Source organism: Citrobacter sp. JUb117, assembly GCF_024809055.1.
Classification (GTDB): Bacteria; Pseudomonadota; Gammaproteobacteria; order Enterobacterales; family Enterobacteriaceae; genus Citrobacter; species Citrobacter gillenii.
This window is the reverse complement of the sequence record NZ_JANUFB010000005.1, coordinates 345,547-403,217: the sequence shown is the minus strand read 5'-3', so window position 1 is coordinate 403,217 and position 57,671 is coordinate 345,547. Positions and strand designations below refer to the sequence as shown.

Below are 57,671 nucleotides of genomic sequence, written 5' to 3'. Positions count from 1 at the left end.
TCTGATGCAGGCGCTGGTGGACTCAGAACTGCAGCCGTCTCGCGGCCAGGCGCGTAAGACCATTGCGTCGAATGCGGTAACCATCAACGGTGAAAAACAGTCAGATCCGGAATACTTCTTCCAGGACAGTGACATTTTGTTTGGGCGCTACACGTTACTGCGCCGCGGCAAAAAGAACTATTGTCTGATTTGCTGGAAATAATGCGTTAAGGAATGGGAGTGAGAAATCACTCCCTTATTTTTGTTCAGGTAAAAAAATGAAGAATATCCTCGCCATCCAGTCCCACGTTGTTTTTGGTCATGCGGGCAACAGTGCAGCAGAATTTCCGATGCGCCGTCTTGGCGCCAACGTCTGGCCTCTTAATACCGTTCAGTTCTCTAACCATACCCAATACGGCAAATGGACCGGCTGCGTGATGCCGCCCAGCCACCTGACAGAAATTGTCCAGGGTATTGCCGATATCGATAAACTTAAAACTTGTGATGCTGTGCTGAGCGGCTACCTCGGTTCAGCAGAGCAGGGCGAACATATTCTGGGAATTGTCCGTCAGGTAAAGTCGGCTAATCCACAGGCGAAGTATTTCTGCGACCCCGTGATGGGACATCCGGAAAAAGGCTGTATTGTCGCACCGGGCGTCGCCGAGTTTCACGTGCGCCACGCGTTACCGGCCAGCGATATTATCGCGCCTAATTTGGTAGAGCTTGAGATCCTTTGCGAGCACGCGGTGACCAACGTTGATGAAGCGGTATTAGCGGCGCGTGAGCTGATTGCTCAAGGGCCTGAGGTGGTGCTGGTGAAACATCTTGCTCGCGCAGGGATGAGTCCCGACCGTTTCGAGATGCTGCTGGTCACCGCTGAGCAGGCGTGGCATATCAGTCGTCCGCTGGTGGATTTTGGTGCGCGTCAGCCTGTGGGTGTGGGTGATGTGACCAGCGGTTTGCTACTGGTGAAACTGTTACAGGGCGCGACGGTGCAGCAGGCGCTTGAGCATGTAACGGCGGCGGTGTATGAGATTATGATTGCGACCAAAGAGATGCATGAGTATGAACTGCAGGTCGTTGCTGCTCAGGATCGCATTGCAAAACCAGAACACTATTTTAGCGCTACGCAGCTGTAATCAATGCCCGATGGCGCTCACGCTTATCGGGCTTACGTTTGTTTGGCTGTAGGCCGGGTGAGCAAGCGCCACCCGGCAACAACTATTAATTTAACCCTTCTGCCTTAAGCGCCGCTGCCACTGCCGGGCGCTCAGCCATCCGCGCCATATAGGCTTCGATATGGCTTAATCCTGCCATATTCAATTTCACGGCATACGCCCAACGCAGTACGGTGAACAGATAAGCATCTGCAATGGAAAAACGCTGGCCGCAGATCCACGGGTTGTCCTGCAGTGAATCGTTCACATACTGCATTTTTTTCTCCAGCAGTGCGCGTACGGTCGGCTTGTACTCTTCCGGCGTATCGGGACGGAACAATGGCGTAAAGCCTTTATGCAGTTCTGTCGCAATATAGTTAAGCCACTCCAGCGTTTTGTAACGCGAGAGGCTGCTGGTTGGGGCAAGAAGCTGGCGATCGGGTACCGAATCGGCCAGGTACTGCATGATGGCCACACCTTCGGTTAGTAGCGTACCATCGTCCAGCAGCAGAGCAGGAACTTGTCCCTTTGGGTTTACCGCGAAAAAATCATCGCCGTTTTCCAGGCGTTTCTTCATCAGATCAACACCATCAAGGGTGAAATCTTTACCGCTTTCGCGAAGCGTGATGTGCGAAGCGAGAGAACACGCGCCCGGTTTGTAGAACAGTTTCATCGGTAACTCCTTTTGGCTGAGGTATATCGTATGGTAGTGCGACCTCAGCCAAAAAAAAAGCCGCTAACATCAGTTAGCGGCCTGAAAAGAAGTTTCCCTGAGAATTACGCTGTTGCGGTCTTAGAGGCTTTCTCGCTGACATCATCGTCCTGAGTCATACGGTTCAGCTTCGGTGCTGTCAGCAGCATCAGAACAGCGATAACTGCCGTTGCAATACCGATTTGCAGGAACACACGACCATAGACTTCCAGAGACATCAGTGGGTCGGTCACATTCTCCGGTACAGCCATCATGTTAGCAACATAGCCACCGATGATGTTTGCACCGGCAGTGGTCAGGAACCAGCTACCCATGATGAAGCCCATCAGACGCTGTGGTACCAACTGCGCAACCATTGCCAGACCCAGACCAGAGATCATCAGTTCACCGATACTCTGCAGACCGTAGCAAATGATCAGCCAGTTAACGGAAACGATACCCGCATCGGTGGCAAATTTCGCACCCAGCGGCAGGATCAGGAACGCACCGGAACACAGCACCATACCGATAGCAAACTTGGTCGGCATTGGCAGTGTGTCACCCATCTTGTTATAGATAGCGGCAAGGATTGGGCTACCAATGATGATCCAGAACGGGTTCAGTGCCTGATACTGCTCAGGTTCGAACGCGATGCCCAGAATAGAGTGCTCAACGTTACGAATTGCAAAGAAGTTCAGTGATGTCGGCATCTGGCTGTACAGCACGAAGAAGATAATCGCTTCCAGCATCAGAATGAAGGCGACGATCATTTTACGACGCGCGGCACCTTTCATGGCGAAGGCTTCTTTACCGAAGATAAACACGATACCCATAGCCACGACGCCCAGAACCATACGTGCAATGCCCTGGTTGTGCAGTAACCATGTTGCGATAACAATCAATACCACCACGCCAACAATGGTCAGCAGCAGGTTGCGGAAGTTGATCGGCTCAAAGTCTGGTTTAGACCCGTATTGTTTAACCCAACGCTGGCAGAATGCGAAGTTTACGACGGTAATCAGCATCCCGACGACGCTCAGTGCGAACGCGGTGCTCCAGCCGTATCGTGCCGCCAGCCATGGAGTAGCAAGCATTGAGAAGAATGAACCGATGTTGACGGACATGTAGTACATAGTAAATGCACCATCAAGACGCGGGTCATCTTTGGCATAGCAGGTAGAAAGCAGGGAGGATGGGTTCGCTTTAAACAGGCCATTACCGACCGCGATGGCCGCCATACCCATATAAACGATACCAGCATCATGACCGGACCATGCGACCAGCGCATAACCGATAGCCAGTACAATGGCACCCAGCATAATGACACGCTTAGTACCCAGAACTTTATCACCTAACCAGCCGCCAATAGCCACCAGGCCGTAAACCAGGGCACTAAAGGAGGAGAAAAGGGTGATGGAATCCGCTTCTGACATACCCAGTTGTTTCACCAGGTAGACGGCCATAATCCCTTGCAGGCCGTAGTAGCCAAAACGTTCCCACAGCTCAATTGAGAAAATGAGATAGAACGCTTTTGGTTGTTTGAAGGCGTTTAAGCTCACGCTTTCAGTTGGTTTATTGTTTGCAGTAGACACTTTTACCTCTTTTTTTACATCCCATATCTACGGGGGTGTTCAGGTACGTGATGAGTCAAGTTCATCCGTCCGATTGTTATAGTGGGAGGGGAAACGGCAAGTAATGTTCACTATCTTGCCCCTTCAGACAAGAGGTTTGTAATACTCTGTTACATATATCCAGGATGGTGAAATCATCGGGGCAGGTAAATGTTATCTAGCGTTAAATTTCTTCAATTGAAAAATGGCAGTTTTTTTCACTGTTCAATGGGGGCGAAAATGGCAAAGCGGCGATATGTTCTGCTATTAAGTGTTGAATCCAGTGATATAGGCCATTATCTGAAAAATACCCAGTGTAATGTTTTGTATCGAATCGACGGGGATAGGTCATCTGATTGTCATTTTAACTATAAAAATAAGAAAAATTAACATCAAATTATCAATGTGATCTTGATCACGTATGAATAGAAATTTCTACTACTAAAAAAACGATTAACCTGCTCAGGTGTTAAAGCACAAGAATATTGCATTAGATATACGCAATAGCATGGCATCATTGTCGGGGATTAAGCGATTGGAGAGTGCATAACTAATCGTTATGGTAATAAGGGGCAACGAACGTTACCCCTATTGCATTAGATGTCGACTTTTTCTTTGAATTCACAGAGATCCTCAATGATACAGGAGCCGCAGCGCGGCTTCCTGGCAATGCAGGTGTAGCGACCATGAAGAATTAACCAGTGATGGCAGTCGACTTTAAATTCACTGGGAACGACTTTCAGCAGTTTTTCTTCGACATGCTCGACGTTTTTCCCTGGGGCGAATTGTGTTCGGTTACACACCCGAAATATATGAGTATCGACAGCGATAGTGGGCCAGCCAAAGGCGGTATTGAGCACCACGTTGGCGGTTTTACGCCCGACGCCAGGCAACGCTTCCAGTGCTGCTCTGTCCTCCGGAACCTCGCCATTGTGCTGTTCGAGCAAAATACGGCAGGTTTTAATCACGTTCCCCGCTTTGCTGTTGAACAATCCGATGGTCTTAATATAAGACTTTACGCCGTCGACCCCAAGTTCCAGCATCGCGGCTGGGGTGTTAGCGACAGGGTACAGTTTTGCGGTGGCTTTATTGACGCTGACATCGGTCGCCTGCGCCGAAAGCAGCACCGAAATCAGTAGCTCAAACGGCGACGTAAAATTGAGTTCGGTGGTGGGGTGCGGATTGTTATCGCGCAGGCGCGTCAGTATTTCCAGCCGTTTTGCTTTGTTCATGACACATTCCCTGTTTCACCCGCCGGAACGTCTGTTAACGCAGCTTGCGCGCGACGTTTCTTCATCTTCTCGTCAATAAGATACTTGATGGCCAGCATCAGCCCCAGCCCGATGAACGCGCCTGGCGGCAGCATGGCTAACAGGAACGGTGTGTCTGTATGGAAAATCTCAATGCGCAGCACTTTTGCCCAGCTACCCAGCAGACCATCAGCGCCATCAAACAACGTGCCGTTGCCGATAATCTCGCGCAGTGAGCCCAGCACAAACATCGCACCGGTTGCCCCCATTCCGATGGAAAACCCATCCAGCGCGGAGAGTGCGGGGCCTTTTTTTGCCGCAAAGGCCTCGGCACGACCAACCACAATACAGTTGGTCACAATCAACGGGATGAAGATCCCCAACGACTGATACAACCCGAAGGCGTAGGCGTTAATAAGCATCTGTACGGCACTGACTACCGACGCGATGATCATGACATAAATAGGAATACGAATCTCAGACGGCGTCCAGCGGCGCAGGGCAGAGATGGTCAGGTTGGTTAGCGTTAAAACCAGTGTGGTAGCAAGTCCCAGCCCAAGGGCATTGGTCGCGGTAGAGGTGACTGCCAGCAGCGGGCACATGCCAAGTAACTGTACCAGTGCGGAGTTGTTTTTCCACAATCCCTGAACAATAACGTCTTTAATTTCGCTCATGGTTTATTCTCCACAGGCGGGAAGTTGAGGAAGTTGTGCAGGCAACGTCTGTGCATACAGGCCCGCGCGTTTCACCGCATTGACGACTGCGCGGGGGGTGATGGTGGCACCGGTGAACTGGTCGAAGTCACCGCCATCTTTTTTCACCGCCCAATGAGGATCGTTTTCAGCAGAGATCGTTTTGCCGCTAAAGTGCGTTATCCAGTCGGACAGTCGAAGCTCGATTTTATCGCCCAGACCCGGCGTTTCATGATGCTCCGTGACCCGCGTACCCAGCACGGTACCGTTAAAATCGACACCAACCAGCAGTTGTATCGCGCCGGAGTAGCCGTCTGGCGCGGTGGCTTCGAGGATGGCAGCGACCGGTCGCTCGTCCTGGCGGGCGATATAAACACGGTGTATCCCTTTACCCAACGCCGGAGCCGTGACCAGATAACAGCTGTCGCGCAGATTATTATTGTAGCGGTCAGTTGGCAGAACCTGATCAAACAGCGCTTTTTGCTGCAGCGTTGCCTGCTCGTCAATCGTAGACTTAGTCAGCTGATTGATTGCCGCTGTTAAGCCCGTAGAACCAGCGGCAAAGAGTGCCAGAGTGATACCGTGTTTACGAATCGTTTTCAACATAGGGTGTCCTTAGCGATGTCCGTACACGCGAGGGCGGGTGTAATAATCAATCAACGGGACCGTGATATTTGCCAACAATACCGCAAAGGCCACGCCATCCGGATACCCACCAAAACTGCGAATCAGCCATACCAACAGACCGGCAAGTGCACCAAAAATCAGCCGACCGCGATTGGTTGTCGATGCCGTAACGGGATCGGTAAGAATAAAGAACGCACCGAGCATGGTTGCGCCAGAGAGCAGGTGCAGCTGTGGTGACGCCAGCGACTCGGGAGAGAAAAGCCAGCCTAACGTCGCACAGACAGCGAGCGACAGCAGGAAACTGACCGGAATATGCCAGCGAATAGCGTTTTTCCACAATAGCATGACGCCGCCCGCCAGCCAGGCCAGGTTTACCCACTGCCAGCCTGCGCCTGCAAGCATCCCGCTGTAAATGGGGTACTGCATAACCTGTTCTACCGTGCGTCCGGCGTGCAACGATGTCTTGAACGTATCAAGCGGCGTCGCCTGGCTAATGCCATCGATACCCATGCGTAAGGTGTTCATATCACCGCCGCTTGAGGTATGTCCGGTAAAAATGACGTTAATGGCGTCAACAAATCCCGGTACCGTGGCCGCAATTTCATGCGGGGGAAGCCAGCTTGTCATCTGCACCGGAAAGGAGATAAGCAGAACCACATAGCCGATCATCGCCGGGTTAAACGGGTTTTGCCCGAGGCCGCCATACAGTTGCTTGGCAATGATCACGGCAAATACGGTACCCAGGACCACCATCCACCAGGGGGCCAGCGGCGGAAGGCTGACGGCAAGCAGTAGCCCGGTGAGCAAGGCGGAGTTGTCTTTTAAAATAGCGACAACCGGCTGTTTACGCAGTTTCAATACGCCTGCTTCAGCGGCAATGGCGCTGATGGCGGCGAGAAAAATCTGTACCAACGTGCCCCAACCAAAAAACCAAAGCTGAGCGGCAATCCCCGGTAACGCGGCAATTAACACCAGCAGCATAATACGCGATGTCTGGCGCTGGTTATGGGTATAGGGAGAGCTTGCGATTCTGAATACCATTTATTCCTCGTTAACAACCTGCTGCTGGGCGGCCTTTTTAGCCTGAGCGCGTGCAATAGCGGCCGCAACGGCGGCTTTGCGTGGATCAACTGGTTCGGTGGTCTCGGCGACAACCTGCTGCTCAAGTTTGCGTGCTTTAGCGCGGGCAATGGCGGCTTCTACCGCGGCTTTACGCGGGTCAACCGGCTCGGCAGCCTCGGCGACGGCCTGCTGCTGCTCTAGCTTGCGTGCTTTGGCACGGGCAATGGCGGCTTCTACCGCGGCTTTGCGCGGGTCAACCGGTTCGGCAGCCTCGGCGACGGCCTGCTGCTGCTCAAGCTTGCGTGCTTTGGCGCGGGCAATGGCGGCTTCTACCGCGGCTTTACGCGGATCGGTATCGGTGGTGCTGTCGGTAGCAGACACATTTTCCGCCTGTTTGGCCCGGGCCTGTGCTTTCCGTGCTTCTCTGGCGGCAATGGCTGCACTATTATCCGGTTTCTCTCCGGCCTGAATAACAATCGGTTGTAAAGCCTGTGCTTGTTTCTCTTTCACCCGTGCAAGTGCGGCAGCAATGGCATCGTTGTCCTTCGCGGCAGGCTGAACGGCGGCGCTTTTATGACGTTCAAGACGCGCGGCTTTTTCACGCTCCAGGCGTGCCTGTCTGGCTTCGAATCGTGCTTTTGCCTCTGCGGCGCGTTTTTCTTCCTGGCTTATGGCGTAAATCTCAGCTTTTTCCTGACGGAAATACTGCACCAGCGGAATATTGCTGGGACATACCCACGCACAGGCACCGCATTCAATGCAGTCAGCGATATTATGACCGATTGCTTTGTCGTGCTGCTGTCCTTTACTGAACCAGTAAAGCTGCTGAGGCAAGAGATCGGCCGGGCAGGCATCGGCGCAGGCGCTACAGCGAATGCAGCCTTTTTCTTCCTGCTGTTCACCCATTTCACTGGCAGATGGCGCCAGCAGGCAGTTGGTGATCTTCACTACGGGGACATCAAGCCAGGGGAGAGTGAAGCCCATTAGCGGGCCGCCCATGATGACCATTTGCTCTGCGGAAGGGCAAAAACCTGCGTCATCAAGCAGGTGGCGAACAGGCGTCCCTAAACGTGCCCAGACGTTGCCCGGACGGCTAACGGCTTCGCCGGTCAGCGTTACGACGCGTTCGGTGATCGGTTCCCCGTCGATCACGGCGCGTTTGATAGCATAGGCCGTACCGACGTTTTGCATCAGGACGCCGATATCCGAGGAGCGTCCACCGTGTGGGACCTGTTTTCCGGTCAGAATTTGGGTCAACTGCTTCGCGCCGCCGGAAGGATATTTGGTTGGGATAACGCGCAGGCTGATATCATGTGAGTCCGCCAGCACCGCGCGCAGCATTGATATCGCTTGCGGTTTGTTATCTTCAATCCCCAGCAATATTTCGCGCGGTTGAAGAATGTGGGCCAGAATGCGGATGCCTTCCACTACCTGAGCTGCACAATCCTGCATCAGGCGATCGTCAGCGGTAATGTAGGGCTCACATTCCGCAGCGTTGATGATCAATGTTTCAATTTTATCGCCGCCGCCCTGCAGTTTTACGCCAGTAGGGAAACCAGCACCGCCCAGTCCGGCAACGCCGAACTGATGAATACGGGCAATAAGCTCTTCTCGGCTGCGGGAACGATAGTCAGCCCAGCCTTCACGCTCAATCCAGCGATCTTCGCCATCTGCATCGATTATGACGCTGAGCTCTGCCAATGCTGAAGGGTGCGCAGTGGAGTGCGGAGCAATGGCCACAACGGTGCCGGAGGTTGGCGCGTGCACTGGCAGCATTTTGCCTCGTCCACGCGTCAGCGCCTGGCCGCGCAGGACGTGGTCACCGACGTTTACGCACAGCTCACCCTCAGCACCAATATGCTGTTTGAGCGGAATCACCAGACGCGGCGGCAGTGGGACTTGTCGCAGCGGCGTGCCGTTTGACTGGGCTTTCATTTCGGGCGGATGAATGCCGCCTTCGAAGTCCCAAATTTTGTTTTTTCTGAATGCAGAGAATAGCTTAAACATGTTGTTCCACGGGAATGATGCGCACGGGGATAGTGTTCAAATCCCACTTCCAGCTATCAGGCGTTTCGGCAACCGGACGTAATTCAATACACTGAGTCGGGCAGGGATCAACGCACAGGTTGCATCCGGTACAGAGATCGCTCATGACTGTGTGCATCGCACGCGTCGCGCCGACGATGGCATCAACCGGGCAGGCCTGAATGCACTTTGTACAGCCAATACAGTTATTTTCATCAATGACCGCCAGCATTCTCACCGGCGTAACGTCCTGTTCATCGCCATCAATAGGCTGCGGATCGACGTTCAGCAGCGTCGCAATTTTTAGCATCACCGCTTCACCACCGGGGGCGCAGCGATTGATTTTTTCGCCCTGACAGCCAATCGCTTCCGCATACGGGCGACAGCCAGGGTAACCGCACTGGCCACATTGACTTTGCGGAAGGATCTCATCGATTTTTTCAACGACCGGGTCGTCCTCAACGGCAAAACGTCGGGAGGCATAGCCTAAAACAGCGCCGAATGCCAGACCCAGTAGACTCACTGCAGCAACGGCAATCCAGATAGCATTCATTACAGCTTCACCAAACCACTAAAGCCCATAAAGGCCAATGACATTAAACCGGCGGTAATCAGCGCAATCGCATTACCGCGAAAAGGTGCCGGAACATCAGCCACGGCGAGGCGCTCGCGAATGGCGGCGAACAGTACCATCACCAGCGAGAAGCCGACGGCAGCGGAAAAACCGTACAGCGCCGACTGTAAAAAGTTATGACCGAGGTTGATATTCAACAACGCGACGCCCAGTACCGCACAGTTAGTGGTGATCAACGGTAAGAAGATCCCCAGCAGGCGATACAGCGCAGGACTCGTTTTGCGCACCACCATTTCGGTAAATTGCACGACCACGGCGATGACTAAGATAAACGCCAGCGTACGCAGGTAGATGAGATCGAGCGGGATGAGGATCCAGGTGTCAATCAGCCATGCGCAAATCGATGCCAGCGTCATTACAAAGGTCGTGGCGAGGCCCATGCCCATCGCCGTTTCCAGTTTTTTGGAAACGCCCATAAACGGGCAGAGACCCAGAAACTTGACCAGTACAAAGTTATTGACCAGTACAGTTCCGACAAACAGCAGCAGGTAATCAGTCATTTTTCGGCCTGAAATAAAAAAGCCGCCTATTATCTGACAATCTACAACAGGCGACAACAGGTTAACTGTAGGGTTATTACGGGTTCACAAACGTCGATTTCACGCGCTGCGAACGCTTGAAATAGGGCACCAGCAATGCAGCAGCCAACAACGGGAACAGTAGCTGGCGGACGGCAAAGGCATCCGGAACAGGTGAAAACGCAAAGGCTTTAATAGCCAGTAACACGGAGATCAGTAACCATAAAATATAGTGCTTAGGTACACAGCGTCGGCGTTTGAAAAACGCGATAGTCAGCCACAGCGTGTAGTACCACATGGCGATAGCGGTAATAAAGGAAACGCCCCATAACAGTAAATTAGTGGCGCTTTGTTCGCCGAGCGTCTGAAACGTCTGCGGAGTTGCCAGCGCAGTTACATACAACAGGATCGCCAGCGAAGCGCTCAACAACGCCACTAACAGCCAGGCCAGTGGACCAAGTAGCCAGCCTCCGATACGTTGTGCCGGTGTCGTCGTCATCTCTTCTCCAGATTTACGCGTGCAAACAAACATGCCATTCATTTTGGGGCGATTATTATAAAGCTTTTAACGATGAGCGCTACTTTCTTATTTATTGCACATAATGCCAGACGGATTTTGGCACCTGGCCGATATCAAACAGGCGTCCCCCAGAGATAAGCTCCGCCCGGCGGTGATCCACCGCGCGATACATATTGATAATGTCGCGATCGTCGGTGAGCGTGTAGTTAAGATGATCGAACAGTTTTTCCAGGCTTTCGAGGGAATTGATTTTGCGGAATTTTAATAAGTAATCCTGAACAGTCATATGTGGAGATCCATATTAAGAAAATAACACCAACGGAGTAGTTAATATTAAAAAATAAACAAGGTTGCACAGATAAAAACGCAGGGTGTGCAAAGATACAAATAAGAGTGTTCGTACTGATAGATACGCAGGCACGCTGAGCACCCGGTCAAAGGGTAACGCGCTTCGCTATCGCAGGCAATAAGTGCCAAGGTGGGGGACTGCACAATTCGCTATTTTTGATAGAAATGACGCTGTTACAACCTAACCCAGCATGACTGCTGGGTTAAAAAAGGAGGCCGTGGGTTATTTTTTCTGCACCGCATGCACCGAAGCCGTTGGTTCTGGTGGCTGGTAGTTGTCGATATGCGTGGCAATACCTAAAAGGATGACGGAAACCGCGAGAACAATCCAACCTGTTAACTCAATAAGACGATTCATTACTGACGACATTTGCTTTGATTTATCCTTAAACACAGGAGGCAAATGTTACTTATCAATAAGTAAGACGGCAAGAGCATTGGGAACGATTTCGACGACTTTTTCGCAGCAAGTTATCACTAAGTGGCATATGTTTGACTTAAGTTAAGAAACAACCTTTTCCCTGCAAAGGTTATTAAACTGTTGTGACGTTGCGATGTATGGTGTGAAATAGGTCGGTCCTGAATTGAGAGGCAATAACATGAGTGACAACATCCGCGTTGGGCTGATTGGCTATGGCTATGCCAGCAAAACTTTCCATGCCCCTCTGATTGTGGGCACCCCGGGGCTGGAGCTGGCCGCGGTATCCAGTAGTGACGAAGCAAAAGTGAAGGCGGACTGGCCTTCTGTTACGGTGGTGAGTGAGCCTAAGCATCTGTTTAACGATCCCAGCATCGACCTGATTGTGATCCCCACGCCGAATGACACGCATTTCCCGCTCGCTAAAGCAGCGCTGGAAGCGGGTAAACACGTGGTTGTTGATAAGCCATTTACCGTGACACTGTCACAAGCTCGCGAACTGGATGCGTTGGCGCGTAGCCTGGGTCGTGTGCTGTCTGTTTTTCATAACCGCCGCTGGGACAGTGATTTCCTGACGCTGAAAGCTCTGCTGGCAGACGGAGTGTTGGGTGAAGTCGCTTACTTTGAATCCCACTTCGATCGTTTCCGTCCGCAGGTCCGCGACCGCTGGCGTGAACAGGGCGGACCAGGAAGCGGAATCTGGTACGATTTAGCGCCGCATCTGTTGGATCAGGCCATTAACCTGTTTGGTTTGCCCGTCAGCCTGACGGTGGACCTTGCGCAATTGCGTCCTGGCGCACAATCGACAGATTATTTCCACGCTATTTTGACTTACCCTCAGCGTCGGGTGGTTCTGCACGGCACCATGCTGGCTGCCGCCGAGTCGGCACGCTACATCGTGCACGGTTCGCGTGGGAGCTATGTGAAATACGGTCTTGATCCGCAGGAAGAACGTTTAAAAAATGGTGAACGTTTGCCGCAGGAAGACTGGGGTTACGACATGCGCGATGGCGTGCTGACGCGGGTCGAAGGCGAAGAACGTGTGGAAGAGACCTGGTTAACCGTGCCGGGTAACTATCCGGCTTATTATGCGGGTATCCGTGATGCACTGAACGGCAATGGTGAAAACCCGGTTCCAGCACGACAGGCCATTCAAATTATGGAACTGATTGAGCTGGGTATTGAATCGGCAAAACATCGTTCTACGTTGTGTCTTGCCTGATTACGGAAATGCCGGATAAGCGTTAGCGCTATCCGGCACTATCATCGTTATGCCGCTGCGACTTTCTCACGCAACGCACGTTTCTCTTCAGTACTCAAAAACGCCATTTCCAGACCATTAATTTGCGCCTGACGGATCTGCTCGCGGCTCAACCCTGCAGCTGGAGCAGCAACGGTATATTCGTGAATAATATCCACGCCCTGAACCGCGGGATCGTCGGTGTTTAGACTGGCCAACACACCCTGTTCGAGGAACGTCTTCAGCGGATGTGCAGCCAGTGAAGCAACGGTGCTGGTCTGGATGTTGGAGGTCAGGCAGGATTCGATGCCAATTCGCTGCTCGGCAAGAAAATCCATCAATGCACGATCTTCCACAGCTTTAACGCCATGACCAATACGTTCAGCGCCCAGTTCTCTGATTGCCTGCCAGATGCTTTCAGGGCCTGCTGCTTCACCAGCGTGCACGGTAATGTGCCAGCCTGCATCGCGCGCCCGATTAAAATGAGACAGGAACAGACTGCCTGGGAAACCCAGTTCATCGCCCGCCAGGTCCAGTGCGGTAATGTGGTCACGGTGTGCTAACAGTGCATCCAGTTCCTGCAGGCAAGCGGCTTCGCCAAAAGTACGGCTCATAATGCCAATTAAGCGCGCTTCCACGCCAAAAGCCTTGCAGCCTTCACGTACGCCCGCAATTACTGCTTCAACCACGCCCGCGACGGGGAGTTGATGCGCCATCGCCATATAGCCGGGCGAAAAGCGCAGTTCCACATAGTGCAGCCCGTTACGGGCGGCATCTTCAATATTTTCAAATGCCACGCGGCGGCAGGCATCCAGTGAGGCCAGTACCTTCACGCCCCAGTCAAGCTTCGACAAAAAACTGACTAAATCCGGTTCTGTCGAGGTGACCTGCACGTGCGGGATCAGCGTTTCCAGCGTTTGAGCGGGAAGCGTTAAATTGAACTGACGGCCAAGATCGAGAATAGTTTGCGCACGAATGTTGCCATCAAGGTGACGATGGATGTCGGTTAAGGGGAGGAATTTATCAATCATGGTCGCACTCTTTGTTATAGGTAAAGTGCAGGGCATTATACAACAGATTTAAAATCCTCCAATAACTTAAATAAAAGCACGAAGACCTTTCAAATACACGGTTATTGGAGGTATTTCATCTAATTATGTTTTGAGTCGATTTATATATCAGTGATTGTCATTGTAGGCGCTGTGATCACATTCGCGCTTGTGTCGGAATGGATGACAACACAGTTCCGCCCTTGTTTTTTCGCCTGATACAGCGCGCGATCGGCTAAATCGGCCAGCTGTTCGGCGGCGGCATCATTATCAGCAGACGATACAATACCTAAACTGATGGTTATAGTGCGTGGAAAGTCACCGTTGGTTGAGGCAGTCGTTTGTTGCTCAACGTTTTTTCTGATTCGCTCAGCGATGTTATAGGCAGCATCTACACGGGTTTCAGGCAATAAAATAGCGAACTCCTCTCCGCCGATACGGGCGACGACGTCATGGCTACGACTCTGCTGTTGCATGAGTTTTGCCAGTTTAATGATCACCCGGTCACCTTGCAGATGACCCCAGGTATCATTGACTGACTTAAAAAAATCAATATCACAAAAAATAATACTTAACGGTCTGAGTTCCGTAGATGCTTTTATTTCAGTGCTCAGCATTGTATAAAAATAACCACGGTTATAAAGACGGGTCATCGGATCGCGCACTGAATTTTCATACGATAACTTATACGCCTGGCGTGAAGTTTTATATCGTTGGAAGATATCTGACATCAGAGCGATCATCACCGCCAGGGCACTAAAACACTCCAGTCCACGGGCAATGTACCATCCAGCGGAATCGATATGTGCGTATTTAAGCATAATAACAATGCTCACCAGATTGCTCAGTGCGACGAGTGACATACTTAACCAGAACAGATTTTTGAGTCGCGTAAATACAATGCCTATAAAAGAGATGGATGCCCACAGTATGATAAAAAAATAGCTAAAAAGACCGCTCCATGGTTTAAGCCAGGCATTGTTGTTAGGATTTACCAGTAGCAGACTATGGGGCAATAGATCGGTTGAATAGAGCACCGCGACCGTCACATGAATAACACTCCAAATCAAAGTAAAATGTATCGTTGCATTACAGATATGGTGTGGTTTGTCTCTACGTGCATATAAATAGTAAGTGGCAAAAAAAAGGCCCGCAATGAGTATGTTTCTTAGCGAGTAAAGAACTGCTATGTCATTATAAATAACACTTGCAGGCGTCGTCTCGTTAAAGAATAGATACAGAGCAATAAATAAAAAGATACCGGAGCAGTGAAATGCGCAGGCTAATGGTAGCAAAAATGTTTTTTTACGGTTGCTGATATAATTCATTGTCATGAAGCAGCCGATCTGGATATGTAGCGCTCCCGCAAAGGTGGCAATCACCGGGTAAACGGAGAGGTTATAGTGTTTGTTGCTTAAAGGAATAAACAAAAAAAATAGAAGTACGGCTAAAGAGAAAAGTAAGAGAAGTTTTAAATTATTTTTGTGAAGGGGCGCTGGTGGGGTGTTCATTTTTATACGTCTAAAGTGGCGTTATATTGCGAACATTCTGCCCTGTTTGTATCAGGTTTTTTTGATTTTAACTGCTATTTATTTTATTAAACAAGCTGATAACAAGATTTATATCGAATTAATGCTTCATCAGTACAAAATTTTAAAACTGATATCACGCATTTTTTTCAGGAGCATGAGGTTTGCGCAATACAGGACGTATTGCGCAAGTAAAGTCAGCGTAGCGAACGAATAGCGTTTATTAACCCATTCACACCTTTTTCCAGTTTTGCACGCGGACATCCGGCATTCAGACGGACAAAACCGCGACCTTCTTCACCATAGGTATATCCCGGCATGATCGCGACTTTTTGCTGATGGATGAGTACATCCTGCAACGCATGATCATCAATATTGAGCGGACGCAGGTCAATCCATGCCAGATAAGTTGATTGTGGGATCTGCCAGTTTAACTCAGGGAACGCAGCATTAAGCTCATGTGCGACATAGTGCAGATTAGCGGCCAGATAATCGCGTAACGCATCCAACCACGGGGCGCCGTGCTGATAAGCAGCAATATGCGCGGTAAGCGCCAGTACGGCAGGTGAGGAAAGGCCATCTCGGCCTTTTAGCGCCGCAAGGTAGTGGTTACGGCTATCGGCGTCTTCAACGATCCCGTAAGCCCCGGTTAACGCCGGAATATTAAAACTCTTGGAACCGGATGTGAGCAGCGCCCAGTCGCCTCGAGCAACCTGACTCCATGGGATATGAGGTTGTTGATCCCATACCATGTCCATATGAATCTCGTCGGAAATGACCTTCACGCCGTGCCGTTGACACATGCTGGCCATGGTTTCCAGTTCATCTCGGGTCCAGACCTTGCCGGTCGGATTCTGCGGACTACAGAGCAGAAGAATTTTGCTTTCAGGCCGCGAGAGGGTTTCTTCCAGCTTAGCCATATCGCAATACCAGCCGTGCGCACGTTTCTCCAGTGCAACAGGGTGCACTGTACGCTGGTTGCCTTTGATGGCGTTGTAAAACGCATCGTAAGCTGGAGTATGGATAACCACCGCGTCACCCGTTGATGACCACTGACGGATCAGCTCCGACACCATATAGATGACGGAGGGGCCATAAACTACAGATTGCGGATCGATTTGGGTGTTATGGCGGGTCAGGAACCAGTGGCTAATTGCCGCCAAAAAATCATCATTTTTCCAGCGACTGTAGCCCAACACACCGTGTGACAGGCGCTGCGTCAGCGCCTGGAGAATGCATGGTGCGGTGGCAAAATCCATATCTGAGATGGTGAATGGTAGCAGGTCGGCCGAACCAAACCGGTCGGCGACATAATCCCATTGGGTGCACCAGGTACCGTGCCTGTCCACTTCAGTTGAGAAATCAAACATATTGTTGCCCTTATGCCTGTACGGTATTCATCAGAACCGTCATTTCGTCCTTCACCGACTGGACCTGCGGACCGATGACGACCTGCAAGTTATGCTGATTGAGTTGAACGACACCAATCGCGCGATTGTCCTTCAGTGCCTGCACGTTCACAAGCGACATATCTTTCACGGAAAGACGCAAGCGGGTAATGCAATTATCCAGGCTGACGATATTCTCAGCGCCACCCAGCGCCGCCAGAATAGCCGGGACGTTATAGCCTGATTTGCCCGGCGTTCCTGCCATGACTTTCTCAATATTGTTGGCAATTTCGACATCACGACCCGGTGTTTTAAGATTAAAGCGGGTGATGGCGAAGCGGAAGATGACGTAGTACACCGCGAACCAGATAGCAGCGACAACCGGTACCAGATACCACTTGGTGGACAACCCGTGCAGGATGCCAAACACCACGAAGTCAATCAGGTTGCCATCGGTATTGCCGATAGTGACGCCAAGCACAGCCATGATAGTGAAGCCCAGTCCGGTCAACAGTGCGTGGATAACGTACAGCACTGGTGCGACGAACAGGAATAAGAATTCCAGAGGTTCGGTGGTACCGCCAATCACGCAGGCGATCAGGCCGGAGATTAATAATCCCTTAATTTTATGACGATTTTCAGGGCGAGCACAGTGGTACATCGCTAACGCAGCGCCCGGTAAACCGCCGAGGAACGCCGGCATTTTGCCCTGGGACAGGAAACGCGTGGCACTTTCAGAGAAGCCCTGAGTGGTAGGGCAGCTCAATTGGGCCTGGAAAATAGTCAGCGCGCCGCTAACGCTATGACCACACACCTCCTGCGTACCGCCAGCTTCAGTGAAGCGAATTAAGGCCACCAGAATGTGATGCAGGCCAAACGGCAACAGCAGACGTTCACCGGTACCAAACAGCATCGGACCAAAATCACCGGCGCTATTGATGATGTTACCCAAGCCAGTGATACCCATGGCGAAGAACGGCCAAATCAGCGGAATGACCAGCCCGACCAGTCCCATCACTACCGACGAAATAATCGGCACAAAACGGGTACCACCGAAGAACGCCAGCGCATCCGGCAGGCGAATGTTGTGGAAACGTTCATGCAGCATCCAGACAATGATCCCGGCGATTACCGCACCGAGGATCCCAGTGTCGATCGACTGGATCCCCAGAATGTTTTGCACGTTGTTAGCTTTGAGGATCGCCGCATCCGTGGTGGGCAATATTCCCTTGGCCGTTAACCAAAAGTTGACGGCCAGGTTCATTACCGCATAGCCGACAAAACCGGCAAAGGCCGCAACGCCTTTGTTTTCGCGCGCCAGGCCAAGCGGGATAGCGATACAAAACATCACCGGCAGAAAACTAAATGCGAAGGATCCGACTTTGCTCATCCAGGTAAACAGCGCCTGCAACATCGGGTTCCCCAACGCGGGGAGCAGCGTAATGACATCATGGCTGCTTAATGAGCTGCCGATCCCCAGCATGATCCCGCAAAACGAGAGCAGTGCTACGGGCAACATAAAGGTTTTGCCCAACTGCTGGAAAAATTCCCATAACGTGACTTTTGGTGTGGTTCTCGTCGTCATCTAACGACTCCTTGTAAAAAATCGACCAACGAATGATGGCGAGAAGATAAAACGTTTTACCTAATTTTAGTGCGTTACAAATCACATTATCGAAGGATAATAGGGCGTATAAATACGGATGATTGATAAAACGTTTTATCCATCACGTTATCAGGGAGCTTTCTGGTTTTATGGCTATAGCCAAAAAAATAACCATTCATGATGTAGCGCTGGCGGCCGGTGTCTCAGTCAGTACCGTCTCATTGGTTCTTAGCGGCAAAGGGCGTATCTCATCAGCGACCGGAGAACGGGTCAATGCTGCCATCGAACAACTGGGGTTCGTACGTAACCGCCAGGCATCGGCGCTGCGTGGCGGGCAGAGTGGGGTTATTGGGTTAATCGTTCGCGATCTCTCGACGCCGTTTTATGCCGAACTGACGGCAGGACTGACGGAAGCCTTAGAAGCTCAGGGGCGGATGGTATTTTTACTGCATGGCGGTAAGGACGGCGAACAGCTGGCCCAGCGTTTCTCGATGTTACTCAATCAGGGTGTTGACGGGGTGGTGATCGCCGGAGCCGCGGGCAGCAGCGACGCGTTACGGCAGTTGGCCGGTGAAAAGGGTATTCCGGTAGTGTTTGCTTCACGCGCCAGCTATCTGGATGATGCTGACACCGTCAGACCCGACAATATGCAGGCTGCTCAGCTGTTAGTTGAGCATCTTGTCGGGCATGGTCATCAACGAATCGCCTGGTTAGGTGGACAGAGCTCCTCTCTGACCCGTGCAGAACGCGTGGGGGGATATTGCGCCACGCTGCTTAAATTTGGACTGCCTTTTCACAGCGATTGGGTACTGGAGTGCGCCTCAAGCCAGAAGCAGGCCGCAGACGCCGTGACGGCGCTACTACGGCATAACCCGACCATCAGTGCGGTGGTGTGCTATAACGAAACTATCGCCGTTGGGGCTTGGTTTGGCCTGATGAAAGCAGGGCGACAGAGTGGTGAAATTGGCGTTGACCGTTATTTTGAACAGCAGATCTCGCTAGCCGCCTTTGCCGATGTGGCAGAGAACGCTCTGGATGATTTACCGATTATTTGGGCCAGCACGCCCGCGCGTGAAATGGGATATACACTGGCTGAACGCGTACTCCAGCGAATCAGCAGTGATGAGGGGCATTCGCGCAATCTGACGTTATCCGCCAGACTGGTGACGCAAAAGTAATGCGCCAGAGGTAAAAAAGCCCGATAAATCGCTTTATCGGGCTGTGGCGGACATCACGCAGATGGTAATTACGGCTGCGGAATGGCCGGGGCATCTGGTGCGGAAAGTGTTGGCATACCAAACATGCCGACAAACTCATCCAGCGGCATTTTTTGGCCGTTGAGCGTCACCTGACCATTTGCGTACTGCAGGCTGGAGCCGATGGTGTTGTCCTGTACCGTCGTGATGCGGAACATTTGACCCATCGCAGCAAGACCATTGACCTGCTGTTTCGCCATACCTGCCGCTTCTTCCTGCTGATATCCTTCCAGTTTGGCAATCTGGGTCATGAACTCAGTTGCCATATCCATCGGGATCGCCAGCTTTGCGTCCAGTGATTTCACTGAGCGATCCACTTCCTGGGCCAGCGTTTTTGGTTCTTCCTGGTTCGCATTCGGGTCTTTCAGGAACAGGGACAGATTAAAGCTGGTCTCACCCTTGGCATTTTTCCAGCTCAGTGGCGCAACGGTAATAACCGGCTCACCCTTCATCAGAATAGGCAGAGCGCTGAAGAACGCTTCGGTCACTTTCTGCTGATACAGCTCCGGGTTTTGCACTACGTCAATCTGTGACATCAATGCTTTGGTTTGGGCACTATACTGCTGGCTGAACTGATGTAATGCTTCGCCATCAATCTGGCCTACTTTCAGCGTCAGCTTACCGCTTCCCAAATCTTGACCCTGCAATTTCAGGCTGTTGATCGTGTAATCCAGCTGGCTGTTGACGGTTTTACCCTCGTTAACCAGGTCTGATTTACCGTCGATGCCCATGCCTTCCAGCACCGCCAGCTCTTTGCCTTCGACGGAAATAGACAGCTTATCAAGGGACAATTTCTGATCGCCAATACGCTCACCAAAGCTGGCAACCGAGCTTGAGCCATCCGTCTTCAGATTATTAAAGGTAACTTGTACTTTTTGATCGTACTCGTTAACCGCATTGACCACGCCGCTTTGCGCTTCACCGGTCAGGGAAACCGCGTTACCGTCTTTGTCGGCGCTGAGCTGGAATTCGCCTCCGCTAAAGGCCACTTTCTCATCGCCTTTTTCGTAACTCAGCGGCTTGAGAGATATGTCAGAGCGGGTATCGCCGCTATAGCCCACGCGGGAATTGATGATGAAAGGTGACTCACCCTTGGCAATGTCAAATAACGGTTTGGTGACGTCATTATTCACCAGCGTGGTTTTGACTGCGGCCATCGCGGGTACCAGGTTGAATGACTTAAGCTGGGCTAGCGGGAAAGGGCCATGATCGACGGATTCATCCAAAATGATGCTTTGCCCTGGCTTCAGCCAGGCATTTTCCTGACCGGCAACAGGTTTTACCACCAGTTGCAGCTGGCTGCTGAACACGCCGCGCTGGTAGTTCTCATAACTCAGCTCAATGCCTGCCTCGGGCGAGAGGCGTTTGAGCTGATCGTTTGCCTGCGTCACCATCTCAGCAAGATGGGTTTCCAGTTTCTTTCCCGTGAACCATGCACCGCCCGTCCAGACGATTCCCAGTGCAACCACCACACCCGCAGCTACCAGCGTTTTTTTCATTTCGATATCCATAAAATAAATCCAGGCGTTTGAAGACGCCTGGAGGGGTGACATGTCTTTAACTCACTACTAGCTTAGCAAGAGTTGTTAAAAATATCAGTATCTTGCTACAGCTTGTTATAAACCCGCGCTAAACGACCGGTGCCGCTGACGTTCACCGGCGACTCATTGGCGCTGATAAATGCCGATTCACCTGCTTTCAGTACCAAGCGTTGCTCGCCCTTGCTCAGCACGGCTTCGCCCTCAACGCAGAACAAAATGGCGGCGCTGTGCTGGCTGATAGTGGCTTCACGGGCAGACAGTTCATGTAGGGAGAACGCGAAATCGTCAACCGGGATTGGGAAATCCAGTTCACTCTCTGTTTTGACTGGGGTTGTCAGCAGTTGATTCGCCGGTTTAGCGACAAACTGAACGTTGGCGACCAGTTCTGGAATATCGATGTATTTCGGCGTCAGTCCGGCGCGCAGTACGTTATCGGAGTTGGCCATGACCTCGAGCGCCACACCTTGCAAGTAGGCGTGTGGGGTTTCGGCAAACAAGAACATCGCCTCGCCTGGATTCAGCTTTACCACATTGAGCAGCAGCGGAGAGAACAGGCCGCTATCATCCGGATAGACATCCGCTATCAGACGGATAGTTTGCCACGGCTCACCCTGTTGGCTGTTAAGGGCAGATTTCAGTACGGCCAGCGCACGCGATTTCTCTTCACCCTGCATATTCAACAAGCTGGCGAAAAGGTGGCTCAGACGCTCGGCGTTGGGTTCCTGCAGGAAGTGAGCGATGGCCGGATGCGCACCAGACACTGGCTGTAGCAGCGCCACAATCTCGGAGAACTCGCGAAACGCATTCATCGCCAGGAAAGGCGTCAGGGCAAACACCAGTTCGGGCTTGTGATTAGGATCTTTGTAATTACGCTCGGCGGCGTCCATTGGGATCCCTGCGGCGTTTTCTTTGGCAAAGCCAACCTCAGAATTGTGTTTGTTCGGGTGGACCTGAATCGAAAGAGGCTGGGCAGCGCAGAGCACTTTAAACAGGAAAGGCAGTTCACCAAAGCGTAGTGCTACGGCATCACCTAACAGTGCTGACTTATCGTGCTCGATCACGTCACGCAGGGAAACTGTCTGGCCGTCGGCGTTCTGAACCCGAGAACTGCTTTTCGGATGGGCGCCCATCCACAGCTCTGCCATCGGTTGCTGGGTCGGATTTTCAATGCCATAAAGTTCCGTTAAGGCAGTTTTGCTTCCCCAGGCATAGTTCTGCACTGAGTTGATGAGTTTTTGCATTATCAAGCCCTGTTTCAATGTGGAATTATCTCTGACTATTAAACCAAGAAACCCACGGGGAAGTAACCTGCGCATGTAAAAAGTCGTACTTGTCTCAGTTTTTGTTAAAAAATTGTGTAGGATATGGTGACTCGCTTTTAATACCCTGAGCAATTCTGGTTGCACAAAGGCCGTTGCTGGCACAACCGGACCCGCGACAGGGAAGCAGGGCAATGGAACATCTGCCCAGAGAATAACCAGACCGAGCAGTAAGTGAGAGCACAATGTCAAACAAACCCTTTCATTATCAGCATCCTTTCCCCCTCAAAAAGGATGATACCGAATACTATCTGTTGACCAGCGACCATGTTTCCGTTTCCGAATTTGAAGGCCACGAAATCATTAAAGTTGATCCGCAAGCCTTAACCCTCCTTGCCCGCCAGGCATTTCATGATGCCTCATTTATGCTGCGTCCGGCGCATCAGCAGCAGGTTGCGGATATTCTTCGCGACCCGGATGCCAGCGAAAACGACAAATATGTGGCCCTGCAATTCCTGCGTAACTCCGACATCGCGGCGAAAGGCGTGTTACCGACCTGCCAGGACACCGGTACGGCGATTATTGTCGGTAAAAAAGGGCAACGTGTCTGGACCGGCGGGGGTGATGAAGCCGCTCTGGCCCGTGGGGTGTATAACACTTATATCGAAGATAACCTGCGCTATTCGCAAAACGCCGCGCTGGATATGTATAACGAGGTGAACACCGGAACCAACCTGCCTGCGCAGATAGACCTGTATACCGTGGACGGTGACGAGTACAAATTCCTCTGCATCGCCAAAGGCGGGGGATCGGCGAATAAAACCTATCTGTATCAGGAAACCAAAGCGCTGCTCACGCCGGGTAAATTGAAAAATTATCTGGTCGAGAAAATGCGTACTCTGGGAACCGCAGCCTGTCCGCCGTATCACATTGCTTTTGTGATTGGTGGAACCTCGGCAGAAGCAACGCTGAAAACCGTTAAGCTGGCGTCGGCAAAATATTATGATGAATTGCCGACTGAAGGTAATGAGCATGGTCAGGCGTTTCGCGATGTCGAGCTGGAAAAAGAGCTGTTGATTGAAGCGCAAAACCTTGGACTGGGCGCGCAGTTCGGCGGGAAATACTTCGCCCACGATATTCGCGTGATCCGCCTGCCGCGCCACGGTGCGTCATGCCCGGTTGGCATGGGCGTCTCCTGTTCAGCGGATCGTAATATCAAAGCCAAAATCAACCGCCAGGGGATCTGGATTGAGAAGCTGGAAAATAATCCCGGCAAGTACATCCCGGAAGCGTTGCGTCAGGCCGGTGAAGGCGAAGCGGTGCGCGTCGATCTTAACCGCCCGATGAAAGAGATCCTGGCCCAGTTGTCGCAGTATCCTGTTTCCACGCGCCTGTCACTGAATGGCACAATCATCGTCGGACGTGATATTGCGCATGCAAAACTGAAAGAGCGTCTGGATAACGGCGAAAGTTTGCCGCAGTATGTTAAAGATCATCCAATCTATTACGCGGGTCCGGCGAAAACGCCGGAAGGTTATGCTTCGGGTTCGCTGGGCCCAACCACCGCCGGGCGCATGGATTCATACGTTGATCAACTGCAGTCTGCGGGTGGCAGCATGATCATGCTGGCAAAAGGCAACCGCAGCCAGCAGGTTACTGACGCCTGCCATAAACACGGTGGCTTCTATTTAGGTAGCATCGGCGGTCCTGCGGCAGTGCTGGCGCAAGGCAGTATCAAGAGCCTGGAATGTGTGGAATACCCGGAACTGGGGATGGAAGCCATCTGGAAAATTGAAGTGGAAGATTTCCCGGCGTTTATCCTGGTGGATGACAAAGGTAACGATTTCTTCCAACAGATTCAGACGTCGCAGTGCGCACGCTGCGTTAAGTAACGTCAGCCGCCCCTCGGGGCGGTTTTTTTTACCGCACGAACCACCAAACGAGGGTTCCATCCTCGTCAATACTCATAAGACCAATGGCAAATGGGCAATGTCGAAACATAACCTAATCAATTGTTAATATAAGGAGCAGGTCATGGTAACGGTACGCCGCGAAAATGATTCAATGGGGGCGATTGAGGTTCCGGCCGATAAACTCTGGGGCGCACAAACCCAACGATCGCTGGAGCATTTTCGTATCTCTACGGAGAAAATGCCGGTCTCGCTGATCCACGCGCTGGCGCTCACTAAACGTGCCGCCGCGAAGGTAAATCAGGACCTCGGGCTGCTGGCGGCAGAAAAAGCGAACGCCATCATGCAGGCGGCAGATGAAGTGCTGGCTGATAAACACGCTGACGAGTTTCCGCTGGCTATCTGGCAGACCGGTTCCGGTACGCAAAGCAATATGAACATGAACGAGGTGCTGGCGAACCGGGCCAGCGAACTGCTGGGCGGCGTGCGGGGGATGGAACGTAAAATACACCCCAACGATGACGTCAATAAAAGCCAAAGTTCAAATGACGTGTTCCCCACGGCTATGCACGTTGCCGCACTGCTGGCTCTGCGTAAGTCACTTATTCCACAATTGAATGTTTTAATTGAAACACTGAGTAAAAAATCCCACGCGTTTGCAGATATTGTCAAAATTGGCCGTACGCATCTGCAGGACGCTACACCGTTGACGCTGGGTCAGGAAATTTCTGGCTGGGTGGCGATGCTGGAACATAACCTGAAGCACATAGAAAACAGCCTGCCGCATGTGGCTGAACTGGCTTTGGGAGGAACGGCCGTCGGCACCGGACTGAATACACATCCTGAATATGCTCGCCGGGTCGCGGATGAACTGAGAGTGATCACCTGTGCACCGTTTGTCACCGCGCCGAATAAATTCGAAGCGCTGGCCACCTGTGATGCGCTGGTACATGCCCATGGTGCACTGAAAGGTCTGGCCGCATCGTTAATGAAAATTGCCAACGATGTGCGCTGGCTGGCATCTGGTCCGCGCTGTGGTATCGGCGAGATAGCGATTCCTGAAAACGAGCCAGGCAGCTCCATCATGCCTGGTAAGGTCAACCCCACACAATGTGAAGCCTTAACTATGCTGTGCTGTCAGGTAATGGGCAACGATGTGGCTATCAACATTGGCGGAGCCTCCGGTAATTTTGAGCTTAACGTCTACCGACCGATGGTTATCCATAATTTCCTGCAATCAGTTCGTCTGCTGGCAGATGGTATGGAAAGCTTCAATGCGCACTGCGCGACCGGCATTGAGCCCAATCGCGAGCGCATTGACCAGTTGCTCAACGAATCCCTGATGCTGGTGACTGCCCTGAATACCCATATTGGGTACGATAAAGCCGCAGAGATCGCCAAAAAGGCTCACAAAGAGGGGCTGACGTTAAAAGCCTCGGCGCTGGCGCTGGGCTACCTTAGCGAAGCCGAGTTCGACAGTTGGGTGCGCCCGGAACTGATGGTCGGAAGTATGCGACCGGGACGTTAATCTGCCACATACAGGTGCAGCCGGGGAATAATCAACCTCAGCGGCTGCGCCTGCGGTTTGAAACGGTGTTGCACGTTGTCGGCATCGTAATTCAGCAACTCGCCGATGTCCGGCACACTCATACCATTATCGTTATTAATCAGTGCAATCAGCGGTGTCGGACATGCATATTGCACTTGCTTTTGCTGCCCTTTGTACCAGACGCGGGCGATGGGCTGGACTTTCACCGGTCTTTTTATCTTCAGTTTCGCCTGTTGCGGCAGGGCGGCAATGTCCTGATACTCGCGCTCCAGACGGGCCTGCCACTCTTCGCGCGTCCATGGATGTACGCTGCGCGGTGAATTCAGGCTCTTTTCCAGTTGTTCCAGTACCTCATCGCGTTTCAGGTTTTTAATAATGTGTTTATTGGCCCAACCGAATCGCAGGGTCGCAGGTTCTCTGACCACCGTCAGCGTTCGATAAGCATTGAGGGTGATGAGTCCTGGTAAATGGCGATGCACCCATTCGAAACGTGCGGCGGGTGGCAGACCTGAATCCACCGTCACAATATGCTCAAAGGTTGTTTTCAACTGGTTGATACGCTGAATTTGCGCTTCCAGCGTCGCCTGAGAAGGGCTGTCGACCTGATAGCACAACACGCCGGGTAGGCGCACGGCAGCTTTGCTGCTGCGATTCTCGGACTGCTGCTGAATAAACAGGTGGCGATAGTGGCGCAGCGCCAGACTTTGAGCTTCTTTACCTAAATGTTGTTTAACGTCGATGGCCTCCAGCGGGGCGTGCTCCGACTCTTTTGCGATTTCTGGCAAGGAGAACACACGGGCAATCAGTAGCGTGTGCTGCTGCAGATTTTCAGTGAATTGCGCCAGTTCTTGTTCCATCTGGCGAAAAGTGCTGTTCAGACGTTCAACGAGATCGTAACGAGCCATAGAGTTACCATTTTAGTTACAACATACTTTTTTATAGCACACCCAACGTTACCTGACCACCGAGCCGTAGGGGTCAAGTAGCGGAAAATTCAGGAATGTTATGCCAGAGGGGCCAGCTAAAGGTGAAACGCGCGCCGCCGAGTTCGCTTTCGTCACACATCACCGTACCGCCCATGGCCTGCGCAATCGAGTGGACGATGGCCAGCCCGAGTCCGCAGCCGCCGGTGGCCCGGTCGCGGCTGGGATCGAGACGAACAAACGGTTCAAAAACTTGCTCACGGGCGTCAGGTGGAATGCCGGGGCCATCGTCTTCGACGATCAGCATCGCTTGATTACCCTGAAGCAGCAGACTGGCGTGAACCGTAGACTGGCAGTAGCGCAGGGCGTTGTTGAGTAAATTATCCAGGACGCGCTCCATCAGGCGCATATCCAGCGCACCGTAATCACCGGAGGTTAGATGGCGCAGGCGTACCGTGCGGTCAGGATTAACGCTTTGTACATCGTCCAGATGGGTGGTGAGCCATACCGGTAGGTTTGGTTCCGTGAGGTTTAACTCATTCTGTGGCCGGTCGAGTCGCGCATAGGTGAGTAACTCTTCGATGAGCGCTTCCAACTGGCTAATATCACGATTCAGCGCCTGGGATTCCTGTTCGCTGAGGTTATCGCTCATCTCCAGCCGGTAGCGTAAACGCACCAGCGGTGTGCGCAGCTCATGGGCGATGCCATCAATCAGCTGTTTTTTGCTGGCAATGAGCGCATTGATATTGTCCGCCATTTGGTTGAACGCCACGCCGAGCCGCTCAAAACTGGAACCGCTGTCAAAATGCAGCCGTTCACTCAGGTGTCCTTCACCAAAACGTTGCGCCGCCGCTTCCAGCCTCAACATCTCCTTCCAGTGCGGACGCATCCAGATAAGCACCGGGAAGGCCAGCGAAATGGCGATGAACGCCATCAGCGCGACGTCCAGCAAGCGCATTTGATGTAAAAAATAGAGATAGGGAACCGGGCCGACGGCAAGGACATAATGGCTGCGAGGAATACGCTGAATAAAGGTGTACTGGTCGTCGAGTGCCACAATATCGCCCTCGCGCAGACGCTGCTGGGTAGGGGCATCCAGATGGTATTTATTCAGCGGCTCCACGCGCAGATCAAACGAGAGGTTTAAATCCATCTCTTTCAGCGTCTTCCCCCACTCATGGGGCGGGATCTCGCGAAGTTCACTGCGCATCAAATACAAGGAGCTTTTCATTAAATCATCGAGCGACTGCCTGCCGGCGCGCTCTGCGGTGAATTTATATACCAAACCGACCAGCAGAGTCATCACCAGAAAGCAGACGAACAGCAACAGGTAAAACTGTACAAACAGCTTCTTCATAACAAATCACCGGACGCTCAATAAGTTAGCTAATACGCTTTTGCCACTCGGGGCTGGCGGGGGATTGCTGTATCCACCGAGACGCAGATTCAGAAATTCAGTCTGACCATCGTCAATCGCGCTTATCCCGGCAGAGTACACGGTATGAACCCTTTATGCATTCTCATGGCCCATGAGGCCCGTAATAAATACAGCATGTCTGGAACGGGCGAGGGCAGTTGGGCCAGGTAAACAGTCTCGTCTTAACAGAGTAATTGCTGCTGGCGGTTGTCTTTGTGCAAGGTGAGTGCGCGATATGAGGGGAGCATCATCTAAAAAGCCCGTACTGGATGCGGGCAAAAATACTGAAAGTCATGCTTCAGCAATAATCACTGAACTATAATTAACCAGGAAGTTGAACAGTCTCTACCCGTGGCGATAACACAAAAATCTCTTATAACTCCTTCGTATTGAATACCCTTTCCCTCACGGATTCCTTATTTTCACACACAGCGTATGTTGATGATTCCCATTGATAATGACATGCCATGCGATTTTTATAGCCTGGTTATCAATGGTTCAGCATTGCCATACGACCACGAATGGATTGATTAAAATGAAGAAATTATTTGGTCTTATTGCTTCACTGACCCTTCTGTCTGGCCCGGTTTTTGCGGTGTCGGCACCTGACTGCGTGAAGGTCGATAACGCTCAAATCGAAGCGCTATTTGATAAGTGGAACGCATCGTTAAAAACGGGCAACGCGAAGACGGTTTCAGAGAACTATCTCAGCGATGCGGTGTTACTGCCAACGGTATCCAATAAAGCCCGCTTAACGGATGCTGAACGCATTGATTATTTTGAGCATTTTCTGGCGAAGAAACCTACCGGAAAAATTGATACTCGCACTATTCGTCTGGGGTGCAACAAGGCGATAGATACCGGTACCTACACATTTACCTTCGCCGATAAATCTACCGTTTCAGCACGATATACGTTCACTTACGCATGGGATGGAAAAGAGTGGAAAATCTCTACCCATCATTCTTCGGCGATGCCTGAGGGGTAAAAAAAGTGCAGGGGGCGAGAATTGAGCGCTCCCTATTTTTATCGATGATGTGATTTTATTTTATTCTGAATGCTATGGCGCATTTGACCGTAAGGCAGCATAAACGATCTGTTTTTGAAGCTGGCGTTTGGCTCTTTCTCGAGGGCTGTATTTTTCAACCTAGCATAAAATTCTGTATAGGTGTAGGTGTCGCCCTGACCCGTCATCGTTATAATGCGGTAAAAATCTCGCTAATGTTCCACCAGCGATTCACTCAGGCTGAAGAGGGTGGCATTACTTTGGAAAGCATATGTTCAGTACCTGGTTAAGCCGCTGGAAACTCATCCCTGATGGTGCTCCCATCGTGACTCATACATCGTATCTGCTACCCGTGACAACAATTCACGGTGGCAAGAAAGCCATTCTTAAACTCACGGATGATGACAGTGAGCGAACCGGTTGTCAGTTGATGACCTGGTGGAACGGGAAAGGGGCGGCGAGGGTGCTGGCTCATGAAAATGGGGCGATTCTGTTAGAACGTGCCACAGGGACACAATCGCTGACGGATATGTCCCGGGAAGACCAGGATGCGCGAGCCTGCCGCATGATTTGCCAAACTGCCCGTCGACTCCATGTTGCGGCAAATACCTCAACACCGGTGCTCACGCCACTTGAACATTGGTTTCGCGATCTTGAGCCGACATCGCAACGTTTTGGTGGGATCATGCTTCGTTGCGCGCAGGCAGCCAATGTGCTTTTCTCCACTGCGCAAGATGTCGTGGTGCTGCACGGTGATTTACACCACGGTAATGTGCTTGATTTTGCAGAATCTGGATGGCTGGCTATCGATCCGAAAGGGTTGTTGGGTGAGCGTGGGTTTGATTACGCCAATATTTTCACCAATCCCGATCTTGCCGATCCTGGTATTGGCATCGCCATTGGTCCATCGCGGTTCACCCAGCGCGTCAACATCGTTTCAGAGGCTGCCGGACTTAAACGCGAGCGTCTTCTTCTGTGGATCGCGGCATGGTGTGGGCTTTCTTCCGCCTGGTTTCTGCAAGACGGGGACACTGCGGTAATAACCCTGCGGGTGGCGGATCTCGCGTTTGCTGAACTGGACTCAGGGTCTCTGCAACTTTGATCTATGACACGCGTCAGCAATTTTAAACCGTTATCATTAGGCTGATAAATATTTAGATTACCAATCAGTAAATGGTGGGTTAGGTTGTGTCTTTTGTGAATAAATTAATAGGCCGAAAACAATGAACGCGTTGTTTTCAGTGTGCAAAAAACGCCCGGATATTATGCTGCTGGTGGCGATTTTGGTCGGGGCAAACATTGTGGCGTGGCTGTGGGCTTTCACGGTGTTTAGTCATCATACCTCGCTTCTGGCGCTGAGCCTGGTCGCCTGGTGCTACGGTTTACGCCACGCCGTGGATGCCGATCATATCGCCGCCATCGACAGCGCAACCCGCAAACTGATGCAGCAAAAAAAGCGCGCATTGACCACCGGGGCATGGTTTTCTCTCGGACATTCCACCATTGTGGTACTGGCAAGTATTGGCATCGCCCTCACTACCAGCGTGTTTAAACATCATATGGCATGGTTGCAGAATGTTGGGGGCGTGATCGGTACGGCCGTTTCTGCTGCGTTCTTGCTGATTCTGGCGACCATCAATCTGATCATCTTCTGCCAGGTATGGAAGGCATTCCGCCATTTAAAACGTACGGGCACCTATTACGGAACCGCGGAAGAAATCACGATTTCAGGGCCTCTGAGTTGGCTCTTCCGCTCGGCCTTTAGGCTGGTGGGGAAAGACTGGCATATGTATTTTGTCGGCTTTTTGTTTGGGCTGGGTTTTGATACTGCCACAGAAATTTCGCTGTTAGGCATTTCTGCTTCAGGTGCTTCCAGTGGGATGTCCATCTGGTCCATTCTGGTGTTTCCGGCATTGTTTACCTGTGGCATGGCGTTAATTGATTGCCTCGACAGTATTCTGATGGTCGAGGCCTATGGCTGGGCCTTTAATAAGCCGCAGCGAAAGCTGTATTACAATATGACCATCACCGGAACCTCGGTGATTGTGGCGGTATTTATTGGCGGGCTGGAAGCGTTAGGATTACTGTCCGATGCGTTTTCACTTCAGGGCGGAATGTGGGATACGGTAAGCAATATGAGTGACCACATGGGTAATGTTGGTTTTATGATTATTGCTGTATTTCTCGGTTGCTGGATCCTCTCCGCGCTGAATTATCGCTGGAAAGACTATGACAGGTTGATGCTCAGCTAACCTAAATAAAGCCTTCCTGTCAGCGGGAAGGCTATTATCTGGCACTGCTCTGAACGGTTATTCAGCGTTGCTGAGCGATGTGGACGGTTGCTGCGCGGACGTTTCTTTACGCAAAATTCGGTTAGCCAGCACCCCCGACATCATTGAGCCGTTGACGTTTAATGCAGTCCTCGCCATATCGACAATCGGCTCAATAGCAATAAAAATCCCCACCAGCGCGACCGGAAAATTCAGCGTGGAAAGCACAATCAGTGCGGCAAACGTCCCACCACCACCGACGCCCGCCACCCCAATCGATCCCAGCGCAATCGCCGGTAGCATCGCGAGCAGAAAATGTACCGACAGCGGATCGATGCCCATTGTCGGTGCAATCATTGCTACCATAATCGCAGGGTAAATCCCGGCACAGCCATTCTGGCCCATGCTGGAGCCAAATGAAGCCGCGATATTGGCAATGGTATTTTGTACGCCAAATTTTTCCTGCGCGGTAATGGCCAGTGGAATAGAGGCAGCGCTGCTGCGCGAAACAAACGCAAAGGTTAAAACCGGCCACACGGTTTTAAAATAGCGCACAGGATTGTTTCCGCTAAGCAGCAAAATTAGCGCATGCACGATAAACATCATCAGCACGGCAATGTAGCAGGCGGCAATAAAGCCTAACAAACTGGCAAATTGTTCAAACCGATAAGCGGAAAATACGCCAGCCATTAATGCCATCACGCCATAGGGGGTGAGGGCAATAACGATGCGCACCATTTTCATCACCCAAATCTGGATGGCGTTAATGCCCGCGCTTAATTTTTCACCTTCTTGCGGTGCATCTTGTTTTACTTTTAATAATGCTACCCCGGCAAGCAGAGTGAAAATCACAATACCAATAACAGAAACGCTTCTGGCCCCGGTAAGATCGAGGAAGATATTGGTGGGGATCAGCGAGGTGACTAGCTTAGACAGTGAAACGGCGGCTGTTTTACTCACATCCTCAGCCGTAAACGTTGACTGCATATGGCCAAACGCGCTCGCATCCAGACCTAAAACGTGGGCGGTGAGCAGGCCAACAAATCCGGCGATCATCACCAGGCAGAGCATGCTCCCTACAATAGTGAGCGACATTTTGCCAATTCCGGCGCTGTTTTCGAGCTTATTAATCGCCGACAGGATAGAGATAAAGATTAGCGGAACCGCAACCAGTTTGAGTAAATTGACATAACCGTTACCGATGACGTTATACCAGTCGATAATTGTTTTGCTGTTGTCGGCTGCAATAAAATGCAGGGATAAGCCAATAACGGCACCGATAAAAATGGCAATGAAGACGCTTTTGGACAGGGAGTGACTTTTTTGGTCGATTCTGAATACAGCCCATGAACAAACCAAAAATAACGCGATATACGCGAGAGTAACGAACATAATGTAGCCTCTTGCCTCATTCAGCACCTGAAATGCCGGAAAGAGAGTGTATTTTTGAAATAAAACGCTGAGCCATAGTGGCTCAGGACCGGGACGGATTATAGGGAGGGGGACCACTGACAGCCACACAAAAAGTGTGGTTCAGACCGAGACGAGGTCTTTATGCTTATCCTGTAGACGATTTGCGTGACAGCGTAACGTTAAATGGCGAATTTGGCTGGGTTAAAACCAGCCTGGCGGGGTTATTTGCGTGGTTCATCATCCCAGGCGTGCGGGGCAAACAAATAGCCTTTATTACGGATGGTCTTGATGCGGTACGGCTCTGTGGCGTTATCCAGCAGTTTTTTACGCAGTCTGGAAATCGCCACATCAACGCTGCGATCCATCCCGTCATAACTCACACCGCGCAGATTTTTCAGCAACGCATCGCGATCCATAATGTGTCCCGCATGGGTTGCCAGCTCCCACAGTAGTTCGAAATCGGCGGTAGAAAGCGAAACGGGGTCACCAGCAAGTAGCACGGAACGATTGGTTGGATCGATAGTTAGCGTACCAAAGCGCAGTATGGTATGCGGCGTAAGGGTGGCCGCCTGAATACCTTTTGACTGCGTCGAATGTTCGTTCTGGCGTAAATGCAGGCGCAGGCGGGCCAGCAGCACCGCCGGCGGCGTCGTTTTCAGAATGTAGTCACAGGCTCCCATTTCGAGCGCCAGTATATGGTTCATATCGCTGTCGAGAGACGTCAGCAGAACAATTGGACCCTGCCAGCGCCCGCGCAAATCACGACAGATGGTCATTCCGTCTTTACCAGGCAGCATAATGTCTAACAACACCAGGTCGGGTTGAACCTGCAGGACCTTCTCTTCGGCTACATCGCCGCGCGGTTCAAGGATGACCTCTATATCGTGCCGGGCCAGGTAGGCGGCAATCAGCGAACCGACTTCAGGATCATCTTCAACAAATACGATGGTGTTCATATCATTCATTTTGATTATAAAGTGCCAACATACACCGCCCCTGTTTTTCCTTCCATTAATCTTTTCTAAACGAGAACGCTTCCGTTATGCTAGGGGCTGATGTTGTTGATGTGTTAAGGCAAAGTGATGGGGTTACTTATAAAAGCGGCGCTGGGTGCGCTGGTGGTGGTGTTGATTGGCGTGCTGGCTAAAACAAAGAATTACTATATTGCCGGATTAATTCCGCTGTTCCCGACATTTGCGCTGATCGCTCACTATATTGTGGCTAGCGAGCGCGGTATTGAAGCGTTACGCACCACAATTGTCTTCAGTATGTGGTCAATTATTCCCTATTTTGTCTACCTTGTTTCACTGTGGTACTTCACCGGGTTTATGCGCCTGCCCGTCGCGCTCGGCGGGGCGGTAGTCTGCTGGGGCCTGAGCGCGTGGTTGCTGATTATTTGTTGGGTAAAACTGCACTAACGCAGGTGGCGACCGCCATCCAGGGCAAAACTACGCCCGGTGACAAAACAGCTGGTCAACAGATAATCGATTAACTCAATGACCTCTTTCTCGCCGGGCGCGGTTTTCATCAGTGACTTGTTCAGAGCCTGCTGACGATATTCGGCGTCGTCATCTTCGTTAAACAGAATAAGCGATGGGGCGATGGCGTTCACTTTGACTTCTGGCGCCAGTTTACGCGCGAATGAGCGGGTCATGTTGTCCAGTGCAGCCTTGCTGGCGGCATACGCGATATGTTTGTCGCTGCCGCGCTCGACGACGTAATCTGTAAAATGGATGATGTCGCCGGCGGCGTGGCCGTGGCCGCGCAGCAGGCCTTCCAGCGCGTGGTTGAGCAGGTAGGGCGTGTTGACATGGATCTGCATCATGCTGGACAACACGTCAGACAGCGGTTTACCGGGTTTTTCTGCAACCCAGGCGCTGGCATTGTGCACGATGGCGCGTAATCCATCCGTTCGGTTTTTTACGTCATCAGCGAAGGCCAGCACGCCGGCATCGGTCGAAAAATCGGCCTGAATGCACACCGCGCCGGCTTCTTGCAGACCATCAATCGATGGATAATGCGTTCGATAGCTGATAATTACCGGCTGTTTTTGATTCAAAAAATGCCATGCAATTGCGAGGCCGATGCGACGGCCTGCGCCGGTGATAAGTATTGGCAGGGGCTTTTTACCCATCGTAATCTCCATTAACATCAAACGATGGGTATGACGTTTACCCCATCAACATCCAGGTAGCCGGAACGGCGGCGACCAGTAGCAGGCCGATCAAAACCAATTCCTGGCGGTTCAGCACGTTATCGTGCGTGTGCGTTTTTCTGGCGTAAAGAAAGACCAATAATCCTGGCGCATACAGCACCACAGACAGCAGCAGGTGCATTGGGCCAGAAGCATATAATAACCATAAGCCATAAATGCAGGCACCGACACCAACAGCCTGATGAATCGGGCGGGTGGCGATTTTCAGCAAAAATGCGCCAACGAGAAAATAAGGCACCAGAATCATCTCGGAGGCAATCGTCAGCAGCGTATTATAGTCAGAGCCTGTGAGCCAGATCAGCACCAGACACACCTGTACGCAGATATTGGTGAGCCACAGTGAAGACGACGGTGCACCTTGCGCATTTTGACGTGCGAAAATGCGCGGGAACGCTTTGTGCGTCGATGCCAGAAACGGCACTTCGGCTGCCATAATCGTCCAGCTTAAATAGGCACCGCAGACGGAAACTATCAGACCGGCCGCAATAATAATTTCACCCCATGGCCCCATCATTTTGACCATTAGTCCGGCCATTGACGGGTTACGGATTTCAGCCAGTTCCGGGCGAGCAACCACGCCAAGGGAAAGTAGGGTAACCAACAGATAAACACCCAGCGCGGCCAATACCGCCAGCAGCGTGGCGCGACCGACATCGCGTTTATTGCGGGCACGTGCTGACACTACGACCGCGCCTTCTACCCCGATGAACACCCACAGCGTGATGAGCATGGTGTTTTTGACCTGTTCCCAGACCGGAACACCCAGCGCAATACCGGTAAAATCCAGGGTAAAGGTATCAAGCTTAAACAGCATAAAGGCCAGCACGACAAACAGACCCAGCGGCAATAATTTCGCCAGTGTCGCTACTAGGTTAATGCTGGCGGCGGTTTGTACACCGCGTAATACCAGAAAATGGACCACCCACAGCAGCACTGAGGCCCCGACGATAGACTGCCAGGTATTTCCATCGCCAAATAAACGCAATTCAGGCGTATCGGTGAAGAAGCTGAGTGCGGAAAAAACGATCACCAGATAAGAAACGTTGGCGATAACGGCACACAGCCAGTAACCCCATGCCGAGCAGAAACCAATCAGTTCGCCAAAACCTTCACGGGCGTAGGTAAAAATACCGCCGTCCAGATCGGGACGGATGCGCGTCAGGATGAGCATGGCAAAGGCCAGCAGGAGAATTCCCGCGCCGGTAATCGCCCAACCAATCAGTAATGCGGCCGGGCTGGCAACCGCTGCCATATTTTGTGGCAGGCTGAAAACGCCCGCGCCGAGCATTGAGCTTAAAACCAGCGCGGTCAGTGCGCTCAGACCCAATTTCTTTTCCATTTGTATCCAGTGACAAAAACGAGAGTGAGAGAATAATTATTTTGGCAAACCGCATAAAAATGGAGGAAGCCACTAAGGCGCGGAATTTTACGGAGAGAAGGGAGCGCATGCAATGGGCATGGGGAGATTTGTGACTAAAAATGCGAAAGGCGGCAAAAAGCCGCCTTATATTGTTACTCGTGACCGTTATTTATACAGATCGGCACTGATGGTCACGTTGTTACCACGTTCCTGCCACTGGCGGGTAATGTGGTAGTACTTGGCGCCTTTTTTCGCGGCACGTTTAGCAACCTGATAAGAAACTTCAGTCATGTTGCCGTAGTTACCGGTGAACTTGATGCTGTCAAACGGCACCATCATGGCGGCGGTTGCTTTGTTCAGTTCTTCTACTTTCGTACCATCCGGAAGCGTGACAGTGTAACGTCCACCTTTGGTTGACTGCGTTTCGAAGAAACGACCCACTTCTGCACTCGGAGATGCGGTGGTAGCTACGCCCGGGATCTCAACTTTCTTCGCGGCTTCGCCACCGGCTGCTAATGCTGCACGTCCGGCATCAGAATCAGCTGGGATGGCGTCAGGGCTTTGTACAACACGTTTTTTCGCATCGGCTTTATAGACAAATGCGGTAATACGCTGGTTGCCACCCTGGTTAGCATCGACCTGACGGACAATATAGAAAGAGTAAGCCCCTTTCTCTCTCGCCGCTTTGGTGATGGCGTCGTTGACTTCAGGCTGGCTACGGTAGAAACCCTGCACCGTGACGGTATCGTACGGTTCCAGCAACACGGCCTGATCTTTGGGTAATTCTACAACACCGTTGATGACGCGATTTTTGTTAGCTTCCGCTTTTTCTGCGTCGGCTTTATAGACGTCGGCAACAACACGCCAGTTACCGCCGCTGCCAAAATCTGAGGTATCAACAACGTAAAAGGAGGCTGCACCGTCTTTATCTGCACGGCGGGATACGGCGGCAACCGCATCACCGATAGCATTAAAACGGCCGGTCACCACAATGCGGTCATAGGGTTTCAGGGCAGCCGCTTGCTCCGGCGTCAATTCTGTCGCTGCATTTACAGAAAAAGCAGTCGCAGAAAGAAGTGCGGACGCCAGGAGAGTGTTCTTAAGCTTCATAAAAATAATCCTTCGCCTTGCGCAAACCAGGTACTGGTATTGTTATTGACTAGAAACGTGGCTGATTATTGCATTTAAATTGTGTCAGTGTCTGCGTCATTTTTCACTCATCGTGCCAGCCGTCGTAACAACATCGATAACATTTAGTGATATGTCTAAAAATTCGGCATTTCAGCGCTAAAACTGATAAATCGGTTGAATTTCATAAGTTAATTTAATGTTAATCAATTGTTCCGTGGTGGCGCTTAATCATGTTTTGCCGCTTGGCTTGAGCGATTTATCGGCCTTTGCGGGCTATTTCAAGGGCATTATCCCTGTCTGCGGGTTAATTCATCCCGGTTTTGCGAATTTCATAATAAATACTGTTTTTTGGCGCTAGATCACAGGCGTTAATTTCAGTAGGTTATACAGAGTTTGTTACTGTTTTATTTTGTTGGGGTAACACTTACCTCTTACGTAAGTGCGCGCAGGCCGCTTGCGAACATTGATAAACCATCATCAAAAATACAGATGGAAGGGAACATTATGCGAATTGGCATACCAAGAGAACGGTTAACCAATGAAACCCGCGTAGCAGCCACACCGAAGACGGTTGAGCAGCTGCTGAAGCTGGGTTTTAGCGTCGCGGTTGAAAGCGGCGCGGGTCAACTGGCAAGTTTTGACGACAAGGCGTTTGTGCAAGCGGGCGCGGAAATTGTTGACGGGGATGCGGTCTGGCAGTCAGAGATTATCCTGAAGGTCAACGCACCAGAAGAATTTGAGATTCCGTTGTTGAATCCGGGGACCACGCTGGTCAGTTTCCTCTGGCCGGCGCAAAACCCGGAGTTGCTGCAAAAACTCGCCGAGCGCAATGTCACCGTGATGGCAATGGACTCCGTACCGCGTATTTCGCGTGCGCAGTCGCTGGATGCCCTCAGTTCGATGGCCAACATCGCCGGATATCGCGCCATTGTTGAAGCGGCGCATGAGTTTGGTCGCTTCTTTACCGGACAAATTACCGCCGCGGGTAAGGTCCCGCCAGCCAAAGTGATGGTGATCGGTGCCGGGGTGGCGGGTCTTGCGGCCATTGGTGCGGCCAACAGCCTGGGGGCGATTGTTCGCGCCTTCGATACGCGCCCGGAAGTGAAAGAACAAGTGCAAAGTATGGGCGCTGAATTCCTCGAGCTGGATTTCAAAGAGGAAGCGGGCAGCGGCGATGGTTACGCCAAGGTGATGTCCGAAGCGTTTATCAAAGCGGAAATGGAACTGTTCGCCGCGCAGGCGAAAGACGTCGATATTATCGTCACCACCGCGTTGATTCCGGGTAAACCGGCCCCGAAACTAATCACCCGTGAAATGGTTGACTCCATGAAAGCGGGCAGCGTGATTGTCGATCTCGCTGCGCAAAACGGCGGTAACTGCGAATACACCGTGGCAAATCAGGTGACCACGACCGAGAACGGCGTCAAGGTTATTGGTTATACCGACCTTCCGGGCCGTTTGCCGACGCAGTCTTCCCAGCTATACGGGACCAACCTCGTTAACCTGCTGAAGCTGCTGTGCAAAGAGAAAGACGGCAATATCACCGTGGATTTCGACGATGTGGTGGTGCGCGGTGTGACGGTGGTTCGCGAAGGTGAAATCACCTGGCCTGCGCCGCCGATCCAGGTTTCCGCTCAGCCTCAGGCGGCAGCAAAAGCTGCACCTGCACCGGTTGAAGAGAAAAAAACCGTCTCACCGTGGCGTAAATACGCCTTGATGGCGTTGGTGGTTATTCTGTTTGGCTGGCTGGCCGATGTGGCGCCAAAAGAGTTCCTTGGACACTTTACCGTGTTCGCGCTTTCCTGCGTGGTCGGTTACTACGTGGTCTGGAACGTGTCGCATGCGCTGCATACGCCGCTGATGTCTGTGACGAACGCCATCTCCGGGATCATCGTTGTGGGGGCATTATTGCAGATTGGCCAGGGTGGCTGGGTGAGTTTCCTGAGCTTTATCGCGGTACTTATTGCCAGCATTAATATTTTCGGTGGCTTCACCGTGACTCAGCGCATGCTGAAAATGTTCCGGAAAAACTAAGGGGTAGCACATGTCTGGAGGATTAGTTACAGCTGCATACATTGTTGCCGCGATCCTGTTTATTTTCAGTCTGGCGGGGCTTTCTAAGCATGAAACGTCCCAGCAGGGTAATAACTTCGGTATCGCCGGGATGGCGATTGCTCTGATTGCCACGATCTTTGGTCCGGATACCGGCAACGTCGCGTGGATTCTGGTTGCCATGATCATCGGTGGCGCGATTGGTATTCGTCTGGCGAAGAAAGTCGAAATGACCGAGATGCCGGAGCTGGTGGCGATCCTGCACAGCTTCGTTGGCCTGGCGGCGGTGCTGGTTGGTTTTAACAGCTACCTGTATCACGAGGCGGGTCTGGAACCGATTCTGGTGAATATTCACCTGACTGAAGTGTTCCTTGGCATCTTCATCGGTGCGGTGACCTTCACGGGTTCTATCGTGGCGTTTGGTAAACTGCGCGGGAAGATATCCTCTAAGCCGCTGATGCTGCCGAATCGCCACAAGCTGAACCTTGCGGCGCTGGTGGTTTCGTTCCTGCTGCTGGTGCTGTTCGTGCGTACTGAAAGCGTGGGTCTGCAGGTTCTGGCGTTGCTGGTGATGACCATTATCGCGCTGGCGTTTGGCTGGCATCTGGTGGCGTCTATCGGCGGGGCAGATATGCCGGTTGTGGTATCGATGCTGAACTCCTATTCAGGATGGGCGGCAGCGGCGGCGGGCTTTATGTTGAGCAACGATCTGCTGATTGTTACCGGTGCGCTGGTGGGGTCTTCGGGTGCGATCCTGTCTTACATTATGTGTAAGGCGATGAACCGCTCCTTCATCAGCGTCATTGCTGGTGGTTTTGGTACCGACGGTTCTTCTACTGGTGACGATCAGGAAGCGGGTGAGCATCGCGAGATTTCCGCGGAAGAAACGGCAGAAATGCTGAAGGATTCGCACTCGGTGATTATCACTCCAGGCTATGGCATGGCGGTGGCGCAGGCACAGTATCCGGTGGCCGAAATCACCGAGAAACTGCGTGCGCGCGGCATCAAGGTGCGTTTCGGTATCCACCCGGTTGCCGGGCGTCTGCCGGGGCATATGAACGTGCTGCTGGCGGAAGCGAAGGTGCCTTACGATATCGTGCTGGAAATGGATGAAATCAACGATGATTTCGCCGATACCGACACCGTACTGGTCATCGGCGCGAACGATACTGTTAACCCGGCGGCGCTGGACGATCCGAAAAGCCCAATCGCCGGTATGCCGGTTCTGGAAGTGTGGAAGGCGCAGAATGTCATTGTGTTTAAACGTTCAATGAATACCGGTTATGCCGGCGTGCAGAACCCACTGTTCTTTAAAGATAACACCCATATGCTGTTTGGCGATGCCAAAGCCAGCGTGGATGCGATTCTGAAAGCGCTGTAATTATTACTAGCATGTCATACGGCCTCCTCGGAGGCCGTTTTTTTATGGCACATTCCGCTTATTAGTGAGAGAGGCGGCTTCACGCTTTATTGAGATCGCCCAGCAAAACGGCAATGCTTTGGCCGCCTTCAGTTTGCTCAAGTGCAATTTTAACGATGATGGTGAGTGGGACAGAAAGCAGCATGCCAACCGGTCCCAGTAACCAGCCCCAGAATATCAACGACAGAAAAACCACCAGCGTCGATAGCCCCAGTCCGCGTCCCATGATGCGCGGTTCGAGAATGTTACCGAATATCAGGTTAATCGCCAGATAGCCCGCCAGCACCACCAGGGCATCGTAAAATCCGCTAAACACCAGTACCTGAGCAATAGGGGGGATCGCCGCCAGCACGGATCCGATATTGGGGATGTAGTTCAGCGCGAAAGCCAGCAGTCCCCAGACAAATGCGAAGCGGACATCCAGTGCGGCCAGCATGCCCCAGGCGACCAGTCCGGTGACAATACTGATGGCCGTTTTGAGGACCAGGTAGTGTGACACGCTGTCGATTGCGCGTTGAATAGCGGCCATTCCCTCAACGGGTCTGCTCATCATTTGTTTGAGTTTGCCGGGTAACTGTGGCACTTCCAGTAGCATAAACACGACGGTCAGCAGCAGTAAAAAGATAGATGACATGGCATTGGACAATTGCGTCAGCAAATTGGTCACCAGCGTCATCGCCGCATTAGGGTCGATATACTTCACGAGTTCGTCGACGGAAACACCAATTCCCGCGCGCTGTAGCCACGGTTCGATATTTTTCAACGGGATAACCAGTGAAGAACGGTATTGCGGTAACGTTCTCGCTAATTCATTTAAGGATGTCCCTAAATATGCTAAAAGCAGCACCATTAGCATCACAATAATAACCACCAGCAATGACACTGCTAATACTCGCGGAATGCGAAGTTTGACCATTCGCTGGACCACGGGATTAAGCACCACGGCAATAAATAACGCCAGAATAAAGGGGACAATGATATCGGCCGCAAAGCGGACGCCGGTCAGAATGATCACCAGCATGCCCAACATAATGACTAATTTTAGACCGCTAAGCGTGATAATGGGTTTCGCCATGTTTATTCCTGAAGAGTTATCCTGAACCTGGATAATAGTGTGATCTGCCTCGAGTCGTTATAACAAAAATCAAACGAACCAGGTAAAGAAGTGAAAAGATTTTGAGTTCGTCTTGAACCTATGATACAAATTGCGTGTGTTTAACTACCGAGGACAATTATCATCCGCGATGACGAGAAGCAACACTGCGGATAATTGTAATATTATGGACAATACGTTCAGGATGTTTTTGCGTTTACCTACACTTCTTCGTACCTCTTCTACTTTCCTGCTTGCAGGTGAGCAACTCTGGCGCAACGCGCTTTAGTCCCTTCTTCTGCCTGAGCTGGCGTTATGCGCTGAGCTATCTGATTTTATTTTTTGGTTTGCTGCATGCAGTAAGCCCAAAGGACTTTATTCTCTAGCAGGAGAAGTATCATGTTTTACTGGATTTTATTAGGTCTGGCCATTGCGGCTGAAATTACAGGTACGCTGTCGATGAAATGGGCAAGCGTAGGTAATGGTAATGCGGGCTTTATTTTAATGCTGGTAATGATCGCCTTATCGTATATTTTTCTCAGTTTCGCCGTTAAAAAAATCGCCCTCGGCGTGGCCTACGCGTTATGGGAAGGTATCGGTATTTTATTTATTACGCTGTTTAGCGTGCTGTTATTTGACGAAACCCTGTCGGCGATGAAGGTGGCCGGATTAGTCTCGCTAGTGTTCGGTATCGTGCTGATTAAATCAGGCACACGAAAGCCAGCAAAAGCGAGGGGCGAGGTGACCCATGCAGCAGTTTGAATGGGTTCACGGCGCCTGGTTGGGGATGGCCATCGTGCTGGAAATTGTCGCTAACGTCTTTTTGAAATTTTCCGATGGTTTTCGTCGTAAAGCCTATGGCGTGCTGTCATTGGTCGCCGTGCTGGCAGCCTTTAGTGCGCTGTCTCAGGCGGTAAAAGGCATCGACCTTTCCGTTGCTTATGCCCTGTGGGGGGGATTCGGGATTGCCGCCACGTTGGCCGCAGGCTGGGTGCTTTTTGGTCAGCGCCTGAATAATAAAGGCTGGATCGGCGTGGCATTGTTGCTGGCCGGTATGATCATGATTAAACTCGCCTGATAAAAATGCTGCCTGTATCTGCGGGCAGCATGTTGTTATCCCTTCGCTAACGCGTCCAGTTTATCGCGAAAACCGGTGACCGAAATCGCGCGGTTATCGGCCCGCCAGCGATCTTTCGCCGCCGGAGCGGAGCTCTGCACACCAATCAATTGCCAGCCCGCATCTGTCTTCAGCATCAATGGGGAACCGCTGTCACCCGGGAGCGTGTCGCACTGATGAGACATGACGGTGTTTTGCGCCCAGCCGGTCACTACACAATCCTGATGCGCATACAGATCGTCCAGATGGTCTTCCGGGTAGCCTGACTGAGTGACTTTGCGATCGACGGCTTTCAGCGCAGCGGTTAATGCGGTTTTATCGCCTTCATACAAGGGAAGCGGTGTAATTCCTGATGGGGGGTAACGCAACACCACCAGACCAAAATCCCAGGGTGCCGCAGAAGGGGGCACAATCCAGCCGTCGCCATCCGCTTTTAAGCGCTTGCCAAGTGAAGGATCAACCCGTGCCTCAATGCCGTGGATTTCATAGCGCCAGCCGCCTTTTTTTGACACAAAGCGCAGCGCAACGGCTTTATCCGGCTTGCCTTTAGGGGGCGTTAACAGACAGTGCCCGGCGGTCAAGGCCAGATGCGGAGAAATGAGCGTGGCCGTACACAGGTTACCGCTGGCGGTTTCCAGTTGTCCGATGGCGTCCCAGGGAGATTGCGTCGGGTCTGGGATCTGTACGCGATCGTCATGACCAAAGAAGAGCGTTTTAATGTCTTCAGCTTCAGTGGCGGGCGTTGCTGGCCGATCCGCATGCGCAACGCCAGGAGAAAGATAAATAGAACCCAGTAATACCGCAATGGTTTTATGCATATCACACTCTGGTGGGGAATTATGATTATTAAAAGCAAACCCTCAATGAATACTATAGACGGGACGGTGGGAAAGTGGGAGTAAAATCAGGTAACTACACTCAGGAAAGATAAAAGTGCGTGGCAATAAGGCCGCAAATTATCAGTGTAATAAGAATGAACTCAAAGCGGTAATGGGACACCCTTTTACCCTCCGAACGCGGCGCTAAACCGACAAGAGCTAGCGCCGTAGGCGCTGGCGTGGGGGACGCCAGCGTTATTTCTGACGGATTATGCCGCTGGCTGAGCCGCAGGTTTAGCTGCGTCGTGTTTTACGGCTTTTTTGCTGTGCTTTTTAGCTGCCTGTGCTTTTTGCTCTGGTGCTTTTTGTTCTGCAGCAGGTTTAGCGGTGGTTTTTTTGGTGTGTTTCTTGGCAGATTGCGCTTTCTGCGGTGCCGCCTTGTGCTGTTTTTTATGATGTGTGGTTTTAGCCGGGGCTGCTTTGGTGGTGGCTGCAGCGGCCGGAGTCGTGGTGGCCGTTGTTTCAGCAGCAAATGCAGCAGAAGACAGACCCATAGCAGCGGCAACAACCAGAGCTAATACTTTTTTCATTGTCATACCCTCGATTTGGTTTTTCATTCAACCCCACTGCGGGGCCGTTGAAATAACTATATCGCTGTAATATCAAGGCTTCCGTGAGTCATTGGTTTCGGCGTGTAACCATATGTACAATGACTCACGGTAAGCAATTACAGATAACGGGCTTCCAGATGTGCGCGGAAATAGCGGCTACTGAGTGGTTCACCGGTGGCCTGCGTAATCAGCTGTTCGGTGGTAAAGCGGCTACCGTGCTGCCAGATGTTCTGGCGTAACCAGTCAAACAGTGCGCTGAAATCACCCTGAGCAATGGCCGTTTCTAACCCCGGCAACGCGCGATTTGCCGCACTAAACAACTGTGCTGCATACATGGCTCCAAGGGTATAGGAAGGGAAGTAGCCAAAGCCACCGTCGGTCCAGTGGATATCCTGCATACACCCATTACGGTAATTGCCGATGGTTGACAGCCCCAGCCACGCCTGCATTTTCTCATTCCACAAGGCCGGAATATCATCGACTTCAATGTCGCCGTTAATCAGTGCTCGCTCGATTTCGTAGCGCAGGATCACGTGGGCGGGGTAGCTCACTTCATCGGCATCAACGCGGATAAAGCCCGGCTTCACCTGCTGGTTCCAGGCGATAAAATTGCTTTCTTCAAAGGCGGGTTGATCGCCAAAATGCCGCTTCACCGCCGGGATTAGCCGCGTCAGGAAGGCGCTGCTTCGACCCAGCTGCATTTCAAAGAACAGGCTTTGGGATTCATGAATGGCGGTCGAGCGTGCCAGGGCGATAGGTTGACCGGACCAGTTACGCGGCAGGTTCTGCTCATAGCGGGCATGGCCGGTTTCATGGATAACGCCAAACAGTGCGCTCAGCAGTTCGTTTTCATCATACCGTGTGGTGATACGCACATCTTCCGGTACGCCGCCGCAGAATGGGTGGGCGCTAATGTCCAGCCGTCCGCCCGCAAAGTCGAATCCCAACTGCGCCATGGTCTCAAGGCCTAACTCGCGCTGCACCGCCGTCGGGAAAGGGCCAACCGGCGCGATTAACGATTGCCGGGACTGTTTGGCGACCACCTTGCTTAACAGGTCCGGGAGCCAGCCTTTGAGGTCGGCGAATAACACGTCCAGGCGGGCGCTGGTCATGTCGGGTTCAAACACATCCAGCAGCGCATCATACGGTGAACAACCTTTGGCCTCGGCACGCAGCCTGGCCTCTTCGCGGCTGTACTTCACCACATCCTTCAGGTTCTCAGCAAAACCTTCCCAGTCATTGGCCGGGCGCTGGCTGCGCCAGGCGTGTTCGCAGCGGCTACCCGCAAGGGATTTGGCTTCAACCAGTGATTCCGGCAACAATGATGCCTGATGATGCAGACGCGACATTTCTCGCAAATTGGCCTGTTCAACATCATTCAATTCTTCGTGTTGCGCGCCGGCAATCCAGGTGGCGACCTTAGGATCGGTTAACAGTTGATGTTCCAGGACGTTCAGTTCCGCCAGCGCTTCGCCACGGGCCTGGCTGCCACCAGGAGGCATCATGGTGAACATGTCCCAACTGGCGATAGCCGATAGGTGGGAGAAGCGAGAGAGCCGCTGGAACGTGCGGGTGAGCTGTTGGTAATTCGTACTGTTACTCATTATTTTCGTTCTCGTTCTGTTGGACCAGACCTGTGAGTCTAACGTGATTTACCGCATTTACCCATTCCTCGGCAGAGAATGCGAAATGTTGGTAGCTTGTAAGTGATAATGATACTTTTTATCATAAACAAAATTTGATGTTTTAAACTATGGCGTAATCTTTTAGCAGGGAGCCGGTATGCAACAGGAAATCAGTAGTGACTATATCGCCAGAACTCGGGCAGTATCCGGTTGTTTTTCGATGTTTATTCTGATGTTTGGCCTCACGTTTGTCCCCATTTTTTTTGCTGAAAGCGCGCTGTTACAGGCGCAGGGATTACTGTTCCCACTGCTGTTTGCTGTGGAGTTCGTTGTGCTGGTACCGCTGTATTATTTCTTTTTTAGTAAAAGAGCAGGTCTGGGAAAGGGCACGTTTAACGTGACGTGGTTTGGTATTTTATTTGTCGCACTTTTGCTGGTGCAGTTTGCCGGGCCCTGGCTGTTGGGAATAAGACAAAATGAAGAATGGGTGACAACCCAGGTATCACTACGTAGTTATGCGCTGTGGCTGTCGAGTTTGTCGCTGATATTTATTGCCCCGGTTTATGAGGAAATGATTTTCCGCGGCTGCCTGTTCAATGCCTTTCAGTACTGGTTCAAGGATAAAACCTGGTTGACGTCAGCGGTGGTGTCCGCCATTTTCGCGCTGATGCATACGCAGTATGTGGATTTTAGGACGTTATTGCTGTTGTTTATCGTGTCACTGGTTCTGATTTATGCCCGAATTAAAAGTAACGGCATACTGATGCCAATTATGCTGCATATCTTGATGAACGGGACGGTGGTGGGCATGCAAATCGCGGCCCAGGCATTCGTGCCGTCCACGTAATGCGGTGTGCCCGGCGATACCGGGCATCACAATCAGGCGTGCAAACGGTGATGTAAACGGGACCCCACCAGTAGCGCAAGGATCAGCATCAACGCAATAAACCCGCCGACGCCGTTCCAGCCGTAGTTATGCCAGAAAACGCCACCCAGCGTACCCGCAATGCTCGATCCCAGGTAATAACAGAACAGATACAACGACGAGGCCTGACCTTTGGCGCGTTTAGCGCGCGGACCAATCCAGCTGCTGGCCACCGAATGTGCGGCAAAGAAACCGGCGGAAAAGAGCAGCATTCCGGCAAAAATCAGCCACAGTGAGGTGAACAGCGTCATCAACAAGCCTACGAGCATCACGCCAGTCGAGAACAACATCACCGGGCCACGACCGTAGCGGGTGGTCATTGACCCTGCTTTGGGGGAACTCCAGGTACCGGTAAGGTAAGCCACGGACAGCAGGCCGACCACCGCCTGACTGAGTTCCCAGGGCGACAGCATCAGGCGGTAGCCGATGTAGTTAAACAGCGTGACAAACGACCCCATCAATAAGAATCCGACCATGAAAAGTAGCGGCAATCCGGGGTCACGCCAGTGCAGGCGGAAATTAATAAACAATGACTTAGGCCGCAGTGACGTCGGTCTGAAGTGGCGGGATTCGGGTAAGATTTTCCAGAACATCAGCGCGGAGGCCAGCGCAAAACAGCCGATAGCCGCCAGCGCAATACGCCAGTTAAAAAAGTCGGTAAATACTCCGCTGATCAACCGGCCACTCATGCCGCCAATCGAGTTACCGCTGATATACAGCCCCATCGAAAAGGCGACAAAGCTAGGGTGGATCTCCTCGCTGAGATAGGTCATACCTACCGCGGCGACCCCGCTTAATGACAGGCCAATCAATGCACGCATGATCAGGATACCGTGCCAGCTGGTCATCATCGTTGAAAGTAGGGTGCAGCAGGAAGCCAGCAGGAGCGCGGTGACCATTACCGGCTTGCGGCCAATGGCGTCGGAAAGCGGGCCGGTAAACAGGAGACCGATTGCCAGCATGGCGGTGGAGATAGACAGTGAAATACTGCTGCTGGCAGGCGATACGCCAAACTCATGGGACAGTACCGGCAGGATCGGTTGTACACAATACAGCAGGGCAAATGTCGCCAGCCCGGCGGAAAACAGTGCCAGCGTGACGCGCATAAAAGAGGCGGTGCCGCGTTTTATAAACGCATCTGGCGGGGAGATAATCTGTTCATCAACATCGCTTGTCGGGGCAGTATCGACAGTAGTTGTACGGCTCACATGAAATCCATTGGGTATACAGGACTAGTCTTTAGAGTATTAAAATCACAATATTCTGTCTAATATATTAATAATCTCAAATAATATTTTAAAAATATGAATATTGAACTGCGTCACCTGCGCTACTTTGTGGCGGTTGCGGAAGAACTCCATTTTGGCCGTGCGGCGGCGCGGCTGAACATTTCCCAACCTCCATTGAGCCAACAGATCCAAATCCTCGAGCAGCAGGTGGGTGCCAGATTGCTGGCGCGAACCAACCGCAGCGTGGCGCTGACTGCCGCAGGCAGGCAGTTTCTGGCCGACAGTCGGCAGATCCTCGGGCTGGTGAATGAAGCCGCAGCAAGAGCTGAACGTCTGCATTTGGGCGAAGCGGGTGAGTTGCGTATCGGATTTACCTCCTCAGCACCGTTTATTAAGGCGGTGTCAGATACGCTGTCCTTTTTTCGCCAGGCTTACCCCGATGTGCATATGCAAACCCGTGAAATGAATACCCGTGAGCAAATTGCCCCATTAAGCGAAGGGACGCTGGATATGGGACTGCTGCGCAATACGCAACTGCCTGACACTCTGCACCGGGAGGTTATCCTGCACGAACCGCTGATGGCGATGATCCCGCGAGCGCATCCATTGGCACAAAAGCCGGTTGTTACTCTGGCGGAACTTGCCCGCGAGCCGTTTGTCTTTTTTGACCCGCACGTGGGGACCGGATTGTATGACGATATTCTCGGCCTGATGCGTCGCTACGACCTGAAGCCGACTATTACTCAGGAGGTCGGGGAGGCGATGACCATTATCGGCCTGGTGGCGGCGGGGTTGGGGGTGTCTATTCTGCCAGCCTCCTTTAAACGGGTACAGCTGTATGAAATGTGTTGGGTACCGATAGCAGAAGAGGATGCTGTATCTGAAATGTGGCTGGTGTGGCCTAAACATCGCGAGCAAAGCCATGCTGCGCAACGCTTTCGCCAGCAGCTTTTAGCGGCGGTACAACGTGCTTAAATTAGTTTAAAAACCGGTGAAAATGTGCGGTAAATCACACGACTAAGTAAAAAGTTGACGGAAACCATTGAAGTACTTCACCATAGCCTACAGATTATTTCGGAGCGCGAAAATAAAGGGAGTAAGTGGTGGTTGCTGATAGTCAGCCTGGGCATATCGATCAAATTAAGCAGACCAATGCGGGCGCGGTTTATCGCCTGATAGATCAGCTCGGACCGGTATCGCGTATTGATCTCTCTCGCCTGGCGCAATTAGCGCCTGCCAGTATTACCAAGATTGTCCGCGAAATGCTCGAAGCACATTTGGTGCAAGAACTGGAAATCAAAGAAGCCGGGAGTCGTGGGCGTCCGGCCGTTGGCCTGGTTGTCGAGACGGAAGCCTGGCACTACTTATCTATTCGTATCAGTCGTGGCGAAATTTTTCTCGCACTGCGCGATCTCAGCAGCAAACTGGTGGTTGAAGATTGCCTTGAAATGGCGCTGGTCTCCGAGATCCCGCTGCTCGATCGTGTGATTGCGCAGGTCGATCAATTCTTCATTCGTCATCAGCAAAAGCTTGAACGCTTAACGTCCATTGCCATCACCATGCCGGGCATTATCGATACCGAGAATGGCATCGTTCATCGCATGCCGTTTTACGATGACGTTAAAGAGATGCCACTGGGTGACGCGCTGGAGAGTCATACCGGGGTACCGGTATACATTCAGCACGATATCAGCGCCTGGACCATGGCTGAAGCGCTTTTTGGTGCATCGCGCGGTGCCCGCGACGTGATTCAGGTAGTGATTGACCACAACGTGGGCGCGGGGGTGATCACCGACGGCCATTTACTGCATGCGGGCAGCAGCAGTCTGGTCGAGATTGGCCATACGCAGGTGGACCCGTATGGCAAGCGTTGTTACTGCGGGAATCATGGGTGTCTGGAAACGATAGCCAGTGTAGACAGCGTTCTTGAACTCGCACAGGTGCGTCTGAAGCAGTCGATGAGCTCCTCACTGCATGGCCAACCGTTGACGGTGGATTCAATATGCCTTGCCGCCATGCAGGGTGATTTATTGGCGAAAGATATTATTAACGGCGTCGGTACGCATGTGGGACGCATTCTGGCCATCATGGTGAATTTATTCAACCCGCAAAAGATTTTGATCGGTTCTCCGCTCAGCAAGGCCGCAGATATTCTGTTTCCGACCATTGCTGACAGTATTCGCCAACAGGCGTTGCCAGCCTACAGTAAGCACATTGTTGTTGAGAGCACACAGTTTACCAATCAGGGAACGATGGCAGGGGCCGCACTCGTGAAGGACGCGATGTATAACGGTTCTTTGTTGATTCGTCTATTACAGGGTTAACATTTTTTAACTGTTGTACAAAAAATTGCGCTATCTCAAGCTGATTCAGGTTCTCTTACCTTAGACTTTCTCCACTGTATTATTTTCCTGGCTTATATTTTCAAAGCATAACGGTGGAGTTAGTGATGCTGAAGCGTTTCTTTATTACAGGTACAGACACTTCTGTTGGGAAGACAGTGGTTTCCCGCGCATTACTACAAGCGTTAGCGTCAGGGGGTAAATGTGTTGCGGGTTATAAACCCGTGGCTAAAGGCAGCAAAGAGACGCCGGAAGGCTTGCGGAACAAAGATGCGCTGGTGCTGCAAAGCGTTTCTTCCCTGGAATTGCCGTACGAGGCGGTCAATCCTATTGCGCTGAGCGAAGACGAAAGTAGTGTGGCGCATAGCGGCCCGATCAACTACACCCTGTTGTCCAATGGACTCGCCAGCCTGAGCGAAAAGGTTGATCACGTGGTGGTCGAAGGGACCGGCGGGTGGCGCAGTCTGATGAACGATTTGCGTCCGTTGTCGGAGTGGGTGGTTCAGGAACAGCTACCCGTGCTGATGGTAGTGGGGATTCAGGAAGGGTGCATTAATCATGCCATCCTTACGGCGCAGGCGATTGCCAGTGACGGACTGCCGCTGATTGGTTGGGTAGCGAACCGCATTAACCCCGGATTGGCGCATTACGCTGAAATCATCGACGTGCTCGGCAAGAAATTACCTGCCCCGTTGATCGGCGAGTTGCCGTACCTGCCGCGCGCAGAGCAGCGAGAGCTGTCTCAGTATATCCGACTGTCAATGCTCGGCAGCGTGCTGTCGGTAGATAGAGTCATGGCGTAACGTTCGCGACAGCACGGAAGCCACGACGCAAGCAATCAATAAGCCGGGGAGTAGACGATACTCCCCGGTCATTTCACAGACCATCAGCGTAGACATAATCGGTGCGTGCGTTGTCGCCGCCAACAACGTCGCCATCCCGGTTAATCCCAGCAGCACCGCAATCTCATCTGTACCGGGAAGCCAGAATCCCCACAGACGACCCAACAGCATACCAACCGCCAGGCCGACAAACAGGGTCGGTGTGAACACACCGCCCGGCGCGCCAGAACCACTGCTGGCCAGTACAGCCAGTAATTTGCAGATAAAAATCCCGGAGATAACCGAAAGCAGCGGCGGGGAGAGTAAAAACGACTGCACCACGCTGTAGCCATTTCCCCAAACGGTTGGTGTGAATATCGACAGCACGCCAACGATCAATCCCCCCAGCGCCAGTTGCCACGGTGGTGAAAGTTTCAGGCGTAAAAAACCGGTGTGGCTGGTGGTCATCAGCCACATAAAGAGAGGGCCGCAGATCCCTGCCGCCACGCCGGTACTGACAATCATCAGATAGTCCAGCGCGTGCAGCTCTCGCGACAAATGCACGGTATAAAGCAGCGCGTTGCTGTCACTGAGTAAATGAGTGGTGAGCAAGGCGACAACGGCGGAGACGACAACCGGTCCCAGCGATGCCAAAATTAACGTGCCAAACAGGACTTCAGCAATAAACAGGCTGCCGGCCAGTGGCGCATGGTACGCACCGGCCATGCCGGCGGCAGCACCGCAGGCAATCCATAACTTCCATTCCGTGCGTGGGGTAAAGCGTTGTGCAAAACAGGATGCTGCCAGCGCCGCCAGTAAGATCATGGCGCCTTCACGTCCGATGGCACTCCCGCTGGCGACCACCAGCAATGACGCCAACGACTTCACCAGGCTGGCGCTAACGTCAAACTGGCCGTCAGTTTGCAGTGCTTCCATATAATCCGTAGGCGCCTGCGGGCGCTGCCGGTTAAATTTCTGCCAGCCCCACAGCAGTAAGCCTGCGGTAAGGCCGCCCAGAGCCGGGGTCAGCATGCGTCGCAGTGGTGACAGACTGGACGCCGCATTAACCAGACTGCCGGTATCATTACTCAGGAAAAGCCACTCCAGGAGCAGCATGGCGTGGCGGAACCCGGCCACCGCCAGTGCTGCCAGGATACCAATCAGCGCAGCGAACACCAGACGGCGAAGCATTGCGCGCAGGTCGGGATAGGCGTGCAAATGATGCATTAACGAAATAATGGCTTCACAGCGACGGGGATCAGCAACTGCGACTGCCAATGCGCCAGCGTGAGTCGGGCCAGTTCCCCCAAGGCCTGATAAAACGGATGATCGGCTTTCTCGATAAAGACTTCGAGGAAACGACCTGACCAGGGTAACAGATGCCAGGCCAGCAGTTGTTCACACGCGTTGTGATGGCCATTTTCAGCAAGCCAGGCGGTTAATAGCAGCAGAGAGCCGAAGTGATCTTCGGGTTCGTTTTGCTGCATGTCGAACTGGATACCGTTGTCGCGCATCCACTGACGCAATGCCAGCGTGGATTCACCAAATAAGACGTTTTCACGATCCAGCCAGACGGAACCCCATGGCGGAGAAGGCAGTGCGTACGGACCAACGAACAAACGCTGCCAGGCCTGTGAGAGTGATTCATCGGCTTCAATCTGAAACTGGCTAACCAGTTCGCACAGCGTATCGTCAGACAGTGGCCATTGCGTCTGCCAGCCATTGGCTCTTAGCGCACTAATGAGCGGGGCCGCTTCTGCGCTGTCTGGCGCATAGTAAAATAGTGCACCCAGCACGCGCGCTGCGGTGGAGAAGTTGTCACGTTGAGAAAAAGAGGTCATGCAAACAATCCTGAAAAGTGCGGGCTTCCCCGCACTCGTGAGTTAACCTGCAACAGCCATACCGACTGTCATATGCAGACCGTAAAACAATCCGCGGCCAATGATTTCACCGGCAAGCAGGAGAATTAAGCCGAGCGCCAGACCTGTAATATGAGGTTCTTTGCGGCGGATCAGGGGGCAAATCCAGCAACCCAGACCGGCGGCGAGCAACAGGATGCGCCAAACCTGCAAACGGCCATACTCGGGTACCAGCGCCGTTGCGTGTTGCACCGAACTGTGAATTTCACCGAGCGACACGCCCTGTAGAGCAATAACCCCAATGCAAACCAACAGGGCCAGAACGCTAATGCTGGCGTATGTCGCGGCGTTAAATGAGACGCGAACGGTACGCAGTAGCAGGGCAGCAAACAGCGGGCCACTCAGCAACACCGTCATGAAAAAGGCCACGGTGGTGTAACCATTATACCAGGTCGGCACGGTCTCTATCTGGTAAACCTGGGTCATCGCCCAGACAAATACAACGCCGAGGAGCATGCTCACCAGCAGCCAGATTTTACCCAGCGCTGCGGGCATTTTACCGAGAAAAGCCACCAGCCACCAGACGCCACCGATGGCGAAAAATAACGATCCGCTGGCTATTTCGTTACTCAGCGCCGAGGCACCGACCCGGTTTAGTGAATTAAGTGCCCGCAGTGGAGAGCCCAGGTGCATTAGCGAGGCGAGAAACCCGATGCCCATCACCACCCACAGAAAGAACATGCTGCGAACGAGACGCTGTCTTGTCGCATCATCTTTGGCGGAGAGCCAACATAGCCCGCTCACAATCAGCGCGCCAACGACGCATTGTCCTAGTACCGTAAACAGTACCAGCGGCCATTCATGCCATCCATTGCCCATGTTACACCTCCCTCGGGTTTGCCAGATAACCGGTGGTATCCCCGGTTGGACGGCTGTTGGCGTTGGGTTTAATCACAATGTTCGGTTTGGTAAAGTGTGCACCCGGTAGTGGAGCCACCGCCGCCAACGTCCCGTGCTTTTTGCGCAGTTCATCAATGGGGCCAAAGTCCAGCGCGCGTAACGGGCAGGACTCAACGCAGATGGGTTTTTTACCGTCGGCAACGCGGTCATGGCAGCCGTCACATTTGGTCATATGTCCTTTGGTCGCGTTGTACTGCGGTGCGCCGTAAGGGCAGGCCATATGACAATAGCGGCAGCCAATACACACGTCCTCATCAACAACGACAAAGCCATCTTCACGTTTATGCATGGCTCCGCTCGGACACACCTTAGTGCAGGCCGGATCTTCGCAGTGGTTACATGAGATCGACAAATAATAGGCGAAGACGTTTTGCTGCCAGACGCCGTTATCTTCCTGCCAGTCACCCCCTGCGTATTCGTAAATACGCCGGAAACTAACATCCGGGGTTAAATCTTTATAGTCTTTACAGGCCAGTTCGCAGGTTTTGCAACCGGTGCAACGGGCGGAGTCGATAAAAAATCCGTACTGCGCATTCATGAGCTATTCCTTAAACCTTCTCAATCTCAACCAGGTTAGTGTGCTGCGGGTTACCTTTGGCTAACGGTGACGGGCGCTGGGTGGTCAGCGTGTTAACACAGGCACCATGGTCAATTTTGTCGCCAGACATATCGGCATCGTGCCAGGCACCCTGGCCCATTGCGCTAACGCCGGGGAGAATACGCGGGGTCACTTTTGCGGGAATACGCACTTCGCCACGATCGTTATAAACACGCACCATATCGCCATTGGAAATACCACGCTTTTGCGCATCCAGTGGGTTAATCCAGACTTCCTGGCGACAGGACGCTTTGAGAACGTCGATGTTGCCGTAGCTTGAGTGGGTTCGAGATTTGTAGTGGAAACCAAATAGCTGTAGTGGGAAATGACTGCGTTTGGGATCGTCCCAGCCTTCAAAGGTCGATGCGTAAACAGGCAGCGGACTAATCACGTCATCTTTCTCTAGTTCCCAGGTACGGGCAATTTTTGCCAGTCGACTCGAGTAGATCTCAATTTTGCCTGACGGTGTCTTCAGTGGATTGGCATCAGGGTCTTCGCGGAACTTCTTGTAGGCGACATAGTGCCCGTTAGGATCTTTACGCTTATAGATCCCCATTTTTTTTAGCTCATCATACGAAGGCAGTGCAGGGTCTTTAGCCAGCATTTTGGCATACAGGTACTGCAGCCATTGTTCTTGCGTGCGTCCTTCGGTAAACCGTTGGTAGATGTCGTCTCCAAGACGTTTCGCGATTTCGCTCATTATCCAGTAGATGGGTTTACGCTCGAATTTTGCGGAAGTCGCGGGTTGAATAAAAATCAGGTATCCCATATTCCCGGCGTAATCGTTCGGAATAATGTCTTCTTGTTCAACGGTCATCAGGTCGGGCAGCAGAATATCGGCATATTTGGCGGAGGAGGTCATGAAATTCTCAATGACCACAATCATTTCGCATTTCGAATCATCCTGCAGGATCTCATGCGTTTTATTGATATCCGAATGCTGATTGATAATGGTATTGCCCGCATAGTTCCAGATAAATTTAATCGGTACATCCAGCTTCTCTTTTCCGCGCACGCCGTCGCGGGTGGCAGTCATCTCGGTTCCACGTGCGATAGCGTCGGTCCAGCTAAAACAGGATATTTGCGTCTTGATGGGATTGTCGGGCAGCGGCATGCGCTCAATCGTAATGGTATAGGTGGATTCGCGTGCGCCACTGTTACCGCCGTTGATGCCCACATTACCGGTCAGAATGGGTAACATGGCAATGGCGCGGGAAGTCAGCTCACCGTTTGCCTGGCGCTGTGGCCCCCATCCTTGACAGATGTACGCTGGTTTGGCGCTCCCAATCTCTCTGGCCAATTTAATAATGCGCGCGGCTGGGATCCCGGTGATGTGCGATGCCCATTCTGGTGTTTTTGCAATGCCATCGTCGCCGTCACCCATTATATAAGCTTTATAATGTCCGTTTGCGGGAGCGTCGACCGGAAGGGTTTTCTCATCATAACCAATACAGTACTTGTCGAGGAACGGTTGATCGACAAGCTCCTCAGTAATCAGTACCCAGGCAATTCCTGCCACCAGTGCGGCGTCAGTGCCCGGACGAATCGGGATCCACTCATCTTCACGACCCGCTGCGGTATCGGTATAACGAGGGTCGATAACAATCATTCTGGCATTTGAGCGTTCCCGGGCTTGCTCCAGGAAGTAAGTAATACCGCCACCGCTCATACGCGTTTCGGCAGGATTATTGCCGAACATAACGACCAGTTTCGTGTTTTCGATGTCTGAAGTGCTATTGCCGTCGTTTGAGCCGTAGGTGTAGGGCATTGCGGCTGCAATTTGGGCCGTACTGTACGTCCCATAGTGGCTGAGGAAGCCGCCATAGCAGTTCATCAGGCGCGCCACTAGCGAGGCATAAGGGGAAGAACGGGTAATGTTGCCACCGACAATGCCGGAGGTGTAGTTAATGTATACCGCTTCATTGCCGTATTTCTGTATGGTATTTTTTAGACCGGCGCTGATGGTGTCCAGGGCTTCCTGCCAGCTAATACGTTCAAATTTACCTTCACCACGTTTACCAACACGCTTCATAGGATAATTAAGCCTGTCAGGGTGATTAATACGTCGGCGGATAGAACGACCGCGCAGGCAGGCGCGGACCTGGTGATTACCATAGATGTCATCGCCGGTATTGTCGGTGTCTACCCAACAAATTTCGTCATCTTTGACATGTAACTGCAAAGCACAGCGACTGCCGCAGTTAACTGAGCATGCGCCCCAGACGATTTTTTCTTCAACCGGCGAGATTGATTGCTGTACCGCAGCGGCAGCGGTACGCATCCCGAAAGGCAGTGACACGCCTCCTGCGGCAAGCGCGAGTGTACCGATAGCCGAGGACTTCACTAACGTCCTGCGGCTAATACCTCCATATTGGTCAACTTCAGACATAACCCACTCCATTATAGTTATCGCTATATATTACGTGTCACAACGAAATTAATAGCATGCTAATGATGGGCTGAGTTTACCTATTCTGGGGTAGGGCTTATTAATGCATATCAAATTAAGCGTAACCCTCCGCGAACGGAGGGCAGGTTTATTGCGGTTCGGCGGGGTGACCGTCCTGAGACGGCGTACTATTGGCGGGGGCGTTGCCGCTGCTGGTAC

Annotated in this window: 54 protein-coding genes (2 of these 54 only partly in view); 18 read left to right on the top strand and 36 right to left on the bottom strand. The window is 52.1% G+C overall.

The genetic code is table 11. The annotated features are described in order from the left end of the window. Together tyrS and pdxY are read left to right on the top strand one after the other, a co-directional pair. On the top strand, positions 1–202 hold the 3' end of the coding sequence (tyrS, locus tag M2374_RS14235; RefSeq protein WP_096757143.1) for a tyrosine--tRNA ligase. The gene continues 1,073 nt to the left of window position 1, outside the view; only the last 202 of its 1,275 coding nucleotides appear in the window; its start codon lies off the left edge, out of view; the stop codon is at positions 200–202. Between the two features lie 55 nt (positions 203–257). Beyond that, positions 258–1,118, top strand: a complete 861-nt coding sequence (pdxY, locus tag M2374_RS14230; protein ID WP_115258566.1) for a pyridoxal kinase PdxY — start codon at positions 258–260, stop codon at positions 1,116–1,118. Positions 1,119–1,203: 85 nt separating this feature from the next. Here pdxY and gstA read toward each other — a convergent pair whose 3' ends face one another. The 12 genes from gstA to blr all read right to left on the bottom strand — a co-directional run bounded on the left by gstA (position 1,204) and on the right by blr (position 11,471). Further along, complete coding sequence (gene gstA, locus M2374_RS14225; RefSeq protein ID WP_096757141.1) at positions 1,204–1,809, bottom strand: glutathione transferase GstA; 606 nt, start codon at positions 1,807–1,809, stop codon at positions 1,204–1,206. Positions 1,810–1,913: 104 nt separating this feature from the next. Beyond that, the gene (dtpA, locus tag M2374_RS14220; protein WP_115258565.1) at positions 1,914–3,419 is read right to left on the bottom strand and encodes a dipeptide/tripeptide permease DtpA; all 1,506 of its coding nucleotides are present in this window, start codon (positions 3,417–3,419) and stop codon (positions 1,914–1,916) included. Positions 3,420–4,033: 614 nt separating this feature from the next. Continuing rightward, positions 4,034–4,669: an endonuclease III gene (gene nth, locus M2374_RS14215; RefSeq protein ID WP_259155210.1), complete on the bottom strand. Its 636-nt coding sequence runs from the start codon at positions 4,667–4,669 to the stop codon at positions 4,034–4,036. Beyond that, positions 4,666–5,361 (bottom strand): electron transport complex subunit E, encoded by a 696-nt coding sequence (locus M2374_RS14210; protein WP_115258563.1) that lies wholly within the window; start codon positions 5,359–5,361, stop codon positions 4,666–4,668. Before M2374_RS14210 ends, nth begins: the two co-directional genes overlap by 4 nt. A gap of 3 nt (positions 5,362–5,364) precedes the next feature. Then, positions 5,365–5,985 (bottom strand): electron transport complex subunit RsxG, encoded by a 621-nt coding sequence (rsxG, locus tag M2374_RS14205; protein WP_115258562.1) that lies wholly within the window; start codon positions 5,983–5,985, stop codon positions 5,365–5,367. 9 nt (positions 5,986–5,994) lie between these two features. Continuing rightward, positions 5,995–7,047, bottom strand: a complete 1,053-nt coding sequence (gene rsxD / locus M2374_RS14200) for an electron transport complex subunit RsxD (RefSeq protein WP_117343067.1) — start codon at positions 7,045–7,047, stop codon at positions 5,995–5,997. After that, positions 7,048–9,075, bottom strand: a complete 2,028-nt coding sequence (rsxC, locus tag M2374_RS14195) for an electron transport complex subunit RsxC (protein ID WP_181688159.1) — start codon at positions 9,073–9,075, stop codon at positions 7,048–7,050. Beyond that, positions 9,068–9,646 carry an electron transport complex subunit RsxB gene (gene rsxB, locus M2374_RS14190; protein WP_096757133.1) on the bottom strand — a complete coding sequence of 193 codons (579 nt, stop codon included), beginning with the start codon at positions 9,644–9,646 and terminating at the stop codon, positions 9,068–9,070. Before rsxB ends, rsxC begins: the two co-directional genes overlap by 8 nt. Further along, positions 9,646–10,227 carry an electron transport complex subunit RsxA gene (rsxA, locus tag M2374_RS14185; protein WP_005121199.1) on the bottom strand — a complete coding sequence of 194 codons (582 nt, stop codon included), beginning with the start codon at positions 10,225–10,227 and terminating at the stop codon, positions 9,646–9,648. Before rsxA ends, rsxB begins: the two co-directional genes overlap by 1 nt. Positions 10,228–10,303: 76 nt before the next feature. Then, positions 10,304–10,744 (bottom strand): DUF2569 domain-containing protein, encoded by a 441-nt coding sequence (locus M2374_RS14180; protein WP_115258559.1) that lies wholly within the window; start codon positions 10,742–10,744, stop codon positions 10,304–10,306. Positions 10,745–10,835: 91 nt separating this feature from the next. Next, entirely contained in the window at positions 10,836–11,051 is a 216-nt protein-coding gene (gene ydgT / locus M2374_RS14175; protein ID WP_181688158.1) for a transcription modulator YdgT, read from the bottom strand. A gap of 285 nt (positions 11,052–11,336) precedes the next feature. Beyond that, complete coding sequence (gene blr, locus M2374_RS14170; protein WP_096757130.1) at positions 11,337–11,471, bottom strand: division septum protein Blr; 135 nt, start codon at positions 11,469–11,471, stop codon at positions 11,337–11,339. Between the two features lie 241 nt (positions 11,472–11,712). Here blr and M2374_RS14165 point away from each other — a divergent pair, with 241 nt between their 5' ends. Next, the gene (locus M2374_RS14165) at positions 11,713–12,753 is read left to right on the top strand and encodes an oxidoreductase (protein ID WP_096757129.1); all 1,041 of its coding nucleotides are present in this window, start codon (positions 11,713–11,715) and stop codon (positions 12,751–12,753) included. 47 nt (positions 12,754–12,800) lie between these two features. Here the strand turns inward: M2374_RS14165 and add are convergent, their stop codons facing one another. The 4 genes from add to malX form a co-directional block, all read right to left on the bottom strand. Then, positions 12,801–13,802 carry an adenosine deaminase gene (gene add, locus M2374_RS14160; protein ID WP_181539685.1) on the bottom strand — a complete coding sequence of 334 codons (1,002 nt, stop codon included), beginning with the start codon at positions 13,800–13,802 and terminating at the stop codon, positions 12,801–12,803. A gap of 140 nt (positions 13,803–13,942) precedes the next feature. Next, on the bottom strand, positions 13,943–15,331 hold the full coding sequence (locus tag M2374_RS14155; protein WP_181688157.1) for a GGDEF domain-containing protein: 1,389 nt from the start codon (positions 15,329–15,331) through the stop codon (positions 13,943–13,945). 215 nt (positions 15,332–15,546) lie between these two features. Continuing rightward, on the bottom strand, positions 15,547–16,719 hold the full coding sequence (locus M2374_RS14150; RefSeq protein WP_181490227.1) for a MalY/PatB family protein: 1,173 nt from the start codon (positions 16,717–16,719) through the stop codon (positions 15,547–15,549). 10 nt (positions 16,720–16,729) lie between these two features. Further along, on the bottom strand, positions 16,730–18,322 hold the full coding sequence (malX, locus tag M2374_RS14145) for a maltose/glucose-specific PTS transporter subunit IIBC (RefSeq protein ID WP_181505831.1): 1,593 nt from the start codon (positions 18,320–18,322) through the stop codon (positions 16,730–16,732). Positions 18,323–18,492: 170 nt separating this feature from the next. On the opposite strand from malX, the gene M2374_RS14140 reads away from it, so the two are divergent. After that, on the top strand, positions 18,493–19,521 hold the full coding sequence (locus M2374_RS14140) for a Mal regulon transcriptional regulator MalI (RefSeq protein WP_117343075.1): 1,029 nt from the start codon (positions 18,493–18,495) through the stop codon (positions 19,519–19,521). 68 nt (positions 19,522–19,589) lie between these two features. Here the strand turns inward: M2374_RS14140 and M2374_RS14135 are convergent, their stop codons facing one another. Next, positions 19,590–21,098, bottom strand: coding sequence for a YdgA family protein (locus M2374_RS14135; protein ID WP_115259948.1), 1,509 nt, complete (start codon positions 21,096–21,098; stop codon positions 19,590–19,592). Positions 21,099–21,205: 107 nt separating this feature from the next. Beyond that, a complete protein-coding gene (manA, locus tag M2374_RS14130) occupies positions 21,206–22,381 on the bottom strand; it encodes a mannose-6-phosphate isomerase (RefSeq protein WP_181688155.1) in 1,176 nt (391 codons plus the stop codon). A gap of 263 nt (positions 22,382–22,644) precedes the next feature. Here manA and fumB point away from each other — a divergent pair, with 263 nt between their 5' ends. Both fumB and fumC read left to right on the top strand, forming a co-directional pair. Next, on the top strand, positions 22,645–24,291 hold the full coding sequence (fumB, locus tag M2374_RS14125) for a class I fumarate hydratase (protein WP_117343077.1): 1,647 nt from the start codon (positions 22,645–22,647) through the stop codon (positions 24,289–24,291). Between the two features lie 142 nt (positions 24,292–24,433). Beyond that, positions 24,434–25,837 (top strand): class II fumarate hydratase, encoded by a 1,404-nt coding sequence (gene fumC, locus M2374_RS14120; protein WP_096757122.1) that lies wholly within the window; start codon positions 24,434–24,436, stop codon positions 25,835–25,837. Here fumC and tus read toward each other — a convergent pair. Together tus and rstB are read right to left on the bottom strand one after the other, a co-directional pair. Then, positions 25,834–26,763, bottom strand: a complete 930-nt coding sequence (tus, locus tag M2374_RS14115; RefSeq protein WP_137400089.1) for a DNA replication terminus site-binding protein — start codon at positions 26,761–26,763, stop codon at positions 25,834–25,836. The genes fumC and tus overlap by 4 nt on opposite strands. Positions 26,764–26,836: 73 nt before the next feature. After that, on the bottom strand, positions 26,837–28,138 hold the full coding sequence (rstB, locus tag M2374_RS14110) for a two-component system sensor histidine kinase RstB (RefSeq protein WP_181688154.1): 1,302 nt from the start codon (positions 28,136–28,138) through the stop codon (positions 26,837–26,839). 595 nt (positions 28,139–28,733) lie between these two features. Here rstB and M2374_RS14105 point away from each other — a divergent pair. The 3 genes from M2374_RS14105 to M2374_RS14095 all read left to right on the top strand — a co-directional run bounded on the left by M2374_RS14105 (position 28,734) and on the right by M2374_RS14095 (position 31,456). Next, on the top strand, positions 28,734–29,186 hold the full coding sequence (locus M2374_RS14105) for an SgcJ/EcaC family oxidoreductase (RefSeq protein ID WP_096757119.1): 453 nt from the start codon (positions 28,734–28,736) through the stop codon (positions 29,184–29,186). 289 nt (positions 29,187–29,475) lie between these two features. Then, positions 29,476–30,306 (top strand): aminoglycoside phosphotransferase family protein, encoded by an 831-nt coding sequence (locus M2374_RS14100; protein WP_259155197.1) that lies wholly within the window; start codon positions 29,476–29,478, stop codon positions 30,304–30,306. Positions 30,307–30,427: 121 nt separating this feature from the next. Next, positions 30,428–31,456 (top strand): HoxN/HupN/NixA family nickel/cobalt transporter, encoded by a 1,029-nt coding sequence (locus M2374_RS14095; RefSeq protein WP_181625332.1) that lies wholly within the window; start codon positions 30,428–30,430, stop codon positions 31,454–31,456. A gap of 57 nt (positions 31,457–31,513) precedes the next feature. Here M2374_RS14095 and M2374_RS14090 read toward each other — a convergent pair whose 3' ends face one another. Together M2374_RS14090 and rstA are read right to left on the bottom strand one after the other, a co-directional pair. Continuing rightward, entirely contained in the window at positions 31,514–32,866 is a 1,353-nt protein-coding gene (locus tag M2374_RS14090) for an L-cystine transporter (RefSeq protein ID WP_181688152.1), read from the bottom strand. Positions 32,867–33,108: 242 nt separating this feature from the next. Next, entirely contained in the window at positions 33,109–33,852 is a 744-nt protein-coding gene (rstA, locus tag M2374_RS14085; protein ID WP_096757115.1) for a two-component system response regulator RstA, read from the bottom strand. Between the two features lie 117 nt (positions 33,853–33,969). On the opposite strand from rstA, the gene M2374_RS14080 reads away from it, so the two are divergent. Then, on the top strand, positions 33,970–34,305 hold the full coding sequence (locus M2374_RS14080) for a GlpM family protein (RefSeq protein ID WP_096757114.1): 336 nt from the start codon (positions 33,970–33,972) through the stop codon (positions 34,303–34,305). On the opposite strand, the gene folM is transcribed toward M2374_RS14080, so the two are convergent. From folM to ydgH, 3 genes are all read right to left on the bottom strand, one after another. Then, positions 34,302–35,021 carry a dihydromonapterin reductase gene (gene folM, locus M2374_RS14075; protein WP_096757113.1) on the bottom strand — a complete coding sequence of 240 codons (720 nt, stop codon included), beginning with the start codon at positions 35,019–35,021 and terminating at the stop codon, positions 34,302–34,304. The genes M2374_RS14080 and folM overlap by 4 nt on opposite strands. Positions 35,022–35,058: 37 nt before the next feature. Beyond that, a complete protein-coding gene (locus tag M2374_RS14070; RefSeq protein WP_096757112.1) occupies positions 35,059–36,441 on the bottom strand; it encodes an amino acid permease in 1,383 nt (460 codons plus the stop codon). Between the two features lie 186 nt (positions 36,442–36,627). Continuing rightward, positions 36,628–37,572: a DUF1471 family protein YdgH gene (ydgH, locus tag M2374_RS14065; RefSeq protein ID WP_096757111.1), complete on the bottom strand. Its 945-nt coding sequence runs from the start codon at positions 37,570–37,572 to the stop codon at positions 36,628–36,630. A 525-nt stretch (positions 37,573–38,097) separates the two neighbouring features. Here ydgH and pntA point away from each other — a divergent pair. Continuing rightward, positions 38,098–39,627 carry a Re/Si-specific NAD(P)(+) transhydrogenase subunit alpha gene (gene pntA / locus M2374_RS14060; RefSeq protein WP_135912078.1) on the top strand — a complete coding sequence of 510 codons (1,530 nt, stop codon included), beginning with the start codon at positions 38,098–38,100 and terminating at the stop codon, positions 39,625–39,627. A gap of 10 nt (positions 39,628–39,637) precedes the next feature. Next, entirely contained in the window at positions 39,638–41,026 is a 1,389-nt protein-coding gene (gene pntB / locus M2374_RS14055) for a Re/Si-specific NAD(P)(+) transhydrogenase subunit beta (protein WP_096757109.1), read from the top strand. Positions 41,027–41,105: 79 nt separating this feature from the next. Here pntB and M2374_RS14050 read toward each other — a convergent pair whose 3' ends face one another. After that, positions 41,106–42,140: an AI-2E family transporter gene (locus M2374_RS14050; RefSeq protein WP_115258543.1), complete on the bottom strand. Its 1,035-nt coding sequence runs from the start codon at positions 42,138–42,140 to the stop codon at positions 41,106–41,108. Between the two features lie 414 nt (positions 42,141–42,554). Between M2374_RS14050 and mdtJ the strand changes: the two genes are divergently transcribed. Together mdtJ and mdtI are read left to right on the top strand one after the other, a co-directional pair. Next, the gene (gene mdtJ / locus M2374_RS14045; protein ID WP_170972989.1) at positions 42,555–42,920 is read left to right on the top strand and encodes a multidrug/spermidine efflux SMR transporter subunit MdtJ; all 366 of its coding nucleotides are present in this window, start codon (positions 42,555–42,557) and stop codon (positions 42,918–42,920) included. Next, complete coding sequence (mdtI, locus tag M2374_RS14040) at positions 42,907–43,236, top strand: multidrug/spermidine efflux SMR transporter subunit MdtI (RefSeq protein ID WP_040233868.1); 330 nt, start codon at positions 42,907–42,909, stop codon at positions 43,234–43,236. Before mdtJ ends, mdtI begins: the two co-directional genes overlap by 14 nt. A gap of 35 nt (positions 43,237–43,271) precedes the next feature. Here the strand turns inward: mdtI and M2374_RS14035 are convergent, their stop codons facing one another. The 3 genes from M2374_RS14035 to M2374_RS14025 all read right to left on the bottom strand — a co-directional run bounded on the left by M2374_RS14035 (position 43,272) and on the right by M2374_RS14025 (position 46,308). Beyond that, positions 43,272–44,093, bottom strand: coding sequence for a serine protease (locus M2374_RS14035; protein ID WP_181688151.1), 822 nt, complete (start codon positions 44,091–44,093; stop codon positions 43,272–43,274). 269 nt (positions 44,094–44,362) lie between these two features. Next, the gene (gene asr / locus M2374_RS14030; RefSeq protein WP_115259947.1) at positions 44,363–44,683 is read right to left on the bottom strand and encodes an acid resistance repetitive basic protein Asr; all 321 of its coding nucleotides are present in this window, start codon (positions 44,681–44,683) and stop codon (positions 44,363–44,365) included. A 137-nt stretch (positions 44,684–44,820) separates the two neighbouring features. Then, positions 44,821–46,308: a carboxypeptidase M32 gene (locus M2374_RS14025; RefSeq protein ID WP_115258540.1), complete on the bottom strand. Its 1,488-nt coding sequence runs from the start codon at positions 46,306–46,308 to the stop codon at positions 44,821–44,823. Positions 46,309–46,486: 178 nt separating this feature from the next. Here M2374_RS14025 and M2374_RS14020 point away from each other — a divergent pair, with 178 nt between their 5' ends. Next, positions 46,487–47,176, top strand: coding sequence for a CPBP family intramembrane glutamic endopeptidase (locus M2374_RS14020; protein WP_181688150.1), 690 nt, complete (start codon positions 46,487–46,489; stop codon positions 47,174–47,176). Between the two features lie 32 nt (positions 47,177–47,208). On the opposite strand, the gene M2374_RS14015 is transcribed toward M2374_RS14020, so the two are convergent. After that, complete coding sequence (locus M2374_RS14015; RefSeq protein WP_181688149.1) at positions 47,209–48,462, bottom strand: MFS transporter; 1,254 nt, start codon at positions 48,460–48,462, stop codon at positions 47,209–47,211. 96 nt (positions 48,463–48,558) lie between these two features. On the opposite strand from M2374_RS14015, the gene M2374_RS14010 reads away from it, so the two are divergent. The 3 genes from M2374_RS14010 to bioD all read left to right on the top strand — a co-directional run bounded on the left by M2374_RS14010 (position 48,559) and on the right by bioD (position 51,628). Beyond that, on the top strand, positions 48,559–49,458 hold the full coding sequence (locus M2374_RS14010; RefSeq protein ID WP_115258538.1) for a LysR family transcriptional regulator: 900 nt from the start codon (positions 48,559–48,561) through the stop codon (positions 49,456–49,458). 128 nt (positions 49,459–49,586) lie between these two features. After that, entirely contained in the window at positions 49,587–50,807 is a 1,221-nt protein-coding gene (gene mlc / locus M2374_RS14005; protein WP_115259946.1) for a sugar metabolism global transcriptional regulator Mlc, read from the top strand. Positions 50,808–50,932: 125 nt separating this feature from the next. After that, the gene (bioD, locus tag M2374_RS14000; protein WP_096757100.1) at positions 50,933–51,628 is read left to right on the top strand and encodes a dethiobiotin synthase; all 696 of its coding nucleotides are present in this window, start codon (positions 50,933–50,935) and stop codon (positions 51,626–51,628) included. Here the strand turns inward: bioD and clcB are convergent. From clcB to M2374_RS13970, 6 genes are all read right to left on the bottom strand, one after another. Then, the gene (clcB, locus tag M2374_RS13995; RefSeq protein ID WP_181688148.1) at positions 51,584–52,873 is read right to left on the bottom strand and encodes a voltage-gated ClC-type chloride channel ClcB; all 1,290 of its coding nucleotides are present in this window, start codon (positions 52,871–52,873) and stop codon (positions 51,584–51,586) included. The two genes, bioD and clcB, sit on opposite strands and share 45 nt — an antisense overlap. Next, complete coding sequence (dmsD, locus tag M2374_RS13990; protein ID WP_115258537.1) at positions 52,873–53,487, bottom strand: Tat proofreading chaperone DmsD; 615 nt, start codon at positions 53,485–53,487, stop codon at positions 52,873–52,875. The genes clcB and dmsD overlap by 1 nt, the downstream gene beginning before the upstream one ends. Positions 53,488–53,529: 42 nt before the next feature. After that, entirely contained in the window at positions 53,530–54,384 is an 855-nt protein-coding gene (locus tag M2374_RS13985; protein WP_181688147.1) for a dimethyl sulfoxide reductase anchor subunit family protein, read from the bottom strand. Position 54,385: 1 nt separating this feature from the next. After that, complete coding sequence (locus tag M2374_RS13980) at positions 54,386–55,003, bottom strand: DMSO/selenate family reductase complex B subunit (protein ID WP_117343090.1); 618 nt, start codon at positions 55,001–55,003, stop codon at positions 54,386–54,388. 10 nt (positions 55,004–55,013) lie between these two features. Continuing rightward, positions 55,014–57,452, bottom strand: a complete 2,439-nt coding sequence (gene ynfE / locus M2374_RS13975; protein WP_181688146.1) for a selenate/tellurate reductase subunit YnfE — start codon at positions 57,450–57,452, stop codon at positions 55,014–55,016. 148 nt (positions 57,453–57,600) lie between these two features. Beyond that, positions 57,601–57,671: the final stretch of a DUF1161 domain-containing protein gene (locus M2374_RS13970; protein ID WP_117343092.1), read on the bottom strand. Its footprint extends 235 nt past the window's final position; 71 of the gene's 306 nt are visible here — the last part of the coding sequence; its start codon lies beyond the right edge, outside the window — the gene reads right to left on this strand; the stop codon is at positions 57,601–57,603.

What these genes read in the sequence shown, in the direction of transcription:
- fumC (WP_096757122.1), top strand. Translation starts at nt 24,434, where the DNA reads ATGGTAACGGTACGCCGCGAAAATGATTCAATGGGGGCGATTGAGGTT.
- M2374_RS14025 (WP_115258540.1), bottom strand. Translation starts at nt 46,308, where the DNA reads ATGAGTAACAGTACGAATTACCAACAGCTCACCCGCACGTTCCAGCGG.
- rstA (WP_096757115.1), bottom strand. Translation starts at nt 33,852, where the DNA reads ATGAATGATATGAACACCATCGTATTTGTTGAAGATGATCCTGAAGTC.
- M2374_RS14035 (WP_181688151.1), bottom strand. Translation starts at nt 44,093, where the DNA reads ATGCATAAAACCATTGCGGTATTACTGGGTTCTATTTATCTTTCTCCT.
- rsxB (WP_096757133.1), bottom strand. Translation starts at nt 9,646, where the DNA reads ATGAATGCTATCTGGATTGCCGTTGCTGCAGTGAGTCTACTGGGTCTG.
- M2374_RS14180 (WP_115258559.1), bottom strand. Translation starts at nt 10,744, where the DNA reads ATGACGACGACACCGGCACAACGTATCGGAGGCTGGCTACTTGGTCCA.
- pntB (WP_096757109.1), top strand. Translation starts at nt 39,638, where the DNA reads ATGTCTGGAGGATTAGTTACAGCTGCATACATTGTTGCCGCGATCCTG.
- M2374_RS14140 (WP_117343075.1), top strand. Translation starts at nt 18,493, where the DNA reads ATGGCTATAGCCAAAAAAATAACCATTCATGATGTAGCGCTGGCGGCC.
- manA (WP_181688155.1), bottom strand. Translation starts at nt 22,381, where the DNA reads ATGCAAAAACTCATCAACTCAGTGCAGAACTATGCCTGGGGAAGCAAA.
- pntA (WP_135912078.1), top strand. Translation starts at nt 38,098, where the DNA reads ATGCGAATTGGCATACCAAGAGAACGGTTAACCAATGAAACCCGCGTA.
- M2374_RS14095 (WP_181625332.1), top strand. Translation starts at nt 30,428, where the DNA reads ATGAACGCGTTGTTTTCAGTGTGCAAAAAACGCCCGGATATTATGCTG.
- rsxC (WP_181688159.1), bottom strand. Translation starts at nt 9,075, where the DNA reads ATGTTTAAGCTATTCTCTGCATTCAGAAAAAACAAAATTTGGGACTTC.
- M2374_RS14105 (WP_096757119.1), top strand. Translation starts at nt 28,734, where the DNA reads ATGAAGAAATTATTTGGTCTTATTGCTTCACTGACCCTTCTGTCTGGC.
- M2374_RS14155 (WP_181688157.1), bottom strand. Translation starts at nt 15,331, where the DNA reads ATGAACACCCCACCAGCGCCCCTTCACAAAAATAATTTAAAACTTCTC.
- M2374_RS13980 (WP_117343090.1), bottom strand. Translation starts at nt 55,003, where the DNA reads ATGAATGCGCAGTACGGATTTTTTATCGACTCCGCCCGTTGCACCGGT.
- bioD (WP_096757100.1), top strand. Translation starts at nt 50,933, where the DNA reads ATGCTGAAGCGTTTCTTTATTACAGGTACAGACACTTCTGTTGGGAAG.
- M2374_RS14050 (WP_115258543.1), bottom strand. Translation starts at nt 42,140, where the DNA reads ATGGCGAAACCCATTATCACGCTTAGCGGTCTAAAATTAGTCATTATG.
- ydgT (WP_181688158.1), bottom strand. Translation starts at nt 11,051, where the DNA reads ATGACTGTTCAGGATTACTTATTAAAATTCCGCAAAATCAATTCCCTC.
- asr (WP_115259947.1), bottom strand. Translation starts at nt 44,683, where the DNA reads ATGAAAAAAGTATTAGCTCTGGTTGTTGCCGCTGCTATGGGTCTGTCT.
- add (WP_181539685.1), bottom strand. Translation starts at nt 13,802, where the DNA reads ATGATTGATAAATTCCTCCCCTTAACCGACATCCATCGTCACCTTGAT.
- tus (WP_137400089.1), bottom strand. Translation starts at nt 26,763, where the DNA reads ATGGCTCGTTACGATCTCGTTGAACGTCTGAACAGCACTTTTCGCCAG.
- ynfE (WP_181688146.1), bottom strand. Translation starts at nt 57,452, where the DNA reads ATGTCTGAAGTTGACCAATATGGAGGTATTAGCCGCAGGACGTTAGTG.
- M2374_RS13985 (WP_181688147.1), bottom strand. Translation starts at nt 54,384, where the DNA reads ATGGGCAATGGATGGCATGAATGGCCGCTGGTACTGTTTACGGTACTA.
- gstA (WP_096757141.1), bottom strand. Translation starts at nt 1,809, where the DNA reads ATGAAACTGTTCTACAAACCGGGCGCGTGTTCTCTCGCTTCGCACATC.
- rstB (WP_181688154.1), bottom strand. Translation starts at nt 28,138, where the DNA reads ATGAAGAAGCTGTTTGTACAGTTTTACCTGTTGCTGTTCGTCTGCTTT.
- folM (WP_096757113.1), bottom strand. Translation starts at nt 35,021, where the DNA reads ATGGGTAAAAAGCCCCTGCCAATACTTATCACCGGCGCAGGCCGTCGC.
- mdtI (WP_040233868.1), top strand. Translation starts at nt 42,907, where the DNA reads ATGCAGCAGTTTGAATGGGTTCACGGCGCCTGGTTGGGGATGGCCATC.
- M2374_RS14210 (WP_115258563.1), bottom strand. Translation starts at nt 5,361, where the DNA reads ATGAGCGAAATTAAAGACGTTATTGTTCAGGGATTGTGGAAAAACAAC.
- clcB (WP_181688148.1), bottom strand. Translation starts at nt 52,873, where the DNA reads ATGCATCATTTGCACGCCTATCCCGACCTGCGCGCAATGCTTCGCCGT.
- M2374_RS14080 (WP_096757114.1), top strand. Translation starts at nt 33,970, where the DNA reads ATGGGGTTACTTATAAAAGCGGCGCTGGGTGCGCTGGTGGTGGTGTTG.
- pdxY (WP_115258566.1), top strand. Translation starts at nt 258, where the DNA reads ATGAAGAATATCCTCGCCATCCAGTCCCACGTTGTTTTTGGTCATGCG.
- M2374_RS14165 (WP_096757129.1), top strand. Translation starts at nt 11,713, where the DNA reads ATGAGTGACAACATCCGCGTTGGGCTGATTGGCTATGGCTATGCCAGC.
- rsxD (WP_117343067.1), bottom strand. Translation starts at nt 7,047, where the DNA reads ATGGTATTCAGAATCGCAAGCTCTCCCTATACCCATAACCAGCGCCAG.
- fumB (WP_117343077.1), top strand. Translation starts at nt 22,645, where the DNA reads ATGTCAAACAAACCCTTTCATTATCAGCATCCTTTCCCCCTCAAAAAG.
- blr (WP_096757130.1), bottom strand. Translation starts at nt 11,471, where the DNA reads ATGAATCGTCTTATTGAGTTAACAGGTTGGATTGTTCTCGCGGTTTCC.
- dmsD (WP_115258537.1), bottom strand. Translation starts at nt 53,487, where the DNA reads ATGACCTCTTTTTCTCAACGTGACAACTTCTCCACCGCAGCGCGCGTG.
- ydgH (WP_096757111.1), bottom strand. Translation starts at nt 37,572, where the DNA reads ATGAAGCTTAAGAACACTCTCCTGGCGTCCGCACTTCTTTCTGCGACT.
- M2374_RS14100 (WP_259155197.1), top strand. Translation starts at nt 29,476, where the DNA reads ATGTTCAGTACCTGGTTAAGCCGCTGGAAACTCATCCCTGATGGTGCT.
- rsxA (WP_005121199.1), bottom strand. Translation starts at nt 10,227, where the DNA reads ATGACTGATTACCTGCTGCTGTTTGTCGGAACTGTACTGGTCAATAAC.
- M2374_RS14135 (WP_115259948.1), bottom strand. Translation starts at nt 21,098, where the DNA reads ATGAAAAAAACGCTGGTAGCTGCGGGTGTGGTGGTTGCACTGGGAATC.
- M2374_RS14090 (WP_181688152.1), bottom strand. Translation starts at nt 32,866, where the DNA reads ATGTTCGTTACTCTCGCGTATATCGCGTTATTTTTGGTTTGTTCATGG.
- malX (WP_181505831.1), bottom strand. Translation starts at nt 18,322, where the DNA reads ATGACGACGAGAACCACACCAAAAGTCACGTTATGGGAATTTTTCCAG.
- M2374_RS14070 (WP_096757112.1), bottom strand. Translation starts at nt 36,441, where the DNA reads ATGGAAAAGAAATTGGGTCTGAGCGCACTGACCGCGCTGGTTTTAAGC.
- M2374_RS14010 (WP_115258538.1), top strand. Translation starts at nt 48,559, where the DNA reads ATGAATATTGAACTGCGTCACCTGCGCTACTTTGTGGCGGTTGCGGAA.
- M2374_RS14020 (WP_181688150.1), top strand. Translation starts at nt 46,487, where the DNA reads ATGCAACAGGAAATCAGTAGTGACTATATCGCCAGAACTCGGGCAGTA.
- rsxG (WP_115258562.1), bottom strand. Translation starts at nt 5,985, where the DNA reads ATGTTGAAAACGATTCGTAAACACGGTATCACTCTGGCACTCTTTGCC.
- M2374_RS14150 (WP_181490227.1), bottom strand. Translation starts at nt 16,719, where the DNA reads ATGTTTGATTTCTCAACTGAAGTGGACAGGCACGGTACCTGGTGCACC.
- nth (WP_259155210.1), bottom strand. Translation starts at nt 4,669, where the DNA reads ATGAACAAAGCAAAACGGCTGGAAATACTGACGCGCCTGCGCGATAAC.